Below are 57,671 nucleotides of genomic sequence, written 5' to 3'. Positions count from 1 at the left end.
TTTGAGCCATCTGGATATGTCACTGTTACCGGCACTGTATATGTACCCGGTGTTTGACCATTTGGTATTTTACTTTGGTCATCAATTGTGACTTCTGGTGTACCTTTTGAACTTGGGTAATCTGGTACTGTCACTGCTTTTTTAACTTCGTCCGCTGTTGTTGGCGTACCAAATGGTTTGTTTATTGGTTTAGTAGATGGTTCATAAGCATCTTTTAAAGGGTTTCCTGTTACAACAGTAACTGTGGTTTTATCTTTTGAACCGTCTGGGTACGTTACAGTTACTGGAATAACTACTGTACCTGGGGTTTGACCATTTGGTATTTGATTTGGATTATCTACTGTTATTGTTGGTATACCAACACTTGTAGGATAACCCGGCACTTTAACTGAATTTTTAACTTCATCTGCTGTTGTCGGCGTACCATAATCATGATTAATTTGACCAGGCGTTGGTTCATATTTTTCTTTGTCTTGACGTTGATATTTAACTAATACTTCTGTTGAGATTGTAGAGGCATTAACACTTACTGCTGCCACTGAAGGTGTCGTTGTTTCATGATAACCTTGTTCAGTTAACTCATTTGCTTTTGGTGAAGTTTGTTCAGGCCAAGTTGTAGCTCCTGAATTTTCTGGAACCCAAGCATTCTCAGCTGATGTCGTATCAATTGTGCCATTGCCGTCTTCATCATAGCCAACAATGCGACCATTTACTACGTTAACAATTGGTGTGCGCGTAAATTTAACTGTTTGAATAACTGATGCATGTAACACTTTACTTGTATTTTCAGCATCTACATATTTAATTGTTCGAGTGACTGATTTTGTTAATGATGCTAAATCTGTGTAACGTGGCCAAACGATACTAGGGTTATTTGGGTCAATCGGTTGACCTGGATGACCAGGATTTTCTGGTGTTACAGATACATATGCATTAGTGTACTTATAAACTACACGTGTCGGTGTTTCTGCGATTTGACCTGTTGCATTTGAAGGTGCATCAGCAGGAACTTTACTTAATACATAAAGGATACCGTCTTTTTCAATCGTATTTGGCACTTTATCACTTGGAACTGTGTATTGATTACCTACGATGTTAGTTAATTGAGCAGAACCATCACGAATGACTTCATCAGCTTTTAGTTTTTCATTTGAGTCTTTAATTTCATAACCTACTGATACTGTACCGAATTTTGCATTCGCATATTGTGCTACAACGTTCACTGGAGAATGTTCGATTGTACCAGAAGTTCTTGTGTTTTGATAATAATTACTTTTTGTTAAATATTGGTTAAACACATAATATTTACCATCTTTTTTAATAAGATAAGGTGGCGTAATATCTGTGACTTTTTTATTTGAACCGTTTGTAGTCGTAATTGTTGCATGACTATTATCTGGATTACCAACTTGAGCTTCATTAAAGTTTGGTTGTGGATTATGTGTATTAAACTCATCCACAGATGCTAAACCATGTTCAACAGCTGGATCAGCTGAAATTAATAGGTTGCCACTGCCGTCAATATATCTTGATGTAACATCATAGAATGCAAGACTAGCTCCAGTATTAAGTTTAGTACGATCACCAACTACATTCCAGTTTACTCCTGCAGTTGTAGTGTATGTGTCTGTCAATCTTTGTCCATCTTTTGTAACTTCAAATGTTGCTCCCTGCTCACTAATTGAAGATTTGTCAGGGCTTAAATAGTTCAACGTTGTGCTGTTAACTTTTCGTTCTACACCCATATTTTTAAGTAGAAAAACATATACCTTGTTTGGATCTAATTGACCAGAAACAAGTTTAAATACTAACTTATTAGGTTGAACACTTTCTACACGAACTTTAGCAATTCGTGATGGATCCTCTTTAGGTGCTTTTAATACAACATCATTTTCATTGGCTACTGAATTGGAAGCATTGCTTGCTACCTCTACAATCATAACGCCTGTTTCATTAAAATCTCCAACCTTTTCAAATGAGTTCATACCTGTATCTGGTAATGTCACTGTAAACGTTGTATTTGTTGTAAATGTTTTACCATTAGTATTTAAACGTAAATTTTCCCATTTACTTTTAACGGTGCCATCTTTGTCAATGTTAATGTCACCACTAGTATCTATAACAGCTTTGTTTAAATTAACTGGTGCCGGTGAAATTGCTTGTCCGACCACTGTATAATCTTTAGATGCTATCACTTGATCATTAACTAAAATTGCACCTGTCACTCTTTTATCTTTAGTTACTTCTGGGAATCGTAATCCATCTTTATTACTAAATGAAAAGTGTAGATTTTTTAATTTTTCTACTTCTTTTGTAAATTTATAAACCCCTTCTAAAAATGTACCTCTACTTTGTAAATGCCAAGAGCGTTTTTCGTCGATTGTACCTGGGTTACGTTGAGAGAAGAATGGTATTTGATTCGTATTAGGGTTGTTATATAAGCTTTTGTATGAATCACGGATTGCAAAAGTAGTGCCATCATCTGCTTTTAATTCTTTAGGTAAACGTGTATCTTCACCTAATTCTTTAATACCTATTTTAAATGTGTCGCCTTCATGAAAAGCGCCTTCTTTAAAATTAAGCGTATAGTCATAGCTGATACCAGTTGTCGTATTGACACGGTCGTCAACATTTACATGTCCACTAGCTGTAATTTTCCCACCATCAATAGACACCGTATTTCCTCCATCACGGAAGCTACTTGTGCCATATCCTGGAATTGCTTGTCCATTACGTGGATCGTGTTTACCGGTATTAGCGATAGCGTTAGTTCCTTTTTGTGGTTCTGTATTATTCGCTTTGTATCCACGTGTTTCTTTTTTGTCTTGCGTTGTTGCTTTATCGCTTACAACTTTGTCTTCTTTCGGTGCGGCTGTTGGTGTTATTGCTTCTTTATCAGTAACAGCTTTAGCAGTGTTTGGCGCTTCAGAAGTTTTCACTTCATTTTGTTGTGTACTTGCTGCCGGTGGTGCTTCTGTTGCTTTAGCTGTGTCTGATTTAGCTACATTAGCAACATGTTCAGCTTGTTGAGCTTTATCAGCACCATGTACTTCAGCTGCTTTAGCAACGCCTGCCGTACCAAAGATTAATAAAGATGCTACGGTCACACTCGCTGCACCTAATTTGAATTTACGAATTGAGTATTTATTTTGTTTTATCGGACTCAAACCTAAATTCTTGTTTGATTTGGACTTCATTGATGATCACTCCTTGTTGTTTAAGTCTAAAAGTCACTCTATTAATTATATTATCACCTAAATATATGCCGAACAATACATAATAGAATATTTTTATTTAATTTTTAATTAATATAGTATACTGTTGTTAACCAATCTATATAAAACTGTTCAAGTCTTCTAAAACAACCATTCCAATATAAAAACACACCCCTAAAAATTAGAAATTAAATCTAACTTTTGGGGTGCGTATCAAAACTGAGATGTTTTGTCTTATTATTTTAAATGTTCGTATGGGCTATTGTTAGCAAATGATACAATTTGATCAACAAATAATTTAGCACGTAATTGGAATTCATCATCTTGTAAATAGTATGTACCATCAGCTGCTGTTCCATAATCATGATCGTGTGTTGCAATTTGTGTTGGCACTGCAATACCTAGTAAACTGCGTACAATTAAACGTAGATGAGATAATGGTTCTGACGTTAAAATGCCACCACTATTGCCTATTAATCCAATTGGCTTCATTTTGAAGTGATCCATATTCAAGAAATCTAACGCGTTTTTTAAAATACCAGAATAGGAACCATGATACGTTGGTGTGCCTAGAATCATAAAATCTGCTGCCATAGCTTTTTCTTGTAACACTTTAGCATTTTCTTTGATTGTGTTAGCAGCTTGTGTTGTTCCTGAAAAGTCTAATTGATGTAATGGCTTTTCTGCTAAATCAAAGATTTCGCATTCTACCTGGTGATTATCAAAAAGCTGTTGTAAGTATTTTGCCAGTGCATTCGTATGAGAATTGACACGTGCACTACCCACAATAATTAATCCTTTCATTCTAAAAAACACTCCTTATTTATTTTCGCTTTGCAATAATTTCATTATGGCTTTACCTACACCACTTTGTTCATTGGTGTCTGTTACATATACTGCCGCATCTTTCACTGCTTGTGTGGCATTAGCCATCGCTACTGGATACCCTACACGTTCTAGCATTGACATGTCATTTAAATTATCACCAATTGCCATAACATCTGCTAAATCTATACGTAACTGTTCAGCAATCGTTTCTAATGCGATACCTTTTTGTGCATCAGAGTGCGTAATTTCTAAATTGCCTCTTGCTGATGATGAAACTGCTAAATTTGGTGATTGTGCTAATAATTGTTCTATCTTAGTTAATTTTTCTAGGTCTGGATTAAATGCTAATATTTTCATAATAATCTCGCCTGGAATTTCTTCGATATCATCATAATTTTTAACAATGTTAAGCGTACCATTATCGATGCGTTTTTGAATTCCCGCTCTAATCTTATCGATATCACCTTGTTGACCCGCATGCTTAGCTATATCCATGTATATTTCTAAATCTTTATCTGGATTTTCTGTATAAATCCCTCTATTGGTGTAGATTTGATAATACGTATTGTGATCTTTTAACACATTCTGAATGCGCTGTGTTAACTCATGATTAAGATGGGATGTATGCAAAATGTTAAATGTCTCATCTCGTACTTCTGCACCATTTAAACAAATAAATGGTACACATAAATCAGTTTCCGCAATTGGTGTACTTGCCTCATAGAAAGCTCGGCCTGTAGCAATCACCACAGTTACACCTTGTTGTTGCGCATATTTAATTGCTTTAATATTTTCTTCAGAAACTTCATGAGCAGCATTTAGTAGTGTGCCATCCATGTCTGTAGCTATTAACTTTATCATTCATTAACCTCATTTCATTTTTTGTAGTTAAGTTAATTTATGTTTTATATACTATAAAATGATGTCCAAAAATTGTAAGTATCTCTTACCCTTCTTATTCTAACAAACTTCACACACTTTGTATTATGACTTGAATTGTCTTCTCTTTTTTTCTCTAAGCCGTTGAAAAAATGATCGCAACAATTGACCACATTCTTGTTCAAGTACACCTGTTTTGACAATAGCTTGATGATTAAATTGTGGTTGTTCTAATAAATTCATCAAACTACCACTACAGCCGCCTTTAGGATCAATCGCACCGTAGACTACTCGAGGTATACGACTCATCACAATCGCACCTGCACACATCACGCATGGTTCTAAAGTGACATAGAGCGTGCACGCTTCTAAACGCCAACTACCTAATACTTCCGAGGCGCGTTCAATTGCAATATGTTCTGCATGTGCAGTAGGCTGTTGTGAGGTTTCACGTAAGTTATGTGCACGTGCAATCACTTGTGTGTCTTTAACTATCACGGCGCCAATGGGAACTTCTCCAATAGCCTCAGCTTTTCGAGCCTCTGCTATAGCTATTTTCATGTAATATTCATCGTTTCTCATATGTCTGCTACCTCACTTATGATACAATATTCAATATCTATTTTAACATTTGGAGAAGTGATTATGAACAAACCTTTTATTGCGATTGAGGGGCCAATCGGCGTTGGTAAATCGTCTTTGGCTCATCAATTAAGCCAAACACTTGATTATTATGAAGAAAAAGAAATCGTTGATGAAAATCCATTTTTATCAGATTTCTATGAAGATATTAGTAAGTGGAGCTTTCAAACTGAAATGTTCTTCTTATGTAACCGATATAAACAATTAAATGATCTTAAAACATTACAACATGGTGTTGTCAGTGATTATCATATTTATAAAAATAAAATCTTTGCCCGTAATACGCTCAACGCTAGTGAATTCGATAAATTTGAACGTATTTACGACATTATTACTGAAGATTTAGTATTACCCAATATGATTATCTTTCTTGATGCTGAGCTAAGTGTGTTGAAACAACGAATTGCGCAAAGACAACGCAGCTTTGAATCTCATATAGAAGATGATTACTTATTGACATTACAACAAGAATACCACCACTTTTATGAAACGCTAAAAGCACAGGGTGCTCGCGTTATTCAAATTGATACGACACATATCGATTTTGTACATAACCCTGAAGATTATGCTGATATATTAACTCAAATTAAACCTTTGCTAGGAGAATTGACAAATGACTAAGACACTTATTCCTCGAGACGCTGTTATAACAATTGCTGGTACAGTGGGTGTTGGTAAATCCACACTGACACGGGCACTAGCAGATAAACTCAATTTTAAAACGTCCTTTGAAAATGTCGACCAAAATCCGTATCTTGATAAATTTTATGATGACTTTGAACGTTGGAGTTTTCACCTACAAATCTATTTTTTAGCTGAACGCTTTAAAGAACAAAAACGCATGTTTGAATATGGCGGTGGGTTTATACAAGACCGCTCTATTTATGAAGATGTTGATATCTTCGCTAAAATGCATCAAGAACAAGGAACAATGAGTCCTGAAGATTTCCAAACTTATTCCGAACTATTTAATGCCATGGTCATGACACCTTATTTTCCTAAACCAGACGTTTTAATTTATTTAGAGTGTAACTATGACGAAGTCATTGAACGCATTAAACAACGTGGACGTGATATGGAAATCAACACAGAACCTGATTATTGGAAAAAATTATTTAAACGTTATGAAGATTGGATTAATAATTTCAATGCTTGTCCTGTAATCCGAGTCAATATTAATGACTATGATATTCATGAAAATCCAGATTCATTAAATCCTATTATTGAAAAAATTGCACATGTTATTCAAACGCATCGTCAAGTAGATACTAGACATTGGACGAATTAAGCAAACAAAGTGAACAGCCTGGGATAAAATTCCTAGAAAAATAGGGAGCAGAACTACGAATTCGTAGTCCCGTCCTGGCAAGATTGACTAGGATTGAAAATAGCTTGGTATCAGCGTATTTTCAATCCAGTCAACTACCACCAATATAGAGTTCATAGCCTAAAACATAATGATGCCCCAAATTTTCTTTATTGATGTTTTTCTATAATATCGAAAACTTGTGATGCATCCTCCACAATTACATCTGCGTTAGTTAATTCTTCTCGTGTAGCTATGCCAGATAACACACCAATTGCTAATCCCAAATGTGCATTGGTAGCAGTCTTCATATCATTATTTGTGTCTCCTATGATTGTAACCGCTTCTGGTTTCACATCAAAAGCTTCAAATAACGGTGCTAACACTTTTGGGTCTGGTTTTTCTGCTGCATGCGTTTCCGTAGAAATAACTAAATCAAACAGTTCACTTGAGTTTGTCTCTTCTAAAAACTGAAGTGTTCCCTTTTTCGTATCACTCGTTACAATACCAATTTTATACCCTTTAACACGCAACTGCTGAATTGTCTCATAAACACCAGTAATCCAGTTATGTTCAGGTTGACGTTCATCTATTAAACTTTGGCTTGCCGTACGTGTCCATTTAGAAACATCTTGTCCAGCAAGATCACCAAATGCCGTTATGATTTCATCTAATGAACCTGAACCCATAACCGAACTGGGAACAATAGCATCATCTATAATACCCAATTGACGATGCGCTGTTTCTTTATGTGCTACTGGGAAAGTTTCTAAAAACTGATCCACCAATCGCAATCCAATTTTTTCCCAACTTTTATCAAATTCAATTAACGTACCATCTTTATCAAATAATATCCATTCCATATAATGAGACACGCTCCCAATATGTTATTTATCTAAGTTTATGTCTATTGTAATATAAATATGAGGCTCACAACAAAAATATGCTATTTTATTAAGTTACAAAATCTTTGGACTTCCTCGTAATCATCTTAACTATTCAACGCTGTAAAAATTCAACCTAGTCAACCATCTCTTTATGAATCACGATACCCTTTTGTATTGTAGGAATCCCTCTATTCCATGTAACGATTTAGCTACCTTTTTATCATTCTCACCTTTTTACAAAATTTCCGAATTTTACTTAATTAAAAAATAAATCTAATTGAAATAGTTATAAAATAAAAAACATCATATCACTTAGGATTACTTTTTATTTCATCTCAAAAAATTCTAAGTTCAAATTTATTTTTAGTTTAAAATTACAATTAATCTCAAAATATCAAAGATTCATAATTTTCTTATTTAAAAGAATTTTCACGAACTAAAATGTATTTATACCTATGTGTATCAAGGAATCGGGCATGTTTAATGTAAAATTACTATATATGAAAGCGTTTGACAAATGGTGCTCTCGCGATGTATATTTTTTGTGAAAAAAATCACAAAGGAGCGTTTTAATAGTGAAAATTGGAATTGTAAAAGAACTTAAACCCGGAGAAGGTCGTGTCGCTTGTACACCAGAAAATGCTGAAAAATTAGTAAAAGCTGGTAATCAAGTGATGGTTGAGCATGATGCAGGTGTAGGCTCAGGCTTTTATGATGATGCATATGAAGCTGCTGGTGCAACAATCGTTACGCATGAAGAATGTTGGACAGCAGACTTGATTGTCAAAGTTAAAGAACCTGATGCAAAAGAATTTAAATTTTTCAAAGAAGGACAAGTCATCTGGGGCTTCCAACATCTTGCATCATCTAAAGAAACGGTAGAGGCTATGCAAAAAGCAGGTGTCACAGCTATTGGTGGCGAAACAATAGAAAAAGATGGTGCTGCACCTTTACTTGCACCTATGAGCGCAATTGCTGGTCGCCGTTCTATGTTAATGGGTGCTTATTATTTAGAAGCTCAACATCAAGGTGAAGGTATTCTCATTTCTGGTATAGATGCAATTTCAGGTATTCCATCAGGTAGAGTTGTTATTTTCGGTGGAGGATCAGCTGCAGTAAACGCTGCTACAATCGCTTTAGGACTACAAGCAGAAGTTACAATTATCGAGCTTAAAGACGAAAGAATTGAATGGTTAGAACAACATTTCAAAGGTGAAAAAGTTACCGTTGTTAAATCAACACAAGAAAATTTAGCTGAACATATTAAAACAGCTGATGTCTTTATTTCAACAATCTTATTACCTGGTCAAAAACCACCAAAATTAGTTACTCGTGACATGGTTAAGTCAATGAAAACCGGTTCAGTATTAATCGATATCGCTATTGACCAAGGTGGTACGGTTGAAGGTATTCACCCAACAACAATTAGTGATCCTGTTTATGTAGAAGACGGCGTTGTTCATTATGCCGTGCCAAACCAACCAGGCGCTGTTCCACGTACATCTACTATGGTGTTAGCTGCTGGTAATATTGACTACTTAATGGCAATTAGTCAAAAAGGTATCGACCAAGCAATTAAAGATGATGCCGTATTAGCAACAGGCGTTAACATTTATCGTGGTCATGTAACTAACCAAGGACTTGCAACTTCTCATGATATGACTTATGAAGAACTATCTTCTGTTTTAAAATAAAGTACTTTAGCACTTAGTTAACACATTGTATTTAAATCATAGTTCCAAAATATAATTTTACAAAAATATAACTTAAATTAAAGGATGTTTTATCTATGACGATGAATAGTGAAGTAATAAAAACAGCAGGTTACTGTGATATACGTACCATTCAAGAAGCTAAAATGAAATTAAAAGGTATTGCTCGACAAACTCCTCTTATACAATCTATGTATTTAAGTAATAATACAACTGGTGGTAACGTTTATTTAAAACTAGAAAATATGCAATTTACAGGTTCTTTTAAATATAGAGGTGCTGCTAATAAAGTTATGCATCTTACTGATGAAGAAAAAGCTAAAGGTATCATTACAGCATCAGCAGGAAACCATGCGCAAGGTTTAGCTTTAACAGGGAAATTACTTGGCGTTGATGTTACAGTTATTATGCCAGAAGAAGCACCTATTTCTAAACAAGAGGCTACACGTGGTTATGGTGCCAAAGTTATTTTAAAAGGTGAAACCTTTAATGACTCTCGATTATATATGGAAGAGTTGGCAAAAGAAAAAGGAATGACAATCGTACATCCTTATAACGATCCAGAAGTTATGGCTGGTCAAGGTACGATTGGCTTAGAAATCTTAGATGCGATTTGGGATGTTGATACCGTGATTGTTCCAGTTGGTGGCGGCGGTCTTATTTCTGGTGTCGCAACTGCTTTAAAATCATTTAATTCATCTATCCATATTATTGGTGTACAATCCGAAAATGTTCATGGTATGGCTGAATCAATTAAACAAGGTGAAATCGTTTCACAATATAATGATCATACAATCGCTGATGGCACAGAAGTTGCTATTCCAGGTGATAAAACATTTGAAATAACAAAAGAATTAGTAGATGAATTTATTTTAGTTTCTGAAGAAGAAATTTCTAATGCGATGAAAACACTTATGCAACGAACCAAAATTATTACTGAAGGTGCTGGTGCATTACCAACAGCCGCATTACTTAGTGGAAAAATAGACCCTCGCTGGGTTAAAGATAAAAATGTTGTTGCCCTAGTTTCTGGTGGTAACGTTGACTTAAGTCGTGTATCAAATATTATTGATCACTTATTAAAACCTGCAGATACTAGTAAAGGTGTCGTTGGCTAGTTCAATCCCGTAAATTGGAGGTCGCACCATGAATACAAACTCAACAGATTTAAAGAAAAATATTGGTTTTTTTGCAGCACTTTCTCTTGTTATGGGATCTGTAATTGGATCAGGTGTATTTTTTAAAGTATCCAATGTAACAGAAGTAACAGGCTCAACAAGTATGGCTATGCTTGTATGGTTCTTAGGTGGTCTCATGACCATTTGTGCGGGACTAACAGGTGCTGAATTGGCTGCGGCTATCCCAGAAACGGGAGGCCTCACCAAATATATTGAATATACCTATGGTGATTTTTGGGGCTTTTTATCCGGGTGGGCTCAAGCCTTTATTTACTTCCCAGCCAATATCGCAGCACTAGCGATTGTCTTTGGGACACAACTGATTAATTTGTTTCATTTGAGTCCAGCTTGGATTATTCCCATTGCCTTTCTTAGTGCTGTATCAATATTAGCATTTAACTGCATGGGTTCTAAAGTCGGTGGTATTCTACAATCCGTAACTTTAGTAATCAAACTTATTCCTATTGCCGTTATCGTAGTATTCGGCTGGTTCAATAGCAGCAATGTAGACTTCTCATTGTTCCCTATAGAAAACGGCACGCATTCAGGTTTCTTCACAGCACTTGGTAGTGGATTGCTAGCAACGATGTTTGCATATGATGGCTGGATTCACGTAGGAAATATTGCAGGAGAACTTAAAAATCCACGCAAAGATTTACCTGGCGCTATCGCAATAGGTATAGGTTGTATTATGCTAGTATATTTATTAATAAATGCTGCATTTTTAATGACATTACCTATTTCTCATATTGCCGGTAACTTAAATGCTGCCAGTGATGCTTCTAACCTATTGTTTGGACCAATTGGCGGTAAACTGGTTACCATTGGCATTTTAATATCAGTCTATGGAACAATGAATGGTTATACTATGACAGGCATGCGTATTCCATACGCAATGGCGCAAAATAATCGCTTGCCATTTAAACGTCTATTCTCAAGCTTAACACCTACAAAAGCACCATGGTTTGGTGGCATGATACAAGTAATCATTGCTACAGTAATGATTTTACTTGGCGCTTTTGATACGATTACAAATATGCTGATATTCGTTATATGGTCATTTTATTGTATGGCATTTATAGCCGTATTCTTGTTACGACGTCGAGAACCAGAGTTGCCCCGTCCGTACAAAGTGCCATTGTATCCATTTATTCCTGGTATCGCGCTTATTGCCGGTATATTCGTTCTAGTTAATACCTTAATTACACAACCGATACTAGCGTTTATTGGGATAGCTATTACGTTAGCAGGTACCCCAATATATCTTTATACTAAAAAAACAACTTAGTAGTTGTAGCTAGTATTATAGAAATTAAATATTTATTTATGTAATGGCAACAAATATATTGATACAAATCGAGAACACTCTCCAAACCATGTTATGGATGAGTGTTCTCTCGTTTTATAACTTTAAAATATTACTACACAGTCTACGTATTTTATTATTTAAATAAAATAATTAGCCATTGTTTAACTTCATAGTTTATAAAAAATCAAAGAGCTTGTTCCCTTTTTGGGAAACAAGCTCTTTAATTAGTGTACTAAACCAAGACGCATCATTTGAGGCTCAGTATACTTAAGGAGTTTTTTCGTTGGTTATCTTCTAGGTTCACCGTTGACAAGAATACTACGTAAGAAATCAATAACTTTAGTTATGAAACCAAATAAATCATTCATTTTGCTCACCTCAATATATTATTGTCACTTTTATTTTAATCTCTTCTAAAATCTTTTTGGTTAATTTTTCCTACACAACCACTCTATATACCAAGCTGTAATTATGATTCAATAATGACACAAAAAAGTATGCGTTGTTGATAAAAAACATTCAGTACCTAAGTATGAATGACATTGTTTTTCTAATCAAAGCTATAATTTAATAAAAATGTTAAATTTTCTCTTTTTATTTCAAGAAATTTAAAGCAGGTTGAACATAAATCCTAAAATACTTGATACTTAAAAGCATTGAGCTTTGTCTTAATGACACTTCATATGAATAATGAAGGGAGCGAGAATACGAATTCATAATGAATTCTATCCCGCTCCCTCTTCAACTTGTCAGAGACATTGATGTCCCATCCTGTTTAATTCTAATAACCTATTAATATTTAGGAACAACCACACGCCAACCGTGTTTATCTTCCAATTTACCACTTTGAATGCCTGTGTAAGTATCGTATAATTTTTTAGTAATTTCTCCTGGTTCGTTATTGTTAATTACAATTTCACGGTCTTCATAACGTAATGTTCCTACTGGTGAAATGACTGCTGCTGTACCTGAACCAAACACTTCAGTTAAAGCACCTTTATCGTATGCTTCAAATAATTCATCAACGGATACTTTACGTTCTTCAACTTCATAGCCTAATTCTTTAGCTAATTCGATGATTGATTTGCGTGTAATACCAGGTAAGATACTACCATTTAATGCTGGCGTAACTACTTTTCCGTTTTCAACGAAGAAGATGTTCATACTACCTACTTCTTCAACATATTTTTGTTCAACACCATCTAACCACAATACTTGATCATAACCTAGCTTATTCGCATTACTTTGTGCGAGTAAACTTGCAGCATAGTTTCCTGCTACTTTAGCAAATCCAACACCACCGCGTACGGCACGTACATATTCATCTTCGACATAAATCTTTGTTGATTTCAATGTGTCTCCACCATAATATGCACCTGATGGTGATAAAATAATTAATAATTTATATTGGTGTGATGGGCGCACACCAAGGATACCTTCCGTTGCAAAAACAAATGGTCGAATATATAATGATTGGCCTTCTCCTTCTGGTACCCAGTCGCGTTCTACATCAACTAATTGTTTTAATCCCTCTAATAATACATCTTCATCAATTTTCGGCATCTCTAAACGTGCTAAAGAATCGTTAATACGTTTAAAGTTTTGGTCTGGACGGAATAAGACAACCTCATCATTCGTTTTATATGCTTTTAACCCTTCAAAAACGGCTTGTCCATAATGTAAACCTTGTGCGGCTGGTGATACTTCTAATGGTGCATACGGTACGATTTTTAAATCATGCCAACCTTTATCGATATCATAGTCATAACTGAGCATGTAATCTGTGAAATATTGTCCAAATCCTAAACCAGCAGTATCTGGTTTTTCTTTAAGTGCTTGACGTTCTACAAATTTTACTTTTTCTGACATGAATATTGCCTCCTAAAAATTTCCGTTATCAATAATTATATGTAATTATAGCAATCTCAACGGCGTCTTTCAATAAATTTTCTAAAAATTCAAAATATATCAGAATATTAACCGTTATTTAACAAGCATAACAAAACTCTTACCCCTTAAGCATTTTTCAAGCTTATGAGGTAAGAGTTATCCTATTTTTTATTGATATGCATCGTGTTTGAAGATATATTTATACTTTGTCTTTAGCTTCAATTGCTCGAAGCATAATCTTAGTCATCTTAGGTAAATCGTATTGAGGATTAAAGCCCCATTCATTGCGTGAACAACTTGTATCAATACTGTCAGGCCAAGTATCCGCAATGCCTTGACGATCTGGATCCACTTCATAATCTAAAACAAAATTTGGATAGTATTGTTGAATCGCTTCTTTGAGCATTTCTGGTTCAAAGCTCATTGCACTAAGATTATAACCATTGCGTGTTACTAAATTTTCACTATCTGCTTCCATTAGTTTGATGATAGCATCAATCGCGTCATCCATAAACATCATATCCATATATGTGTCTTTAGCTATATAGCTAGTGTAACGCCCTTCACGAACAGCTTTAAAGTATATTTCAACAGCATAATCAGTCGTGCCGCCCCCTGGTTCTTTAACATAAGATATAAGCCCTGGAAATCTGACACTACGTGTATCTACACCAAACTTTTCATAGTAATATTGGCATAATAATTCTCCAGCTACTTTATTCACACCATACATCGTTGTTGGTCGTTGGATGGTCACTTGTGGCGTATTTACTTTTGGTGTTGAGCTACCAAAAGCACCTATTGAACTTGGCGTAAAGAAGTGCAAGTCATATTCTCTTGCTGCTTCTAGCGCGTTCATAAGTCCACCCATATTTAATTCCCATGCTAATAACGGTTTTTTCTCAGCAGTCGCTGATAATAAAGCAGCCATATGCATCAATGAATCTGCTTCAAAATCCTTAACAATCTCAAACATACGATCCTTATCAGTCACATCTAAAATTTCAAAAGGACCATCTTTCACAGGTGAATCTGCTTCAGGTTCTCTAATATCAGTAGCTAAAACATTGTCTGTGCCATAAATTTCTCTACATTTACCTACTAATTCCGTACCAATTTGTCCTAAAGCACCCGTAATCATTATTCTTTTCATAAAAATATACGCTCCCTTTGTTTTTGCTAAAAGTATTTTTGTCCTTACTATATGTACATTACCTGTATTTACACAAATATTATAATATAAAAACGCTTACATGTATATACACAAAGTACATTTTTACTAACTAATTTTAAAATATTAGCTTTTTAATTCATCAAATATTCAATTTATTATAAATATGATTGTTATTAAGTGATATTTCGATACTCATTAAACATTCGAAACTAGGTTCTTTCATTCAATAATAAATCCTGATATAAAAATTCACAGTAATTACATATTGTTTTTTGATTTACATTGTGCTAAATTAAAATTTATAAATAAAAGGCAGTCCTAGTTTTACTTCATTGCCTTGCGATTTTACAGTTCATTGTAAAACTATTTATAAACTTTTGACGCCGGGTAGAAAACAGGGACAATAATATGTATGTTTTCTACCCAACAATAGCAATTGGGAATATGCTGCACTTTTAAGTGTACGCTATTCCTTGATGTCTATTGCATTATCTTTATCAATTAGCAATTACTTAATCCACTAATTTTTAGCTATCATAATCTTCTAAATCTAAACTCATTTATTGCGACTGACTCATTTTTAAGCGCATAAGATGTCAGGCGTTTCCGACAATGTCTTTACCACTTATTGAACTTATAATATGCTGAGTAAATTCTTGAAAGGACGTGTTACTCACATGTTTCAAGCAATCTCCCATGGCTTTTTATTAGCATTAGACTTAATTTTACCTTTAGGCGCACAGAATGTCTTTGTGTTTAATCAAGGCGCTAATCATAAGCATTTCATAAGCACACTGCCTGTCATTATCACAGCAGGATTGTGTGATAGCGTGTTAATATTGCTAGCCGTTCTAGGCGTATCACTTATCTTAATCTCACTGCCTATGTTACAACTCGTCATTTTTCTTGTTGGCTTCATTTTTTTATTATATATCGCTAGGTCATTGTGGCGTGAACAACCGGCTGATTTAAAATCACAACCCCCTATGTCTGCTAAGAAGCAAATTAGTTTTACTTTATCAGTATCATTACTTAATCCACATGCTATTATGGATACTATTGGAGTCATTGGTACAAGTTCAACATTATATCAAGGTCTAGACAAATGGTGGTTTACATTTGCAACAATAAGTGTTTCTTGGTTTTGGTTTATTTTATTAGCAATTATTGGTAAAGTCATCGGTCATCTCGATAAAACAGGTAAATATATCATCCTGTTAAATAAGATTTCAAGTCTTATTATTTTAATTGTCGCCTGTATTATTGTTAAAAATATGATTCAGTTAATCATAAAGATATAAAAAAGATGATAAATGGCCTATTGAGACAAACCTTCTATCATCCTTTATTTTTACGATACATAACCTTCATAATCGTAAGTTGCTCTATTTTTCAACAGTTCTGCTAAACTTTGTTGATAATAAATTAATTTCTCATCCGCTTCTCTTATCGTCATCCAACGTACTGTGGATATTTCATTTGGCACCTGGATTTGAGTCGCAAATGACGTAACCGTTACACGAAACATAAAGAATAGTGTGTGGACATCCATGGATCGTGACTTGCCCTCATTAATACTTAATATATCACCAATTTGTCCTTCCAAACCTGTTTCTTCCATAATTTCTCTCTTTACAGCCTCTACTAACGTTTCTTCCGGCTCAACTTTACCTCCAGGCAATGACCAACCTCCACCGTCTGTGTTATGTACAAGTAAGACTTGTCCATCTTCATTTTGAATTAATGCATATACAACTTTTAATTCTTTCATATTTTAACCTTCAATCATTCGGAATTTCAAAACGGCTGACTAACTGCCCATTTTTCTTAATATAAGGTGCTATTTCATAGCCAGCACAATGCTTTATAACTGCTTGAGACGCATAATTTTTAGGATTGCACGTCATTAAAACTTTATCAACATTCAATTCTTTCAATATTTTCTTCGCTTCTTTGAGCATATATAAAGCGATGCCTTGACCTCTCTGAGATTTCACTACACCATAACCTACATGACCGCCTATATTGGTCAAACGTTGATTTAACTGATGTCGAATATCTACCGCACCAACAATTTCATCATTTTTAAAACAAAATAGTGTTGTTGTAGGAACCCAATCCTTATGTACACCTTTGTTATTCAATTCCTCAACCATATGTTTAAAGGAAGTGTAGTTGGCTAAATCAGTATTGTTAGGCACAATCGGTTCATTGTTATGATACCACGCTTCTACATAATGTCTTAAAGCAACTTCATCTTTGTTGCGTAATGGTCTCAGTTCTAACATACAAAATATCTCTCTTTCATTAATTTAATTGCCGTTATTAGCTTTAGTTTAGACTAACAATCTTTACGTTTGGTGTTGTGTTAATTTATTTTTATTGAAGCACTTGTTTCAACATATTTTATGATTTATTGCTGTTTTTTAGTGCTTTCTTATAAAAATAATGTGCAACGACAATATCGACAATTGCTAATCCAACTGATTTAAATAGCGTTACTTCTTTATTGTCTTCACGTCCTAGAATGTTTCCCGCTACAATATCACCTAACTCTCCATACAGTGAGTTTACTGTAATTAAACCTTCATCTTGTGGTACTTTTAAATCCCCTGTCTCTTCCATGGCTGCTTCAACCGATTCTACAACAATTTTATTAGCAACTAACATTGATTCTGATGGTAATTCTTGCATATCTGGCTTAAATGAACCTACCGCATTTAAATGCACTCCAGGCTTTAGCGAACGAGAATAAACTGGGTAACTAGAATTCGTAGCAGTTACAATAATGTCGGCTTTTTCCATAGCATCATCGGCCACATTAAAAACTTTTGTTGTAACGTGATATTTTTTAGCAACTGTATCTGCGAATTGATTGGCTTTTTCTTTAGTACGACTTGAAAAATGAACAGTATCTATATTTCTCACTGCCATAACTGCAGCCACTAATCCTTGTGCTTGGTCCCCTGCACCTATCACGCATAATGTTTTAGCTTCTTCACGTGCTAAGTATTTAGTTGCAACACCGGAAATAGCACCTGTGCGAATTTTGGTTAAATAATTCCCATCTAACACAGCTAGTGTTTCTCCAGTCTCATAGTCACTTAATAATACAGAACCAGTAATTGTTTTTTTACCTTTTTCAGGATTTTCTGGTGCAAATGTTACAGTTTTGATACCAACAATTTTTAACTCATCTGAAAGCGCAGGCATAACCAAATATTTATTTTCATTATTAAATGGTAATACATAGCGTAATGGTGTTTCTGTCTTTCCCTCTGAAAAAGCTTTCAGTGCATGAGCAACTTCATCGATCACTTCTTTCATATTCAATAATTGCTGTTGATCTTGTTCATTTATAACTAACATTCCCAGACCTCCATACAAGTGTGTTTACGCATTTCAGTTTAGCATTTCACTCCATAAAAAACATCCACTAGCTTTGTAGCCAGTGGATAATGATAGTTTACACTATTCGATTGTGCCTAATGCTTTACCTACTTTTTCATAAGCCGCAATTGCTTTATCTAACATTTCTTTCGTATGCGCTGCAGTAGGCATATTTCTTACTCGACCAGTGCCACGTGGTACTGTTGGAAAGACGATTGATTTTACATATATACCTTCGTCTTTTAAGCGTTTACTAAATTCTTGAGTTTCTTTTTCATCTCCAATAATAACCGGAGTAATTGGTGTCTCTGATTCACCTGTATTAAAGCCAAGTTTTGCTAATCCGTCTTTTAGATATCGTGCATTATCCCAGAGTTTGTCATGCAACTCAGTAGAAGCCATTAATTTTTTTACAGCTTCTGTAATAGCTTTCGTATCACCAGGGGCTAATGATGTAGAGAATAAAAATGGTCTAGATTGTGCCTTTAACCAATCTATTAACGCTTTCGTACCTGCTACGTAACCACCAACAACACCAATGGCCTTAGAAAGTGTACCGATTTGGAAATCAATCTTATCTTGTAAACCAAAATGTTTAACGGTTCCAGCACCATTACCCATAACTCCTGAACCATGTGCATCATCCACATAAGTGATTAAACCAAACTCTTCAGCAATTTCTACAATTTCAGGTAACTTGGCAACATCACCATCCATGCTAAATACGCCATCAGTAATATACATTACTTTATTATATTTACCAGATTCAACAGCCTCTTTAGCTTTAGCTCTTAAGTCATCCATATCTGAGTGATTTACACGAATGATTTTAGCTTTAGATAATCGGCAACCATCAATAATTGAAGCATGGTTTAATTCATCTGATAAAATCGCGTCATTTTTGTTCATGACTGCCGAAATTGCAGCCATATTGCAATTAAACCCAGATTGATATGCGATGGCTGCTTCAGTTCCTTTAAATTGCGCTAATGTTTCTTCTAACTCATCATGTAAGTCTAATGTACCATTAATTGAGCGTACAGCACCTGCGCCTACACCATGTGAATCGATTGCAGATTTAGCTGCCGTTTTTAAATCTTCGTTAGTAGCCAGTCCTAAGTAATTATTTGAAGATAGGTTAATATACGTTTTACCATTAATAGTAATTTCAGGACCATTGGCACCTTCGATTGAATCGATTTCATTATATAAACCGTTGTCTTTTAAATATTGAATATTTTCTTCTAAAAAGTTGTGTAATGATTGAACCACAAATATGTCCCCCTTGTATTCGAATTTCACATTTATCATACCTTATTTTAATCGCTCATGAAAGCCTTATCATTATTGCAGTATGATTATTTTTTCATTTATTAAATCAATCCCTCAGTTTGGGATATAACTGTAACGAATTAAAATAGCACTGTCAAAGTATTTCTTTCGAGTGTTATTTCTAACTAAAGGGATTAAAACTGAAGTTTCTATTAATAGTTTATGATGCCTCGTGTTATCGTTTTTATACATAAAGTAGCTCGTTCATTTTGTTTAGTAACATTGATTAAATGCTATAAAAGTTCCTTGTTTTTTTAAAGTATTTTAAATATGAAAACTCATATAAATACCCTGTATTTTAGTGAGACACTTAAGCGAATAGGACAAGCTGAAACTTCCCCTAAGCAAGCGAGTCAATCATACGGAATATTATTGTGAAATTTATGTCCAGCCTAATATAAAAATGGCATAATCAATTTTATAAATAAAAGATTTTTATTCACATCTATATCGCTCGTGCAGAGTCTGATATACTAAGAAATACGAACATAATGGAGGAAGTGAAACACGTGTTAGATTGGTTTCAATTAGCGAGTCATAAAGAAAATCGAATGATTCAAATGCGTCGCTATATGCATCAGTATCCCGAACCATCATTCGAAGAAACTTGGACTCATAATTATATTTTAAATCAACTTAGCCATCTTGACTGTGATATCGAAGCCCCAGTTGGCCGCAATGGTATTAAGGCGACTTTCAAAGGGAATGAAGAAGGCCCTACTATAGCCTTTCGCGCTGATTTCGATGCATTACCTGTAACAGAATTGAATGATGTGCCTTACAAATCGCGACATGAAGGCTTTATGCATGCTTGTGGTCATGATGGTCATACCGCTATTTTACTTGGTGTAGCAGAAATTATTCATGAGCATCGTCATTTGTTAAAAGGGAATGTCGTCTGCATATTCCAATATGGTGAAGAGATCATGCCTGGCGGTTCTCAAGAAATGATAGAAGATGGCTGTTTACAAGATGTTGATAAAATTTATGGCACACACTTATGGAGTGGTTATGAAACAGGCACGATTTATTCTAGACCCGGTGCAATCATGGCAAGCCCTGACGAATTCTCAGTTACCATAAAAGGCAGAGGTGGACACGGTGCAAAGCCACATGAAACGATAGATCCTATCGTTATTATGGCTGAATTTATATTAAGTGCACAAAAAATTATTTCTCGTACGATAGACCCTGTTAAAGAAGCTGTATTAACATTTGGTATGATTCAAGCTGGTTCATCTGATAGTGTTATTCCTGATAGTGCTTTCTGTAAAGGTACCGTGCGAACATTTGATACTGACATACAAGAGCACGTCGAAATGCGTATGGACAAACTACTACAGGGACTAGCTTTAGCCAATGATATTACTTATGATTTAGAATACATTAAAGGCTATTTACCAGTGCATAATCATCCACAAGCATACGCTCAAGTGAAACAAGCATCGAATGACTTGCACTTAAGATTTAACGAGTCTGATTTAATGATGATTGGAGAAGACTTTTCTCACTATTTAAAAGTGCGTCCAGGTGCCTTTTTCTTAACGGGATGTGGCAATGTAGATAAAGGAATAACAGCACCTCATCATAATCCACATTTTGATATTGATGAGTCCGCATTTAAGTATGCGGCTAGTGTCTTCTTAAAAATACTAGAATTAGAACATGTTTTTTAACTGAAAAAGCTACGCCATCAAAGATACAATCAAGTATCGTCATGGCGTAGCTTTTACTTATATAACAATTCTAAATCTAAAAAAGCCCCCTAAAGGGAGCTTTGAATAATTAAATTATTCCATGATTTCAGTTACAACGCCTGATCCTACAGTACGTCCACCTTCACGAATTGAGAAACGAGTTCCGTCTTCGATAGCGATTGGAGCGATTAATTCAACTGTCATTTCAACGTTGTCGCCAGGCATAACCATTTCTGTACCTTCTGGTAAGTTAACAACACCAGTTACGTCTGTAGTACGGAAATAGAATTGTGGGCGGTAGTTTGAGAAGAATGGTGTATGACGTCCACCTTCATCTTTAGATAAAACATATACGTCAGCTTTAAATTTAGTGTGAGGTGTAATTGAACCTGGAGCAGCTAATACTTGTCCACGTTGTACATCTTCACGAGCAACACCACGTAATAACGCACCGATGTTGTCACCAGCTTCAGCGTAGTCTAATAATTTACGGAACATTTCTACACCAGTAACAGTTGTTTTAGTAGTATCGTGGATACCAATAATTTCAACTTCTTCACCGACTTTGATTTGACCACGTTCAACACGGCCTGTAGCAACAGTACCACGACCAGTGATTGAGAATACGTCCTCAACTGGCATCATGAATGGTTTGTCAGAGTCACGTTCTGGAGTTGGAATGTAGTTATCAACTGCATCCATTAATTCTAAGATTTTAGCTTCGTATTTTTCGTCGCCTTCTAAAGCTTTTAATGCTGAACCAGCGATTACAGGCACATCGTCACCTGGGAAGTCATATTCAGTTAATAAATCACGAACTTCCATTTCTACTAATTCTAATAATTCTTCATCGTCAACCATGTCAACTTTGTTTAAGAATACTACTAATGCTGGCACACCAACGTTACGTGATAAAAGAATGTGTTCACGAGTTTGTGGCATTGGACCATCTGCAGCAGAAACTACTAAGATACCGCCGTCCATTTGAGCAGCACCAGTAATCATGTTTTTAACATAGTCAGCGTGTCCTGGGCAGTCAACGTGCGCATAGTGACGTTTATCAGTTTGATATTCGATGTGTGCAGTATTGATTGTAATACCACGTTCTTTTTCTTCTGGAGCGTTGTCAATCATGTCGTATGATTGTGCTACAGTGTCACCATTTTTTGCTAATACAGTTGCAATTGCAGCTGTTAAAGTAGTTTTACCATGGTCAACGTGACCGATAGTACCAATATTGGCATGTTCTTTTGAGCGATCGAATTTTTCTTTTGCCATTATTAAATCTCTCCTCTTCTAGTTAAAAGTTATTTCAATATTATCTCTCATGACAGTTTCTCACCATCATGAGAATATAATAGATTGAGTTGCCTCAAAGAAATTCATAATTCCTTTATAATGCATTTTCTACAAAAAATCAATTGTAAAAGCGTGAGCAAAGTTGTTTTAACTCAAAGTGTATTTTAACCTAGTTAGCACGGTTAAAACAAGTTAAATTATTCGCCTTTGTTTTTCTTAATGATTTCTTCAGAAATTGATTTTGGAACTTCTGCATAGTGGTCAAAGTACATTGTGTAAGTACCGCGACCTTGTGTGTTAGAACGTAATGATGTTGCATAACCGAACATTTCTGAAAGCGGTACATAAGCGTTAACAACTTGTGCATTACCACGAGGTTCCATACCATCAACACGTCCACGACGAGCTGTTACATCACCCATGATATCACCCATGTATTCTTCAGGCATTTCGATTGTAACTTTCATCATTGGTTCTAAGATAACTGGATCACATTTTTTAGCAGCTTCTTTAAGCGCTAATGATGCAGCAATTTTGAAGGCCATTTCTGATGAATCGACATCATGGTATGAACCATCAAATAATTTAGCTTTAACATCAATTAGTGGATAACCAGCTAAGACACCATTTTCCATAGCATCTTTTAGACCTGCTTCAACTGATGGAATGTATTCACGAGGAACTACACCACCAACGATTGCGTTTTCGAATTCGAAACCAGCGCCTGTTTCATTAGGTGTAAATTCAATGTGAACATCACCGTATTGACCACGTCCACCAGATTGACGAGAGAATTTACCTTGAACTTGTGCAGCTTTTTTGAATGTTTCACGGTAAGAAACCATCGGCGCACCTACATTACATTCAACGTTGAATTCTTTTTTCATACGGTCAACCAAGATGTCTAAGTGTAATTCACCCATACCACCAATGATAACTTGTCCAGTTTCATCATCAGTATGTGCATGGAATGTTGGGTCTTCTTCTTGTAATTTAACTAAAGCTGTTGTCATTTTATCTTGGTCAGCTTTAGATTTTGGTTCAACTGATAAGTGGATAACAGGTTCTGGGAATTCCATTGATTCCAAGATAATGTCATTTTTCTCACCACATAAAGTATCACCTGTACCTGTGTCTTTAAGACCTACCGCAGCAGCGATATCGCCTGAGTACACGGTACTAATTTCTTGACGTGAGTTTGCATGCATTTGTAATAAACGACCTACACGTTCACGTTTACCTTTTGTAGAGTTTTTCACGTATGAACCAGATGATAATGTACCTGAGTACACACGGAAGAATGTTAATTTACCAACATAAGGGTCAGTCATTACTTTGAAAGCCAATGCAGCAAATTCTGCATCATCGTCTGCTTTCGCGATAACTTCTTCGTCTGGATTTTCAGAACGGTGACCAATGATTGGTTTAACATCTAATGGTGATGGTAAATAGTCAATTACTGCATCTAGCATTAATTGAACACCTTTATTTTTGAAAGCTGTACCGCAAAGTACTGGGTAAAATTCTACATTTGTAGTAGCTTCACGAATCGCTTCTTTTAATTCAGGAACAGTAATTTCTTCGTCACCAAGATATTTTTCCATTAACTCATCGCTTGTTTCAGCAACGGCTTCAATTAATGTTGCACGTGCTTCTTCAGCTTTTTCTTTATGGCTATCTGGGATTTCGATTTCTTCAATTTCAGTACCTAAATCATTGTTGTATTTGAAACATTTCATTTCGACTAAGTCGATGATTGCTTCAAAGTCATCTTCAGCACCAATTGGTAATTGGATAGGTTGTGCATTTGCTTGTAAGCGATCATGTAATGTGCTTACAGAGTAGTCAAAGTTCGCACCTAATTTATCCATTTTGTTTACGAATACAATACGAGGTACGCCATAAGTTGTAGCTTGGCGCCATACTGTTTCAGTTTGTGGTTCTACACCTGATTGTGCATCAAGTACAGTAACCGCACCATCAAGTACACGTAAAGAACGTTCAACCTCAACAGTGAAGTCTACGTGTCCTGGTGTATCGATGATGTTAACACGGTGACCATTCCATTGCGCAGTTGTAGCAGCTGACGTAATAGTGATACCGCGATCTTGCTCTTGTTCCATCCAGTCCATTTGTGAAGCACCTTCATGTGTTTCACCAATTTTGTGGATACGACCTGTGTAATAAAGAATACGTTCAGTCGTAGTTGTTTTACCAGCATCAATGTGAGCCATGATACCGATGTTACGAGTATTTTTCAAAGAAAAGTCTCTTGCCATGTATTTTTTCTCCTTCCAGTATTTACTGAATAAGTACTTTAGATATGGCGATGCCCTAAGCATGTACCAGCACTGGTAAACCAATGGATTGGAGCACGCTCAGGGTAAAAGCTTTCATTTTACCAGCGGTAGTGCGCGAATGCTTTGTTCGCTTCAGCCATTTTGTGAGTATCCTCACGTTTCTTAACTGCACCACCTGTATTATTAGCTGCATCTAAAATTTCGTTAGCTAAACGATCTTCCATCGTTTTTTCACCACGAAGACGCGCATAGTTTACTAACCAACGTAAACCTAATGTTGTACGACGTTCTGGACGAACTTCAACTGGTACTTGATAGTTAGAACCACCTACACGACGAGCTTTAACTTCTAATACTGGCATAATATTATTGATTGCTTCTTCGAATACTTCTAATGCATCTCGACCGCTGCGTTGTTCAACTAAGTCGAAAGCAGAATAAAGAATTCTTTGTGCTGTTCCACGTTTACCGTCTAACATAATTTTGTTAATCAATTTCGTAACTAACTTAGAGTTATGAATTGGATCTGGTAATACGTCTCTTTTAGGTACTGATCCTTTACGAGGCATAATTAAAATCCTCCCTTCACATTATAGTATATTTTTAGTTTTCTCATTTAAAATTTACACAATCTTAAACTTAGTTTTTAGGTTTTTTAGTTCCGTATAATGAACGACCTTGTTTACGTCCATCAACACCTGAAGTATCAAGTGCACCACGTACAATATGGTAACGCACACCTGGTAAGTCTTTTACACGTCCACCACGAACAAGTACAACACTGTGTTCTTGTAAGTTGTGTCCGATACCAGGGATGTATGCGTTGATTTCAATGTTATTTGATAAACGCACACGTGCATATTTACGTAACGCTGAGTTAGGTTTCTTAGGAGTCATTGTTCCTACACGCGTACAAACACCACGTTTTTGAGGTGAATTTAAGTCAGTAAATTGTTTCTTTTTACTGTTGAAACCTCTATTTAAAGCTGGTGAATCTGATTTCTTAGATTTGCTTTGTCTTGGTTTACGTACTAATTGGTTAATAGTTGGCATTGAGTAAGTCCTCCTCTCTTCACTTTTTAATCCCACACATCCAGGTGGTTCATTTTAAGGTTAAATAAAAGTTAGTAAGCAAATACTTACTAATTCTCATTCAATAATGCAACAATTGTCGCATTAACATTAATACCTACATATTTGCCAAGAGCTTGTTTACTCTCGAAATAATAAACAGGTATATTTGTGTGATTGACATAGCTAAACACGCGAGATAATAAAAATACTTCGACGTCTTTTGCAATAATCAATGCTGTAACTTGATCTTTCTTTAACGCCTTGAGCGTTTCTTTAAGACCAACTACAACGTGTTGTTTGTTAAAGCGTGCAACTTTTTCATTAGACATGAACATCCTCCAAAGTTCTGCTTGCATCAACCTTTACAATAATAACACTTAACTTTATTACAGTCAATATATAATAGCAAAATTGATTGAAAATCATAGTGTCAGAAACAAATATTTCCAACAAGTTGGGACCACACTCAGAAGTGTCGACTAAGCAAGTGAGCTTTCAATACAAGTATTGTAAATAAAATAGCTAGTAAATGACGTTACAAAAACCGCATTTACTAGCTAATTTTTCAGGAAATGTCCCAGTCAATTTTATTATTTGTCTGTTAATTGTTCTTCTGTTTGTTCAGCTACTGGAACAGTGGTTTTATCGTATTTAACGCTACTGTATCGTCTCATACCTGTACCAGCTGGGATAAGTTTACCAATAATAACATTCTCTTTAAGTCCAAGTAAGTCATCACGTTTACCTTTGATAGCTGCATCTGTAAGGACACGTGTTGTTTCTTGGAATGAAGCCGCTGATAAGAAGCTTTCTGTTTCAAGAGATGCTTTAGTAATACCTAACAACACTGGTTTGGCTGTTGCTGGGCGTTTACGTTGTTTAAATGCATCGCGGTTTGCGTCTGTAAAGTGGTGAATATCTACAAGTGAACCTGGTAATAATTTAGTGTCGCCAGCTTCGATAATACGCACTTTACGTAGCATTTGTCTAACCATTACTTCAACGTGTTTATCATCGATTTCTACACCTTGCATACGATAAACTTTTTGTACCTCTTTAAGCAAGTAACTTTCAGTAGCATTTAAACCAGCCACAGCTAAGAAGTTTTTCGGCTCAATTGAACCTTCTGTTAATACTTCTCCTCGTTCAACTGATTGTCCTACTTCTACTTTTAATCTTGAAGTACCTGAAGCAAGGTAAGATCTTGTTTCGTTTGCGCCTTTAACAACAATTTCTTGTTGACGGTCTTTCGCTAATTTAATATCTTCAACAACACCTTCGATTTCAGTAATCACAGCTTGTCCTTTTGGATTACGCGCTTCGAAAATCTCTTGGATACGTGGAAGACCTTGAGTGATATCGCTACCTGCTACACCACCTGTGTGGAATGTACGCATTGTAAGCTGCGTACCTGGTTCACCAATTGATTGAGCAGCAATTGTTCCAACTGCTTCACCCACTTCAACTTTTTCACCTGTCGCAAGGTTTTTACCATAACATTTTTCACATACGCCGTGACGTGTGTTACAAGTAAATGCTGAACGGATGTACATTTGCTCAATACCTGCATCGGTAATTTTCTTCGCGATTTCAGCTGTAATCAATTCATCAGGACGAATGATAATTTCATCCGTTTCAGGGTGACGAATTGTTTCTTTAGAATAGCGACCTTCGATACGTTCGATAAACGGTTCAATCATTTCTGTACCTTCTCTAATATCAGATACAAGTAAACCACGGTCAGTGCCACAGTCTTCTTCACGTACAATAACATCTTGTGCAACGTCAACAAGACGACGAGTAAGGTAACCAGAGTCAGCTGTTTTAAGCGCTGTATCGGCAAGACCTTTACGTGCACCATGGGTAGAAATGAAGTATTCTAATACGGTTAAACCTTCACGGAATGAAGAAGTGATTGGCAACTCAATAATTTTACCTGATGGCGCAGCCATTAAACCACGCATACCAGCTAATTGCGTAAAGTTAGATGCGTTACCACGCGCACCTGAATCACTCATCATAAAGATTGGGTTTGTTTTCTCAAGTGATTGCATTAATTCGCCTTGAATTTGGTCTTTAGCATCTGTCCAAATTTCAACGACTGCATTATAACGTTCATCTTCTGTTATTAAACCACGATTGAATTGTTTTGTTACTCGATCAACAAGTTTTTCATGTTCATCTAAGATATCTTTTTTGTCTGGTAATACAACGATATCTGCGACACCTACAGTAATACCTGCTTTTGATGAAAATTTGAAACCTAAGTCTTTCATACGGTCAAGCATCATTGATGTATCAGTAATGCTAAATCTATTAAAGACTTCAGCAATAATATTACCTAAGAATTTTTTGTTGAATGGCTCAGTCAATTCTTGTTCTTCAAAGAATGCTTTAAGTCCACCTTCACCTAATTGTGATGGATCAACAAAATATTTATCAGGTGTTTTGTCTTCTAAATTTGCTTGTGATGGTTCATTAATATACGCAAATGATTCTGGAATAATTTCATTAAAAATGACTTTACCTACAGATGTAGCTAAGATTTTTTTATTTTGTTCTTCAGTAAATGTCGGGTTGTTAAATGACCCAGCATGTACACCGATACGTGTATGCAAGTGTACATAGCCATTGGCATATGCTTTTAACACTTCGTTTGTATCGTTAAAAATAGCACCAGTATTAATTGCATCTTTGCGCTCTAAAGTAAGGTAGTAGTTACCTAATACCATATCTTGTGATGGCGTAACAACTGGTTTACCATCTTTAGGGTTCAAAATATTTTGTGCAGCCAGCATAAGCATACGTGCTTCTGCTTGAGCTTCTTTAGATAATGGTACGTGAACAGCCATTTGGTCACCATCAAAGTCCGCATTGTAAGCTGTTGTTACAAGTGGGTGAAGTCGAATTGCGCGACCTTCTACTAATGTTGGTTCAAATGCTTGAATACCTAGTCTATGAAGCGTAGGCGCACGGTTTAACAGAACCGGATGTTCTCTAATAACATCTTCTAATACATCCCAAACTTCATCATCCATGCGTTCAATTTTACTTTTCGCATTTTTAATGTTTGTGGCAATTTCACGTTGTACTAACTCTTTCATAACAAAAGGTTTGAACAATTCGAGCGCCATTTCTTTTGGCAAACCACATTGGTACATTTTCAAGCTTGGACCTACTGCGATAACTGAACGTCCTGAATAGTCAACACGTTTACCGAGTAAGTTTTGACGGAAACGACCTTGTTTACCTTTCAACATATGAGAAAGAGATTTCAAAGGTCTGTTACCTGGTCCAGTAACTGGGCGTCCGCGTCGTCCATTATCAATTAAAGCATCTACTGCTTCTTGCAACATACGTTTTTCATTTTGCACGATAATACCAGGCGCACCTAAATCTAATAAACGTTTTAAACGATTATTACGATTAATGACACGACGATATAAGTCATTTAAGTCACTTGTAGCAAAACGGCCCCCGTCTAATTGAACCATAGGACGGATTTCTGGTGGAATAATTGGAAGTACATCTAAAATCATCCACTCAGGTTTATTGCCAGAATTTCTAAAAGATTCAACAACTTCTAAACGTTTAATTGCACGTGTCAATCTTTGACCAGTTGCTGATTCTAATTCATCACGTAATTGCTTAAGCTCTTCATCAAGGTCAATTTCATGTAATAAATCTTTAATGCCTTCTGCACCCATTTTAGCAACGAATTGTCCTGGATATTTGTCATAGTAGTCTCTAAATTCAGCTTCAGATAATAAAGTTTTCTTTTCTAAACCAGTTGGACCTGGATCGACAACAACATATGAAGCGAAATAGATAACTTCTTCTAATGCTCTAGGAGACATGTCTAATAACAGACCCATACGACTTGGGATACCTTTGAAGTACCAAATATGAGATACAGGAGCTGCTAATTCAATATGTCCCATTCTTTCACGACGAACTTTAGATTTAGTGACTTCAACACCACATCTATCACAAACCATGCCTTTATAACGCACACGTTTGTATTTACCACAACTACATTCCCAATCTTTAGTTGGGCCGAATATTCTCTCACAGAATAAGCCATCTTTTTCTGGTTTTAACGTACGATAATTAATTGTTTCTGGTTTTTTCACTTCACCATATGACCATGAACGAATTTTTTCAGGTGAGGCTAAACCGATTTTCATATAATGGAAATTATTTACATCAATCAAGGAGCCTACCTCCTTCAATTTAGATTAGCTGTGCCATTTGATTGATTTACATCTATTGAAATTAAGGAAAGGTTAGGATGGATGCAACTCAAAACACATTATGTTTAAACATCCGTAGCACTTGGTCCTAACACCATTCCTTATATCTAATATATTGACTAATCAGCAGTTTCTTCTTGTTGAGATTGTGGCGCATCTTTTTGTTGCAAATCTACTTTGCGCTCTGTTGTATCTTCATCTTCAACATCTGCCATTTCGATTTCGTTATCGTGCTCATCCATCACTTTCACATCTAAACCTAAACTTTGAAGTTCTTTCATCAATACACGGAATGATTCAGGAACACTTGGTCTAGAAATGTTTTCACCTTTAACGATAGCTTCGTATGTTTTAACACGGCCTACCGTATCATCAGATTTATAAGTAAGGATTTCTTGCAATGTATAGGCAGCACCATAAGCTTCAAGTGCCCATACTTCCATCTCACCGAAACGTTGTCCACCAAATTGTGCTTTACCACCAAGTGGTTGTTGTGTAACTAATGAGTATGGACCTGTTGAACGAGCATGTAATTTGTCATCAACCATATGTGCAAGTTTAAGCATGTACATAACTCCGACTGAGATACGGTTGTCGAATGGCTCACCTGTACGGCCATCATATAATACGGTTTTACCGTCACGTGCCATACCAGCTTCTTCAATTGTTGACCATACATCTTCATCGTTCGCACCATCAAATACTGGTGACGCAACATGAATACCTAAGTTTTTAGCAGCCATACCTAAATGCAACTCTAGAACTTGTCCAATGTTCATACGTGATGGCACACCAAGTGGGTTTAACATAATATCAATTGGACGTCCATCTGGTAAATAAGGCATGTCCTCTTCTGGAACAATCTTAGAAATGACACCTTTGTTACCATGACGACCACACATTTTGTCCCCAACGTGTATTTTACGTTTCTGCACAATATATACGCGTACTAATTGGTTAACACCTGGAGAAAGTGTGTCATCTCCTTCTTCACGGTTGAAGACTTTAACATCTAGCACAATACCGCCAGCACCATGTGGTACACGCAATGAAGTGTCACGCACTTCACGTGCTTTTTCACCAAAGATTGCATGTAATAGACGTTCTTCAGCTGTTAGCTCTGTGACACCTTTAGGCGTTACTTTACCTACTAAAATATCGCCATCTTTAACTTCTGCACCTACATAAACAATACCGCGATCGTCTAAGTTTTTAAGTGCACTTTCAGAGACGTTAGGAATATCACGTGTGATTTCCTCAGGTCCTAATTTCGTATCACGTGCTTCTGATTCATATTCTTCAATATGAATAGATGTGTAAACGTCATCTTTGACTAAACGTTCACTCATGATGACAGCATCTTCATAGTTATAGCCGTCCCAAGTCATGAAACCAACTACAACGTTGCGGCCTAATGCCATTTCACCAAGCTCCATTGATGGACCGTCAGCTAGAATTTCATTGTATTCTACAACGTCGCCAATAGAAACAATTGGACGTTGGTTATAACATGTACCAGAGTTAGAGCGTTTAAACTTCGCTAATGGATAGCGATCAAGTTCGCCTTCATATTCTTTTCCATTTTCTTCAATTAATCGACGCACTAGGATTTCATTAGATTCAACGTGTTCTACACGACCTCTGTATTTTGCAGTAATCGCAGCACCAGAGTCACGAGCAGCAACATGCTCCATACCTGTTCCTACGAACGGCGCTTCAGGGTTCATCAACGGAACTGCTTGACGTTGCATGTTTGCACCCATCAATGCACGGTTAGAGTCATCGTTCTCTAAGAATGGAATACATGCTGTCGCAGCTGAAACAACTTGTTTAGGAGATACATCCATGTAGTCCATTTTTTCTTTAGCCATAACAGTATTATTACCGCGGAAACGGCATACTACTTCATCATCTAAGAAACGACCATTTTCATCAAGGCGAGAGTTCGCTTGTGCAACGACATAACTGTCTTCTTCATCAGCGGTTAAGTAGTCAATTTGATCTGTGATTGCATTTGTATCAATATCTACTTTACGATAAGGCGTTTCAATAAAGCCAAACTCGTTGACACGCGCATAACTAGATAATGAGTTAATCAAACCAATGTTTGGACCCTCTGGTGTTTCAATCGGACACATACGGCCATAGTGAGAATAATGCACGTCACGAACTTCCATTTGTGCACGTTCACGTGTTAAACCACCAGGTCCTAACGCAGATAAACGACGTTTGTGTGTTAATTCTGCTAATGGGTTAGCTTGGTCCATGAATTGTGATAATTGAGAACTACCAAAGAATTCTTTAATTGATGCAATAACTGGTCTAATATTAATTAATTGTTGTGGTGTGATAGATTCTGTATCTTGAATTGACATTCTTTCACGCACAACACGTTCCATTCTTGATAAACCAATACGGAATTGGTTTTGCAATAACTCACCAACTGAACGTAAACGACGGTTACCTAAATGATCGATATCATCCGTGTAACCAATGCCAGCTAATAAGTTGAAGAAGTAACTCATAGAAGAAATAATATCTGCAGGTGTGATACATTTCACTTCTGAATCTGGTAAAGCATTACCAATTATCGTTGTTGTACGACCTTCTTCATCATTTGGTACATAGACTTTGATTGATTGAATTTCAACCGGTTCGTCTATTACTGTTCCTTCTAATTCGAATACTTCACTATTCGCATTTGTTTCAAGAACGTCCATAATTTCGTCTAATTTGCGACGATCTAATACAGTACCTTCTTCAGCAACAATTTCACCTGTTTCGCTGTTTACGATAGGCTCTGCTAATTTTTGATTAAATAAACGGTGTTTTAGATGCAATTTTTTGTTCGCTTTATAACGTCCAACGCTTGCTAAATCATAGCGTTTCGGATCGAAGAAGCGAGAATATAATAAACTTTTTGCATTTTCAACTGTTGGTGGTTCACCAGGACGTAAACGTTCATAAATTTCTAATAACGCTTGTTCAGTGTTTTCTGTTCCGTCTTTTTCTAATGTATTACGCAAGTATTCGTTATCGCCTAACAACTCAACAATTTCTTGATCAGTTGAAAAGCCTAATGCGCGTAACAAGACAGTTAATGGCAATTTACGAGTTCTATCAATACGAACATAGACAACATCTTTAGCATCTGTTTCGTATTCTAACCAGGCACCACGGTTAGGAATGATTGTAGCATCATAATTTTCTCGTCCGTTTTTGTCAATTTTTTCATTAAAGTAAACGGATGGTGAACGTACTAATTGCGATACAATAACACGCTCTGCACCATTAATAACAAACGTACCTGTATCTGTCATTAATGGGAAGTCTCCCATAAATACTTCTTGCTCTTTAACTTCACCTGTTTCTTTTATAACGAGACGCACTTTAACACGAAGAGGTGCAGCATAAGTAGCGTCACGATTTTTCGATTCTTCTAAATCATACTTTGGTTCACCTAATCTGTAATCTACAAACTCTAATGATAGGTTACCTGTGAAATCTTCAATTGGTGAGATATCACGGAACATTTCTAGTAAACCTTCTTTTAGGAACCAATCATAAGATTTAGTTTGAATTTCTATTAAGTTTGGTAATTCTAATACTTCTGAAATTCTCGCGTAGTTTCTACGTTTACGATGTCTTCCATATTGGACAACTTGACCTGCCAAACAGATTCACCCCTCAAATATTGTGTGCTACCGTCCATTTAAAAGTGTGCTAACAAGACAAAAAGAAAACGGCAACACTAAAGATGACACCATTTCCGTTTCATGTTATTCCTGTTCCACTTACTCTTATTAGGTAAAAGTACACACTTATTGAACATAAATTTTTACATTTTATAACTATATCAGAATACGAATATTAAATCAACCTTTTGAACTTCTTAATATATAATATCCTTTATTCTTTGTGACGACTTCTACATTATCAAATAGTTCAGCCAATTTCTTTTTAGCGGATGGCATACCTTGTTTCTTTTGTATGACAACGAACAGCTCACCCTGTGTCCTTAACCTGTCATATGCTTCAGCAAAAATTCGATGAACAACTTCTTTACCAGCTCTAATTGGCGGATTAGTTAAAATATAATCACAAGCGTTATGCTTTACTGCAGAAAGACCATCGCTTTCTTTAATAATGATATTATCAATTTGATTATGCTTACTATTTTTTTCAGCTAGTGCTAATGCGCGTTGGTTAACGTCAAGCATTGTCACTTTATGGTGCGGACAGACCTTTGCTATGGTTAGGCCAATAGGACCATATCCACATCCAACATCAACAATCGACTTACTCGGACCAGGCGGATGTTCATTCAAAAACGTTTGAATTAGCAAGTCAGAGCCGAAATCTACCTTATCTTTAGAAAAAACACCTGCATCTGTCACTAGCTGTAATTTATCGTGCTGATATGAGTAAACAATGGTTTGTTGATTACTTTTAACGTCTGGGCACTCATCATAATAATGACTCATAAGCCCACCCCTTTCCTTTATAGATTTGTATTAAAGAATTATCACCGTGTATTTTTACGTCATGAGCATAAAAAGTACATATTATTCGTGTATTTTTTCATTTTTCTTGAACTACTTGGATGCGTTAATTAAGTACCACTGTATTCTGAAAATGAACTAAACCCCGTTATCGTGATAACGGGGTTTTCATTTCTCAAAGCATTTAGGTTAAGTCTTCCTACATTCAAACGATGTATCTCATTTATCTTAACCTATATTAAGTTTAGACGAGAGAACTATTTTAATTCTACAGTCGCGCCTACTTCTTCTAATTGTTCTTTAAGTTTTTCAGCTTCGTCTTTAGCAAGGCCTTCTTTAATTACTTTAGGAGCGCCATCTACTAATTCTTTAGCATCTTTTAATCCTAAGCCAGTTGCTTCTTTAACTGCTTTAACAACTTTGATTTTAGATGAACCAGCTGAAGTTAATTCAACATCAAATTCAGTTTTTTCTGCTGCTGCGTCTCCGCCACCAGCTGCACCTGCTGCTGCTACTGGAGCTGCTGCAGTTACACCAAATTCTTCTTCAATTGCTTTTACTAAATCGTTTAATTCTAAAACTGACATTTCTTTAATTGCTTCAATGATTTGTTCTTGATTAGCCATTTTATAATTCCTCCGTTATTTTAAAATTTATGCGCAATTACTCAGCGCTTTCTTCTTTTTGTTCTCCAACAGCTTTAACTGCATAAGCGAAGTTGCGGACTGGAGCTTGTAATACTGATAAAAGCATAGATACAAGACCGTCGTGTGAAGGTAATGAACCAACAGTTTTAACTTCTTCTGCTGATATAATACTACCGTCCATGACACCTGTTTTGATTTCTAAAGCTTCGTGTTCTTTTGCAAAACCTGCGATAACTTTCGCTGGTGCTACAACATCTTCAGTTGAAGTTGCAATTGCTGTAGGACCTGTTAAGAAATCGTTTAAGCCTTCGATACCTGCTTGTTCAGCTGCACGACGAACCATTGTGTTTTTGTATACTTTATACTCAACACCAGCTTCACGTAATTGTGAACGCAATTCTGTTACTTCTGCAACTGTTAAACCACGGTAATCGACAACGACAGTTGATACTGAATTTTTAAGTTGATCAGCAATAACGTCAACAAGTTGTTTTTTTGCTTCAATGATAGCAGACATTCAGACACCTCCATTTAAATTTGTTCGGTGCTTTTTTTAATAGCAATAAAAAAAGCACTTTCTACCCACGGCAAAAAGTGCTTGAAAGATCAATTAATCATCACGTTCAAGTCAATTTTAGCCTCGGTAGGATTGATTTTTAAGCTATAATTAACTCCTACTGTCTTAGGTAAAATAATCACAATAATTAATATAACGTTGTTATTGTAATATGTCAATCGTTTTTTAAAAAAAGACTAGCAAAAGTTGCCAGTCTTTGAAGTCATTATATAATTATAATTTAAATGATGAAGTATCAACTTTAACGCCAGGACCCATTGTTGTAGTAACAGCAACGGATTTGAAGTAAGTACCTTTAGCTGAAGCTGGTTTTGCTTTTGCTAAAACGTCTTGTAATGCGTTAAAGTTTTCAATTAATTTATCAGTATCAAATGAAACTTTACCGATAGTAGCGTGAACAATACCTGCTTTTTCAGCACGGTATTCAACTTTACCTGCTTTGATTTCTTCAACAGCTTTTTTAACGTCCATCGTAACAGTGCCAGTTTTAGGGTTAGGCATTAAACCTTTTGGTCCTAATACTCTACCTAATTTACCAACTTCACCCATCATGTCAGGTGTAGCAACAACTACATCGAAATCAAACCAACCTTGTTGGATTTTTTGAGCATATTCTGCTTCACCTACATAATCTGCGCCTGCTTCTTCTGCTTCAGTGATTTTATCACCTTTCGCAAATACTAATACACGTTGTGATTTACCAGTTCCGTTTGGTAGTACAACTGCACCACGGATTTGTTGATCATTTTTACGTGTATCAATACCTAAACGGAATGCAACTTCAACTGATGCATCAAAGTTCGCTACGCTAGTTTCTTTAGCTAAGCTAATTGCTTCTTCAACACTGTAGTGTTGCGTACGATCAATTTTGCTAGCTGCTTCTTGATACTTTTTACCTTTTTTAGCCATTATTCTTCCTCCTTTAGTGGTTTTAGCGGAATTTCCTCCCACATTTCACTTGCGTATCACACAAGTTAAGAGCAGATAACTGATGATATCTATGTTAATTTTGGGAGACGATGTTCACCCAATTTCACTTAAATCCATCGAAGACAATAGCGTTGGTTGCCATTTCGTTATCTGCTGTTATCGTCTATCAATTCATTTCAAGTTTAAATTCTTAATTATTCTACAGTAATACCCATGCTACGAGCAGTACCTTCAATAATACGCATAGCTGCTTCTTCGTCTGCAGCGTTTAAATCTTGCATTTTAGAATTAGCAATTTCACGTACTTGTTCTTTAGTAACTGTAGCAACTTTAGTTTTGTTAGGTTCACCTGAACCTTTTTCTACGCCAGCTGCTTTTTTAAGTAGTACTGGAGCCGGTGGAGTTTTTGTAATAAATGTAAATGAACGATCTTCATATACACTGATTTCTACCGGAATGATTAAACCTGCTTGTTCTTGCGTACGTGCGTTGAATTCTTTACAGAATCCCATGATGTTCACACCTGCTTGACCTAATGCTGGTCCAACTGGTGGTGCTGGATTTGCTTTCCCTGCAGGAATTTGTAATTTAACTACTTTTTCTACTTTTTTAGCCACGATGTGCACCTCCTTGATATCGTGATGTGGTCACAGGGCTCAGTTTTGCCCTCCCACTCAAACATTTCGTGACGAAATGAGCGTCTTAAAAACGCGACCACATTATTTTAACACCTTTTCGTTACAAAAATCAATAGTAATATTTCAACATTTAAAGCGTTCAACAATTATTAACACAGTTCCAGTATTGAGGCTTTACTTTAAAGCTTTTCTACTTGATCAAATTCAACTTCTACTGGTGTTTCTCTGCCAAACATATCTACTAACACAGTTAATTTAAATTTATCTGCTTCAATCTCTTGAACTTCTCCAACTTGATTAGAAAACGGACCTGATTTGATACGCACTTGCTCGCCAATCTCTAATTCTATATCTATTGTTTTTTCTTTAAGACCCATTTGTTTTAATATAAAACGAACTTCGTCAGGTAGTAATGGATTCGGCTTAGATCCTGCGCCTGCAGAACCAACGAATCCAGTAACGCCAGGAGTATTTCGCACGACATACCATGATTCGTCTGTCATGATGAGTTCCACTAAAACGTATCCTGGAAATGTCTTTTTAACTACTTTTTTAGCTTTGCCATCTTTGACTTGAGTCTCTTCCTCTTCGGGTATGACAACTCTAAAAATCTGTTCTGTCATATTCATTGATTCGACTCTTTTTTCTAAATTCTTTTTAACTTTATTCTCATATCCAGAATATGTGTGCACTGCATACCAGTGTTTAGCACCAACTACTTCAGACATGTTGTCACTCCTTACTTTTATCTAAATAATTCAATAAGATTTCCGATACCGATATCTAAAACATAGAAAAAAGCCATAAAGAATAGCACTGTAGATACTACAATAACAGTGTATTTGAATAACTCTTCTTTCGTTGGCCAACTTGTTTTCTCCATTTCAGACTTAACGCCTTTGAAAAAGTTATCTTTTTCTTTGTTTTTGTCTTTAGCCATCAAAAACAACCTCCATACTCTCACTCATTAACTAGCCTATACGTTGTCTCATGTTGCAACATCGAATAACCACTTTTCATAGCACTAAAAGTATTATTTCGATTCTTTATGTACTGTATGTGAGTTACATCTTGGACAATATTTTTTAAGTGTTAACCTTGATGCTGAGCCATCTTTCTTTGGAACATGATAATTTCTATTGCCACAAACATCGCAATTTAAAGGGACTTTTTTCACATTTATTCACCCTTACACATTTTAATACCAATATACTATACCTATATTTAGGCTTAAATGTCAAACGAAGCTATGAAACAATATGACCAATAAAACTCATTCCGTAGTCTTTAATATCACTTTATATAATTTCATTTTACAACGTTGTATACTATTGTAAACCGCTTTGCGTTGTAACTTAAGTATTCGTGCAATTTCTAATGGTTTATATCCTGCAATCAGCGCGTAAAACACCCTTTTTTCTACCTTAGTAAAATACTTCGTGTGTTCAAATATATTCATTAAATCTGCGCGTTGTAACATTTTTATTTCAACAGGATTCACATGTTGATTGTAATATACGTTTACACGACTCTCTTTAATCATGCTTTGTATTCGTTTATGATAGGCATATTGTTTACGTAAATAATCATATTTAACTGACCTAATAACACAATTCACATAATACTCAAATGGTTTATCTTGTTGTGTGTCATAGCGATCAATGACCAAGTAAAGTTTAATTAAGACCTCTTGATATAAATCGTCGATATCATTTAGGTAATAATCTACCTTTTTAAGCTTATTAATAATAATGGGTTTCCACAAATTCACAAGTTCTGCAAAAGCATCATCTTTATTGTCACACTCTCGGTACATTTTAAACGCGCTTTCAAGATGTCTACCAGTTATGTTTGTCGCCTACTTTCCAATAAGAGTTATGTGCTAAATTTTATACCCTGATATAGGATTTCGGCAATATCACAATACTAGTGTTTGTGATGATGACCTCGACGTATTTTTTCGAATTCAGTAAGTATATCATCAGATAACGGTATGCGAGTTCTAGGTTTTGATTGACTAAAGTCATCTAACGACTTTGTTACTGTTATTTCCATTTCTTTTAATTCGCGCCACATTTCTCGAGATGATACACGATAAGCACCTGTTCCAAAAATTGCATGCTGTTCGCTCATATCACTCGTCACAACCGTAATATGCGTTGTATGTTTATTATATAAATCATAGACATAACGTTCGATATAGCTATCTGCGGTTTCTTTTTCTTTTGTATAAATAATCTTTACACCATGATACATATATTCACGTTCAATACCTGATTGTTCATATGCATCGAAGACACATACCACTTCATCAGCTATCACAGCGCTATAATTCGCTATGGCATCCAACAATTGTTCGCGTGCTTCTTCAAGGCTTTCTTTAGCAATGGTCATCAACTCTGGCGATTGGCCAATCATATTATAACCGTCTATAACTAAATATTTTTGCTTCATTATTTGTCTCCATATGAATGACGTTTACGATATACTTCATACATCATCAAACCAGCTGCCACGGATGCATTTAAACTATTCACGTGACCGACCATTGGAATTTTAATATAAAAATCACATTTATCTTTAACTAGACGGCTCATCCCTTGGCCTTCACTACCAATGACAATTGCTAATGACATATCAGCTGCCATGTCTCTATAGTCTGTGGCATTATCTGCTTCTGTTCCTACAATCCAAAAACCATGCGCTTTCAAATCGTCAATTGTCTGAGATAAATTAGTTACACGCATTACAGGTATATGCTGAATCGCTCCTGTAGATGCTTTAGCTACAATTTGTGTTAACGCTACTGAACGACGTTTAGGAATAATAATACCATCCACACCTGTTGCATCTGCTGTCCGCAAAATAGAACCTAAGTTATGTGGATCTTCTAATCCATCTAAAATAATGACCGTAGATAGGCTTTCCTTTTGTTGTTGCATTTTAATAAAATGGTTAAAATCGGCGTATTCATATGGTGCAATCAAGGCTGCAACACCTTGGTGAGGCGCATCTGACATATGATCTAATTTAGATTTTGGCACTGTTTGCACGACTAATTTTTGAGTTTTTGCGTTTGTTAAAATTTCTTTGATTTGTTGTTTTTTAATACCTTCTTGAATCAGTATTTTATTTATTGTATGACCAGTGACAATGGCTTCCTTTACGGCATGACGACCTACTATTATATGATCTTCCAATGCTATCTTCCCTCTCTTTCGTCAACAATGTGAATGATTTCTGTTAATAGTGAATTAAGACGCTGCTCTCGTTGCTCTAAATATAAGAAGCCAATCACTGCTTCTATGGCAGAACTTTTACGATACGTTTGAATATCAGTATTTTTAGCTTTTGTATAGCTTTTGGCATTGCGACCACGCCGAACGATATCTAATTCTTCTTCTGTAAACCACTGCTGTGCTAATAATTTTTCTAGTGTTTGTGCCTGACTTTTAGCTGAGACATAGCGTTTAGCTGCTTGATGAAGACGATTAGGTTTGCTGCGTAATTTCAACACAATATATGCTCTAACATGTTGATCTAAAACCGCATCACCCATGTAAGCTAATGTTAGTGGATTTAATAATTTTATATCCATATTAGCCACGTTTGTATCTCACACCTTGAGGCGTGTCTTCCAAAATAATATGTTGTGCCTTTAATGTATCTCTAATTTCATCTGCTCTCGCAAAATCTTTATTTTTACGTGCTTCATCACGCTCAGCAATCATTTGCTCTATCTCTTCATCTAATAGTACATCTGCTTCTTGACCTTTTAAAGGAACGCCTAGTACATCACTAAATATTTGATACACTTCTTTAAAACGCTCGATTACTGCGGTTGAAGTTGATTTCTCCAATACATATTTATTGGCTAATTTTGCTAAATCATACCATGCAGTTACCGCATTAGCTGTATTAAAATCATCATTCATCACTTGCTCAAATTGTTTTAATATTTCATCAATTTGTTCAATGTAGTCTGTTTGTTCAACAATATTGGTAGCTATTGTTTCACGCTCTTCAATTAATTGATAGCTATTGCGAATGCGTTCTAGGCCGCTTTTAGCTGCACTAACAAGTTCCATATTATAGTTGATTGGACTGCGATAGTGTACGCTAATCATAAAGAAACGCAAGACATCAGGATCAATTTCCTTGATGATATCATGCACTAATATAAAATTCCCCAATGACTTACTCATTTTCTCATTGTCTATGTTGATAAAACCGTTATGCATCCAATAATTTGCAAATGGTGCATGATTATGTGCTTCTGATTGCGCAATTTCATTTTCATGATGAGGAAATTGTAAATCGGAGCCTCCAGCATGAATATCAATGGTCTTACCAAGTTCATGATATGCCATCACAGAGCACTCAATATGCCACCCTGGGCGCCCTTCTCCAAAGGGACTAGACCAGCTAATTTCACCAGGCTTAGCTTTTTTCCATAATGTAAAGTCTAAAGCATCTTCTTTTTGTTCACCCGCTTCAATGCGAGCGCCTACTTTTAAGTCGTCAATAGACTGATGGCTTAATTTACCATAGCCATCAAATTTACGTGTTCTAAAATAGACATCTCCATGACTTTCATAGGCATAACCTTCGTCGACTAAATTTTTAATGAATTCAATGATATCTTCCATATGGTCCATCACACGTGGATTTGAAGTGGCTTTCTTAACATTTAAAGCACCAACATCTTCATAAAATGCTTGAATATAACGATCAGCAATTTCAGGAACGGATTCATTCAGTTCTTGTGAACGTTTAATAAGTTTATCATCAACATCAGTAAAATTTGAGACGTAGTCTACGTCATACCCTTGGTATTCAAAGTAACGACGTACTACATCATAGTTAATCGCTGGTCGTGCATTCCCTATATGAATATAGTTATATACGGTCGGCCCACAGACATACATTTTAACTTTCCCAGGTTCTATGGGTTTGAATACTTCCTTTTGACGTGTCAATGTATTATATAATGTAATCATCTTTAATCTCTCCGTTCTTGGCTTTTTCTAGTTGTTTTTCTAGCTGCTTAATTTGCTCATATAATGGATCCGGTAAGTTACGGTGATCAAATGTTTTCCCGATTCGTTTACCCTGTTGTTTTACAATATGCCCTGGAATACCCACTACAGTTGTATAACTAGGCACAGATTGCAATACTACTGAGTTTGCGCCAATATTGACGTTCGACTCAATTTGAATATTGCCTAAAATTTTCGATCCAGCTGCAATTAAAACATTGTCTCCAATGTCTGGATGGCGTTTACCCTTTTCTTTTCCAGTTCCACCTAACGTAACGCCTTGATAAATCGTGACGTTGTCTCCAATCGTACATGTTTCACCAATGACTACACCCATGCCATGGTCAATAAATAGGCGCTTGCCAATTTGTGCACCAGGATGTATTTCTATACCAGTAAAAAAGCGTGAAATCTGTGAAATAATACGTGCTAGTACATATCTTTTCTTATTATATAATTTATGTGCAATTAAATGACTCCATACCGCATGAAGCCCAGCATACGTAGTGATTACTTCAAATGTTGTTCTTGCTGCTGGATCTTGCTCAAAGACCATTTTAACGTCGTCTCTCATTCTTCTTAGCAAGATAATCTCCTCCCCGATTTCATAATAACTTATTTCTTTCCTTGCCCATTCAATAACATCAATTTGTTCTTTAAACGTTTCTTATGAAAAAACACCTCTAACAAGTATGATGTTAGAGGCGCTTTTGCACGGTTCCACTCCTAATTCAGTAAAGCAATATCAGTATATCACTTTACTCTCGTTTATATTATTCAATTGTCTACACAAAGGTGCATTCCATAACTATTGTGATGTACTTTCACCAACCGTACATTCTCTATAGCACAATATCATTATTTACTAATCCTTTGTGGACGATACAACTCTAATCATATGTCGTTTAGCTCAAAATTTCAAGTAGTTCCTCACTCGAACATGACTTCCTATGATACATATTGTTTCAGACGACTTAACACCTTGTCTTTACCTAACACTTCAATTGTATTTGGCAGTTCAGGACCATGCATTTGTCCAGTAACAGCAACACGTATTGGCATAAATAATTGTTTACCTTTAATACCTGTTTCTTTTTGAACTTCTTTGATTGTTTTTTTGATTTCTGCAGCTTCAAATGGTTCTAGCGCTTCGAGTTTGCCATACAAATGTTGCATTAATTCAGGAACTTGCGCACCATTGATTACTTCTTGTTCTTCTGCACCTAATTCTGGCATATCTTTAAAGAACATTTCGGACAATGGCACAATTTCTCCTGCATAGCTCATTTCTTTTTGATACAAGGCAATTAATTTTCGACCCCATTCGCGATCTTCCTCACTTGGTTGCTCAGGAATTAGATTTGCTTTGATTAAATGTGGTAACGCGAGTTCAAATACTGTTTCAGTATCTTTGGTCTTCATATATTGGTTGTTAACCCATGCTAATTTTTGTCTATCAAACATTGCTGGTGATTTAGATAAACGCTTTTCATCAAAGATTTTAATAAACGTTTCCTTAGAAAAGATTTCATCTTCACCTTCAGGAGACCAACCTAACAATGTAATAAAGTTAAACAATGCTTCTGGTAAATATCCTAAGTCACGATATTGCTCGATAAATTGTAAAATTTGACCATCGCGTTTACTTAGTTTCTTGCGCTCTTCATTGACGATTAATGACATGTGTGCGAAACGCGGCGGTTCCCAACCAAACGCATCATAAATCATTAATTGTTTTGGCGTATTTGAAACATGATCATCTCCGCGAATAACATCTGATATTTCCATATAGTGATCATCGACAGCTACTGCAAAATTGTATGTTGGCACCCCGTCTTTTTTAACGATAACCCAATCACCTATATTATTTGAGTCAAATGAAATTTCACCTTTAACCATGTCATTAAATGTATACGTATGATTTTGAGGTACACGAAAGCGAATAGCTGGTTGACGTCCTTCCGCTTCAAATTGTTGACGTTGTTCTTCTGTTAAATGCGCATGTTGTCCACCGTATCGAGGCATCTCGCCACGCGCGATTTGCGCTTCACGTTCTGCTTCTAATTCCTCTTCTGTCATATAACATTTATAAGCTTTATCTTCATCTAGTAATTGTTGAATAAGTGGGTTATAAAAATCTGCTCTTTCAGATTGACGATAAGGGCCATAACCTTTGTCTTTATCTACAGATTCATCCCAATCCAAGCCTAACCATTTTAAATTATTAAATTGTGAAGCTTCTCCGTCTTCCAAATTACGTTTACTGTCCGTATCTTCTATACGAACAACGAAATCTCCATCATAATGTTTCGCAAATAAATAATTAAATAGCGCCGTTCTGGCATTGCCAATATGCAAATATCCAGTTGGACTTGGTGCGTATCTTACTCTAACGCGATTACTCATTATATTCACTCCTACGTCATTTATTTCTTGTTTTCATCACTTACGCAACACTTCGCATATCTTTTAAGTTAATAAGAAAAAGCTATTCTTAAAAATCAACTTTCCGCTACATTAATTCTTAGTGAATAACTTTCAGGGCCATGTTCAGTTGGTAAGACAATATTTTCTCATATATTGTAGCACTTATTCAGTACTTTGATAAGTACCATGTTTTGTCATATCCTTGCCTTATAACAAAAAAGTTTCATGTAATTCGTACACACTAAATTTTGCTCGTATACGTTTCACATGAAACTGTTAATGTTTAATGATTGGTTTGTTAATCACAGGTTATCATCAATTTTTTTAGCAAAGACAATACGACCTGATGATGTCTGCAACAGACTAATTACTTCTAATTCTACTTGCTGACCAACCAACTGTTTTGCATTATCTACGACGACCATTGTCCCATCATCAAGATAGCCAACACCTTGTCCAGGCTCTTTCCCCATCTTTGTGAGTAAGATGTTTAAGTAGTCACCTTGATGTACATTGGGTTTAATTGCTTCTGATAAGTCATTCACATTGAGTGCTTGAATGCCTTGAACATGACAAACTTTATTTAAATTAAAATCCGTCGTAATGACATGCGCATGATACGACTGTGCTAATTTAACTAATAGGGTATCAATATCGCTGTGTGACTTTTGCGGATGGATTACACGCGTTGGATAGTCTAAATCATAGAGTTGATTTAATACGTCTAAGCCACGTTGTCCCTTTTCTCGCTTAACGCTGTCATTGGCATCAGCGACAATCTGCAACTCATTAATTACACCTTGTGGAATTAAAATTTCACCATCTATAAATCCACAGCGAATCACTTCTAGTATTCTCCCATCAATAATAGCACTTGTATCTAACAGTTTAGGCACCGCACTACGATGACTTTGCGACATTGAACGCGCCATATTTTCGGGTAAAAATAGCAACATTTCGTCTCGTTTCTTTAAACCAAATTGAAATCCTAAATAACATAAAATTAATGTAATAATAATTGGTATAAAATGATTAAATATCGAGTTGCCAATCATTTCTAAAATAAATGATGCCATAACTGCAATAAGTAATCCTATAATAAGACCAATTGTCGCAAATAGTATTTCAACAGCACTTCTCTTCATAATCCACTGTTCCATAGTGCGGATTAATTGTGTTACTTGGTTAATGAAAAAACCAAAAATAATAAAGAATATGAGCGCACCAAGCAACCCATCTATATAATGATTTTTTAAAATTGGATAACTTGTAACCCCTATATCATTGACGACTTCTGGAATAATAAGAATTCCTAGAGCAGCACCAACAATAAAGTAGATGATTACTACTATAAATTTAAGTATATCCATTCAACTTTCACCTCTTTGGCTGTGTATGAAAATTTTAAGCTTTAAAAGCATATTTCAATGCCTCATGTACTGTCGAAACACCTATGACTTGTATATTGTCAGGAAATGTCCATCCGCCGATATTTGTTTTAGGGAGTATCACACGTTTAAATCCTAGTTTAGCTGCTTCTTGAACGCGTTGTTCAATACGTGACACACGTCTGACTTCACCAGTCAAACCTACTTCTCCAATATAACAATCTAAACCATCAACCGCTTCATCTTTAAAGCTTGATGCAGTTGCTACAATTACACTTAAGTCTACAGCCGGTTCTGTTAATCTTACACCACCTGCCACTTTAATATATGCATCTTGTTGCTGCAATAAATAATTTTCTTTCTTTTCAAGCACTGCCATAAGCAGGCTCAGACGGTTATGGTCAATACCTGTTGCCATACGTCGTGGATTATTAAACGTTGTTGGGGTCACTAAAGCTTGTACTTCAATAAGTAATGGTCGTGTTCCTTCCATTGTCGACACAATTGTTGAACCCGGAACATTTGTTGAACGTTCTTCTAAAAACATTTCGGACGGGTTTTTGACACCTTTCAAACCACTTTGCTTCATTTCGAAAATACCCATTTCATTTGTTGAACCAAAACGGTTTTTAACAGCACGTAAAATACGATACGCATGATGTTCATCACCTTCAAAATAAAGCACTGTATCTACCATGTGTTCTAACAATCGTGGACCAGCTATCTGCCCCTCTTTAGTCACATGTCCTACAATAAATGTGGCAATATCCATCTGCTTCGCAATATTCATCAAACTTTGAGTACTCTCACGCACTTGAGAAACAGATCCGGGTGCCGATGCAATCTCAGGATGGTAAATCGTCTGAATAGAGTCCACCACTAAAATATCTGGCTTAGTTTCTGAAACGGTTTGGTGAATAACTTCTAAATCTGTCTCAGCTAACACATTTAATTGACTAGAGTCTTCCTCTAAGCGTTCTGCTCTCAATTTTGTTTGATTTAATGATTCCTCACCTGTAATATACAGCACGTTTAATTGTTGCGAAAGCGAGGCACAGATTTGTAGTAATAGTGTTGATTTCCCGATACCTGGATCTCCACCAATCAACACTAAAGAACCACTAACAATCCCCCCACCTAACACACGATTAAACTCTTGAGATTTCGTTTGCACACGTGGTGTCGATTCATGTTGAATACTGTTTAATTTTTGAACTTTTCCGGTAGCCGTTTGTGCTTTAACCCCATGTTTAGGATGTGCAGCCTTCTGTTCTATAATCTCTTCCATTTGGTTCCAAGCACCACAATTAGGACATTTACCCATCCATTTAGGAGATTGATAGCCACATGCCATACACTCAAAAATGATTTTCTTCTTGGCCACTTTCGCACCTCCACAATTTTCATTAAATCCATTTTATACATTGCACACGGTTATGACAAATGTTTAGAGATTCAAATAGATAGGAAATCATCATTTAACAAATAATATATCAAATAACTACAATAAAATTATTTTTTACCTATAGTTTATGTACATTTATTCATTTTATATTAAAAATGAAAAAAACGCTCGCTAAATCTATCTAGCGAGCGCATTAATTTCTAGTCTTTCTATGCTTGAGTCATTTCTTCTTCAGAATTAGCAGTTCTATCATGAATATCATATTTAAACTCCGTACCATCATGATCGATAGTCACTGCTTTACCTTCGATTTGATTACCTTCTAAAATTAATTCACTTAAATTATCTTCAACTGTTTTTTGAATTGCACGAATGAGTGGACGAGCACCATATTCCGGATCATAACCTTCTTCAGCAATAACTTCTTTCGCTTTGTCTGTTACCTCAATTTGAATATCTTGTTCTGACAAACGTTGCGTTAATTTATTAACCATCATTGTGACAATTTCTTTTAATTCGTCTTTAGATAATTTATGGAAGACAATAATATCATCCACTCGGTTTAAGAACTCTGGACGGAAAGCATTTTTAAGCTCTTTCATCATTGTTTTACGAATTGTCTCATAATCCTGACCTTCGCTTGCACCACCAAATCCAGCAAATCGTTGATCTTGTAGCTCTTGGGCACCAACGTTTGATGTCATGATAATTACAGTATTGCGGAAATCTACACGACGTCCTTTCGTATCTGTTAAATGTCCATCATCTAATACTTGAAGTAAAATATTAAATACATCTGGATGCGCTTTTTCGATTTCGTCAAATAAAATAACTGAATATGGTTTGCGTCTTACTTTTTCAGTTAATTGACCACCGTCATCGTGGCCTACATATCCTGGAGGCGCCCCAACTAAGCGACTCACAGCATGTTTTTCCATGAATTCACTCATATCAACACGAATCATCGCATCTTCTTCACCAAACATTGTTTCAGCTAATGCACGTGCTAATTCTGTTTTACCAACCCCTGTAGGTCCTAAGAAAATGAAACTACCAATTGGACGCTTAGGATCCTTCAAGCCGGCACGTGCACGACGCACAGCTTTACTAATTGATGTCACAGCGTCATTTTGACCTATGACACGACCATGTAATGTCGCTTCGAGATTTAATAGTCGATCTGATTCTGTTTCATTAATTTTTGTTAAAGGAATTCCGGTCCAACCGGCGATAACTTCAGCAATATCTTCTTGCGACAATTCTGTGTTACTACCACCTTGCGCATTTTGCCATTCTTTTTTGGCATCTTCATATTGCTTTTCTAATTTAGATTGTTTGTCTCTAAGGTTGGCTGCATTTTCAAATTCTTGAGCGTGAACTGCAGCATCTTTTTCTTTTTTTACAGTTTCAATTTCTTGTTCAATTGATTTTAAATTTGTTGGTGTTGTGTGACTTCTTAATCTTACTTTAGAACTTGCTTCATCAATTAAATCAATGGCTTTGTCAGGCAAGAAGCGATCTGAAACATAGCGGTCACTTAATTTTGCGGCCGCATCTAAAGCTTGATCTGAAATGTTAATACGATGATGTGCTTCGTATCGATCACGCAATCCTTTTAAAATTTCGATTGTATCTTCAACTGACGGCTCATCAACTTGTACCGGTTGGAAACGACGTTCTAAAGCGGCATCTTTTTCAATGTTTTTACGATATTCATCTAAAGTAGTCGCACCAATGCATTGTAACTCACCGCGTGCAAGTGCTGGTTTTAAAATGTTTGAAGCGTCAATAGCCCCTTCTGCACCACCTGCACCAACGAGCGTGTGTAACTCGTCAATAAATAGAATCACGTTGCCGGCTTGATGAATCTCTTCCATTACTTTTTTCAAGCGTTCTTCAAACTCACCACGATATTTCGTACCTGCTACAACCGTACCCATATCTAATGACATCACACGTTTGTCTTTTAACGTTTCTGGCACTTCATTATTTATGATTGCTTGTGCTAAACCTTCAGCAATAGCTGTTTTACCTACACCTGGTTCACCAATAAGTACAGGATTATTTTTAGTTCGACGGCTCAAGACTTCAATCACACGTGTAATCTCTTTTGTTCTACCGATAACCGGATCTAATGTGCCATCTTTAGCAATCACCGTTAAGTCACGCGCTAAGCTATCTAACGTTGGTGTATTATTAGATTTATTTGTTTGTGCATTTTTCGTACCCATCTCTGGACTACCTAATGCTTTCACAACTTGAGCCCGTGCCTTCGTAATATTTAAATCTAAATTTGCAAAAACACGTGCCGCTACACCTTCATTTTCACGAATTAAACCTAATAAAATATGTTCTGTACCAACAAAATTGTGATGAAGTTTTCTAGCTTCATCCATTGATAATTCAATGACTTTTTTAGCTCTAGGTGTATATCTTAACGTCCCAGCTTGTTCTTGTCCGTGGCCAATAAGTTTTTCGACTTCGGTAATCACTTTATCTTCAGTAATATTAAAACTTTCTAATACTTTGGCAGCAATACCTTCAGGTTCCTTCATTAAACCTAATAACAAGTGTTCAGTACCAATATTTGAGTGGTTCAAACGAATAGCTTCTTCTTGTGCATGTGCTAAAACACGCTGCGCACGTTCAGTTAATCTACCAAATAACATATCTATTTACCTCCTATATGGTCTGAGCTCTTAAAATATCTGCACGTTTCTCATTGACGGATTTCTCATCGTCCTCGTCTTCATCGTTATACAAGAAAGCAGATTGAATACTCACCATTAATTCATTAAAATTAAAATCTTGCAATTGTACATATCCTAAATCAATTCCTAATTTCACTTCACTAAGTCGATAGGATGCTTCTTCCATAGAAATCATTCTACAATTTTGTAATATACCAAGCGAACGATAAACACGATCCAACGTTTCAATTTGGTTATATGTGTGTAACCGTTCGCGAATTTGCATTTCTTCATTAATAATTTGATTAACAACTTCTGTTAAATTATCGATGATGTCTTGTTCTGTTTTCCCTAAAGTTAGTTGATTTGAAACCTGATATATATGTCCATAGACCTGTGAACCCTCTCCATATATACCACGAATTGTAAAGCCAAAACGATTAATTGTTTGAGCAATACGATTCATTCGTTTCATTATCGATAAACCAGGCAAATGTAACATAATACTTGCTCTCATGCCCGTTCCAATATTGGTTGGGCATGTAGTTAAGTACCCTAAATGTTCATCGTAACTAATATCTAACGCTTTATCGAGTAAATCATCAATATCAGATGCTTTCGTATATAATTCAGACAAAGATAACTCAGGTGACATCGCTTGTATGCGTATATGATCTTCTTCATTAATCATAATACTAAGAGATTCATCCTCGTTAGTCATCACTGCCGATGCTGGTTGCTTAATTAGTTCAGGACTGACTAAATGTTTCGCAACAAGTTGCAGCTTACTTTGCTGGTCCATGCGATCTAGACGTTGTAAATCTAGATCTGGCAATGCATCCTGAACTTCATTAATAACTCGAAAACCTTCTTGTTCAGATGGAAACATAAGTGGGTGTACATGATTTTCAAGATTACGTGCTAAGCGAATTCGTGATGACATAACAACTGGTGCTGTTTCGATATTGGTCAATATATCATCAGGATTAATATTATAATCATTCATCATGTAACACCTCACTCTGTTGCTTTAATGCTTTTATCTCATCTCTTACAAGAGCAGCTTCTTCAAATTTTTGTTCATCTATTAATACATTTAAATATTGTGATTTTTCTTCAATTTGTTTTTTTATTGCTAATTTTTGATGTGATGAATGCGGCGTTTTCCCAACATGTTCATACTGTCCACCTTGCACCCGTCTCACAATATCAATAATGTCATCTTTAAAGGTAGCATAGCATTGTGCACAGCCAAACTTACCAACATGCGCAATATCTTTTAAGGTCATATGACAAGTTGGACACTGTTTTTCTTCTTGAAAAGCAACATTTTGAAAATCAATACCATGTTTTGTAGCTAAATGTTGTAATATTTGCTTTACAACAAATGCTTCTTCAATATCATCTTGATACTGGTGATGAGATGTGTAATTCTGATTCCATGGATTTTCTCCTTGTGCACAAACAGGACAAACCCATTTCTCACTGGTTCCATTTTTACTTTTAACCGTAAGCTTTACCTCTGCTTCATTTAAGTGGCAATTTTCACAAAGCACGTCTTAACACCTCGCATTTTTCAGTATTAATAGTAATTAATCACCGGTAAGATTCGTTTTAAAATATTTGCTCGGATAATATCTCTAGACATGACATCCATTTTTAATGTTTCACGGTCAATGACAGCTTGTATCATTTTAGCTTCTCTTTCACTAATCAAACCTTTTTCAAGCAAGCCGTCAATAACATAGTAACCTTGCTGCTGTGAAATGGTTGGTCCAATTAATTGAAGCAAGTGATTAATATACCCCGTTGCATCTTTATTTTCAATTTTCGTGATTCGGATGTATCCACCGCCTCCACGTTTACTTTCTATTTCATAACCATGCTCATTGGTGAATCTGGTTTTAATAACGTAATTTAATTGAGAAGGCACACAATCAAACCGCTGTGCTATATTGGCTCGTTGTATTTCAACAGCGTCTCCATTCGTTTCTTCAAACAATTTTTTAATGTACTGCTCTATGATGTCAGACATATTGTGCATGCTTATCACCCCTTTTGACCTTCTTTGACTATATTATATGACCAACTTTGACCATTTTCAACCAATTTGTTTTTCAATTTAAAAAATAAAGGTGTTTGTTCACATCTATTTATTGTATGATAAGATTTAGAAAAAAGATTAAGGAGCAGGTCTATGCATATTCTCATTGGGATAATTGGAATCGTTTTCTTCTTAGCGCTTGCCTTTGCATTTAGCTCAGATAGAAAGCATATTCGTTGGAAGTACGTCGCTTTGTTACTTGTGATTCAATTTATATTCGCCTTTATTTTACTTAAAACGACGGCAGGTATACATGTCATCGGAGGAATTTCAAACGGCTTTAATTATTTACTACAAAAAGCTGCAGAAGGCGTTAACTTTGTCTTTGGTGGATTTAAATTTGTTAATCCTAAAAACCCTCCATTCTTCTTTAGTGTTTTATTACCGATTGTATTTATCTCTGCGTTAATCGGCATACTACAATACACTCGCATCCTACCACTCATTATTAATTGGTTAGGCTGGTTAATTTCTAAAATCAATGGCATGGGACGTTTAGAATCTTATAATGCCGTCGCCGCAGCCATCTTAGGGCAATCTGAAGTTTTTATTTCTTTAAAAAAACAATTACCTTACATACCGAAACAACGGTTATATACATTAACCGCTTCAGCTATGTCTACCGTTTCAGCTTCAATTATTGGCGCATACTTTACTTTAATTGAACCAAAGTATGTCGTAACGGCAGTTGTACTTAACCTTTTTGGTGGTTTCATTATTGCATCAATTATTAATCCTTATAAAGTGAATGAAGAAGAAGATAAATTATTAGTAGATGAAACAGAAACTAAAAATCAATCTTTCTTTGAAATGTTAGGAGAGTACATTTTAGATGGATTTAAAGTAGCGGTTATCGTTGGGGCAATGCTCATTGGCTATATCGCCATTATCGCATTACTAAACGGTATCGTTAGTGGTCTTTTAAGTGTCATAACGCATGGCGCTGTCTCTTGGGATTTCCAAACTTTAATTGGCTTTGTCTTTGCACCTTTAGCCTTTCTATCTGGTGTTCCATGGAACGAAGCTGTACAGTCTGGTTCAGTTATGGCAACAAAACTGCTTTCTAATGAATTTGTTGCTATGCAATCATTAGGTAAACTATCAGATATTTCAACGCACGCTAAAGGCGTAACTTCAGTATTCCTAGTATCATTCGCTAACTTTAGCTCAATTGGAATTATTTCTGGTGCCATTAAATCACTTAACTCTGAAAAAGGTGATATTGTTGCTCGCTTTGGCTTAAAATTATTATTCGGTGCTACACTAGTTTCATTTATCTCCGCAACAATTGCTGGATTCTTTATTTAAATAAATATTAAACAGCCATATTATCGTTTTGTGATGCTATAAGAGCCTATATCGTAGGCATCTTGTAGCATCATTTTTTTATACTTTCTTGCTATCTCTTATAAAAAAGCGAATATTTTAAAATAGCTATTTAATGTAGAGCAAATCTTGCATCGCATCATTGTCTCATATTAATAGCTTATATTAAAAAAGAGCACTCATTTTTTGAGTGCTCTTTCAACAAGACTATGTTATTTGACCATATGTTCAATAAAGTATTGCGTAACTCTATAATCATCCGTTAACTCAGGATGGAATGATACACCTAAATAGTTCCCTTGTTTAACTGCAACAATTTTATCGCCAACAGTACTTAATACTTCTACGCCATCTTCTACGCTAGCAATATGTGGTGCTCTAATAAAAACACCTTCTATATCTTCAGCAATGCCTTTAATATCAAGTTCTGATTCAAAACTATCTACTTGTCTACCAAACGAATTACGTTCTACAGTGATATCCAATTTTTTTAAATATCCCGTTTCACCTTCGACATGTTTAGCTAATACAATTAGGCCCGCACATGTGCCAAACATAGGTAAGTCAGATTGTTGTAATTTTTCTTTAAAACCATATAAATCCATCAATCTTCTAAGTGTGGTTGACTCACCACCAGGAAGAATCAATCCATCAATTTCTTCTAGTTGTTCTACTCTTTTAATTGCTATGCCTTCGTGACCACTTAATTCAATATGACGAATATGTTCACGCACAGCGCCTTGCAATGCCAATACACCTATCTTCATATCTTACCAACCACGCTCTTGCATACGTTCTTCTAATGAAATTTTATTTATATCTAAGCCTTTCATTGCTGTTCCTAATTCTGCAGCCAATTTACCAATTAACTCATAATCTTGATAATGTGTCGTCGCTTGTACAATCGCTTTCGCAAATTTTTCAGGATCTTCTGATTTGAAAATACCTGAACCTACAAAGACGCCATCTGCACCCAATTCCATCATTAAAGCAGCATCCTGAGGTGTTGCTACACCTCCAGCAGCAAAGTTAACAACTGGTAGGCGACCATTATCCTTGATTTGTTTCAAGATTTCATATGGCGCACCTAATTCTTTAGCATACGTCATAATTTCATCGTCGTTCATTACTACTAAACGACTAACTTCAGCATTTACTTTTCTCATATGACGTACTGCTTCAACAATGTTTCCAGTTCCAGGTTCACCTTTCGTACGTAACATTGCTGCACCTTCACCAATACGACGTGCGGCTTCACCTAAATCACGACACCCACAAACAAACGGTACAGTAAACTGGTCTTTTCTTAAATGATATTCTTCATCAGCTGGTGTTAATACTTCAGATTCGTCAATATAATCGACCCCCATAGCTTCAAGCACACGCGCTTCAGTAATGTGTCCAATACGTGCTTTAGCCATAACCGGTATAGAAACAGCGTTCATTACTTCTTCAACAATTTTAGGGTTAGCGCTACGTGCTACCCCTCCTGCCGCTCTAATATCAGAAGGCACACGCTCTAATGCCATAACAGCAACCGCTCCAGCTTCCTCCGCGATTCTAGCTTGTTCTGCATTAACAACGTCCATAATGACGCCGCCTTTTTGCATTTCAGCCATACCTCGTTTAACTCTTTCAGATCCTACAATTTTAGACATGTAAATTGCCCCTTTTCTAATTGATTAAATCCATTCTAAACGATAAACTGATATTGAAAAAGGTTCAATTTTATAATAAATAAAGAGGCCAGATGATATGAAGAAGAAAACTGCACTATACCAATCACTCTATGAAAAATTAAAAGCCCAAATTATTGAAGGTCATTATCAGGCAAATGAAAAGTTTCCTTCAAAGCGACAATTAAGTGAACATTTATCACTTAGTCATACAACAATCGAACATGCCTATCAACTTTTACTAGATGAAGGATTTATTTATGCCAAACCACGTTCAGGCTATTATGTATCAGATATCGAATCACTGCCTGTCGTACCACAAACATCAGGATTTCATGAAATCAACTTCATTCAGAAGTCAACGCCAAAATCACATTACCGCTATGCCTTTAACTTGGCTGAAATAGATGCTGAAAACTTTCCATTGCATACATTAAGAAAATATGCTCGAGATGTTTTTGATGATAGTAATATAGACCTTTTACAACATGGACATCCACAAGGTGAATTGGCATTAAGACAACAAATTGCCCATTATTTATTTAACAGCAGAGGAGTTACTTGTCATCCAAATCAAATTATTATCGGCTCTTCTACAGAACAATTACTTGATATGATTACAGATGTACTATCAGATAGCTCCTTTATTATCGAACAACCAAGCTATCCACCAATTAAACAAACATTAGACAAGAAACAGATGCCTTATAAACAAGTTATAGTAGAAAAAGATGGCATCCAAGTCGATCCCATCTTTGAATACAATAATGATATTTTGTATATTACCCCTTCACATCAATTTCCAACGGGGCATATCATGAATTTAAAAAAACGCACCCAATTAATTCAATGGGCACAGCAGCAAGAAAAACGTTATATTATTGAAGATGATTACGACTCTGAGTTTAGATATTATGGCAAACCGATACCCGCTTTACAAAGTTTAGACACGAAAGGAAAAGTTATTTATATTAGTACATTTTCTAAGTCTCTATTTCCAAGTTGTCGTATAGCGTATATCGTTTTACCTTATCCAATATTAAACATATATAATCATCATCCATATAAAGAAGGAAATACAGTTCCCGTTCATATTCAACATATCGTCGAAAGATTTATGGCATCAGGCAGTTTTGAACGCCATCTAAATAAAATGAGAAAAATTTATCGCGACAAACTTACTTATATTTTAAATCAACTTGCACCTTACTCTAATCAATTAAAGATTGATGGCGCATTAACTGGCATGCATTTTACCATTCGGGTTATAAATGGGCTAACAATGGAACAATGTCTAGAAAACGCATCAAATATATCTCTTAAACTGGAACCCTATCACTTCGATGATGCTAATGAGCGCTATCCTACTTTTATTTTAGGGTTTGGTGGCATTTCAAATGAAGATTTGTCTAATCATGTCCAAGCACTAATAAGCGCACTCGTCATAAATGACTATGAGTGAGAATTTTGTAGACTTAAAAACTAAGTTTCAGTGCAAATGTTTTAAAATAATTTTAATCATTTAAAAAAGCAATAACTTTTTCATTTTTGAAGTATCGCATTTAATTTGTATTTTCTATAGGTCAGAATACGTCAGCTTCAATCGCTTTCTCTTCGCAAAGCCGTTATTTATCGACTTGTTTTTCAATTTTTGGCATAAAAAAAGAGACCTCTCGGTCTCAATGCGGCTCATCGCATCCATTTGCTTTGCCTGGCAACGTCCTACTCTAGCGGAACGTAAGTCTGCTACCATCGACGCTAAGGAGCTTACTTTGCTTTGAGACAAACGCTCGCATCTTTCCTTATTTTCTATTTTTGTTTGCTCATTTAGCTCGACTAAACTCGCTGCTCAAAAATCTCAATGCGTCAGCTTCAATCGCTTTCTCTTCGCAAAGCCGTTATTTGTCGTCTTTGTTTTTTAACTTTTTGGCATAAAAAAAGAGACCTCTCGGTCTCA

At 35.9% G+C, this 57,671-nt stretch carries 50 protein-coding genes and 1 other annotated feature (1 of these 51 running past the window's edge); of the genes, 9 read left to right on the top strand and 41 right to left on the bottom strand.

Features of this window, described 5'->3' with window-relative positions; all coding sequences use genetic code 11:
• From HMPREF3267_RS11175 to tadA, 4 genes are all read right to left on the bottom strand, one after another.
• The coding region annotated (locus HMPREF3267_RS11175) for a Rib/alpha-like domain-containing protein (protein ID WP_070866805.1) crosses the window boundary (this coding region is incomplete at its 3' end): on the bottom strand, nucleotides 1-3,197 show 3,197 of its 4,127 nt. 930 nt of the annotated region lie to the left of the window's left edge.
• Between the two features lie 255 nt (nucleotides 3,198-3,452).
• Nucleotides 3,453-4,019, bottom strand: a complete 567-nt coding sequence (locus HMPREF3267_RS11170) for an NADPH-dependent FMN reductase (RefSeq protein ID WP_002459914.1) — start codon at nucleotides 4,017-4,019, stop codon at nucleotides 3,453-3,455.
• A gap of 15 nt (nucleotides 4,020-4,034) precedes the next feature.
• Nucleotides 4,035-4,904 (bottom strand): Cof-type HAD-IIB family hydrolase, encoded by an 870-nt coding sequence (locus tag HMPREF3267_RS11165; protein WP_062078509.1) that lies wholly within the window; start codon nucleotides 4,902-4,904, stop codon nucleotides 4,035-4,037.
• A 123-nt stretch (nucleotides 4,905-5,027) separates the two neighbouring features.
• Nucleotides 5,028-5,504 (bottom strand): tRNA adenosine(34) deaminase TadA, encoded by a 477-nt coding sequence (gene tadA, locus HMPREF3267_RS11160; RefSeq protein ID WP_002459916.1) that lies wholly within the window; start codon nucleotides 5,502-5,504, stop codon nucleotides 5,028-5,030.
• Nucleotides 5,505-5,567: 63 nt separating this feature from the next.
• On the opposite strand from tadA, the gene HMPREF3267_RS11155 reads away from it, so the two are divergent.
• Both HMPREF3267_RS11155 and HMPREF3267_RS11150 read left to right on the top strand, forming a co-directional pair.
• Nucleotides 5,568-6,185, top strand: coding sequence for a deoxynucleoside kinase (locus HMPREF3267_RS11155; RefSeq protein WP_002492985.1), 618 nt, complete (start codon nucleotides 5,568-5,570; stop codon nucleotides 6,183-6,185).
• Nucleotides 6,178-6,852 (top strand): deoxynucleoside kinase, encoded by a 675-nt coding sequence (locus HMPREF3267_RS11150; protein ID WP_002479451.1) that lies wholly within the window; start codon nucleotides 6,178-6,180, stop codon nucleotides 6,850-6,852. Before HMPREF3267_RS11155 ends, HMPREF3267_RS11150 begins: the two co-directional genes overlap by 8 nt.
• A 188-nt stretch (nucleotides 6,853-7,040) precedes the next feature.
• Here the strand turns inward: HMPREF3267_RS11150 and HMPREF3267_RS11145 are convergent, their stop codons facing one another.
• Nucleotides 7,041-7,733 (bottom strand): HAD family hydrolase, encoded by a 693-nt coding sequence (locus HMPREF3267_RS11145; RefSeq protein WP_002459919.1) that lies wholly within the window; start codon nucleotides 7,731-7,733, stop codon nucleotides 7,041-7,043.
• A 599-nt stretch (nucleotides 7,734-8,332) separates the two neighbouring features.
• Here HMPREF3267_RS11145 and HMPREF3267_RS11140 point away from each other — a divergent pair.
• From HMPREF3267_RS11140 to HMPREF3267_RS11130, 3 genes are all read left to right on the top strand, one after another.
• A complete protein-coding gene (locus HMPREF3267_RS11140; RefSeq protein ID WP_062078507.1) occupies nucleotides 8,333-9,451 on the top strand; it encodes an alanine dehydrogenase in 1,119 nt (372 codons plus the stop codon).
• A 95-nt stretch (nucleotides 9,452-9,546) separates the two neighbouring features.
• A complete protein-coding gene (gene tdcB, locus HMPREF3267_RS11135; protein WP_002459921.1) occupies nucleotides 9,547-10,587 on the top strand; it encodes a bifunctional threonine ammonia-lyase/L-serine ammonia-lyase TdcB in 1,041 nt (346 codons plus the stop codon).
• A 28-nt stretch (nucleotides 10,588-10,615) separates the two neighbouring features.
• A complete protein-coding gene (locus tag HMPREF3267_RS11130; RefSeq protein ID WP_002459922.1) occupies nucleotides 10,616-11,935 on the top strand; it encodes an APC family permease in 1,320 nt (439 codons plus the stop codon).
• An 813-nt stretch (nucleotides 11,936-12,748) separates the two neighbouring features.
• Here HMPREF3267_RS11130 and HMPREF3267_RS11125 read toward each other — a convergent pair.
• On the bottom strand, nucleotides 12,749-13,825 hold the full coding sequence (locus HMPREF3267_RS11125) for a branched-chain amino acid aminotransferase (RefSeq protein WP_002459923.1): 1,077 nt from the start codon (nucleotides 13,823-13,825) through the stop codon (nucleotides 12,749-12,751).
• 220 nt (nucleotides 13,826-14,045) lie between these two features.
• Nucleotides 14,046-14,999: an NAD-dependent epimerase/dehydratase family protein gene (locus HMPREF3267_RS11120; protein WP_062078505.1), complete on the bottom strand. Its 954-nt coding sequence runs from the start codon at nucleotides 14,997-14,999 to the stop codon at nucleotides 14,046-14,048.
• Nucleotides 15,000-15,697: 698 nt separating this feature from the next.
• Between HMPREF3267_RS11120 and HMPREF3267_RS11115 the strand changes: the two genes are divergently transcribed.
• Nucleotides 15,698-16,321, top strand: a complete 624-nt coding sequence (locus tag HMPREF3267_RS11115; RefSeq protein WP_062078503.1) for a LysE/ArgO family amino acid transporter — start codon at nucleotides 15,698-15,700, stop codon at nucleotides 16,319-16,321.
• A 50-nt stretch (nucleotides 16,322-16,371) separates the two neighbouring features.
• Here HMPREF3267_RS11115 and HMPREF3267_RS11110 read toward each other — a convergent pair whose 3' ends face one another.
• The 4 genes from HMPREF3267_RS11110 to HMPREF3267_RS11095 all read right to left on the bottom strand — a co-directional run bounded on the left by HMPREF3267_RS11110 (nucleotide 16,372) and on the right by HMPREF3267_RS11095 (nucleotide 19,682).
• Nucleotides 16,372-16,791 carry an NUDIX hydrolase gene (locus tag HMPREF3267_RS11110; protein WP_002492975.1) on the bottom strand — a complete coding sequence of 140 codons (420 nt, stop codon included), beginning with the start codon at nucleotides 16,789-16,791 and terminating at the stop codon, nucleotides 16,372-16,374.
• 10 nt (nucleotides 16,792-16,801) lie between these two features.
• Nucleotides 16,802-17,308 (bottom strand): GNAT family N-acetyltransferase, encoded by a 507-nt coding sequence (locus HMPREF3267_RS11105; RefSeq protein WP_002459927.1) that lies wholly within the window; start codon nucleotides 17,306-17,308, stop codon nucleotides 16,802-16,804.
• Nucleotides 17,309-17,426: 118 nt separating this feature from the next.
• A complete protein-coding gene (locus tag HMPREF3267_RS11100; RefSeq protein ID WP_002479458.1) occupies nucleotides 17,427-18,389 on the bottom strand; it encodes an ornithine cyclodeaminase family protein in 963 nt (320 codons plus the stop codon).
• Between the two features lie 102 nt (nucleotides 18,390-18,491).
• Complete coding sequence (locus HMPREF3267_RS11095; protein WP_002479459.1) at nucleotides 18,492-19,682, bottom strand: glycine C-acetyltransferase; 1,191 nt, start codon at nucleotides 19,680-19,682, stop codon at nucleotides 18,492-18,494.
• 569 nt (nucleotides 19,683-20,251) lie between these two features.
• Between HMPREF3267_RS11095 and HMPREF3267_RS11090 the strand changes: the two genes are divergently transcribed.
• Nucleotides 20,252-21,418, top strand: a complete 1,167-nt coding sequence (locus HMPREF3267_RS11090) for a M20 family metallopeptidase (RefSeq protein WP_002479460.1) — start codon at nucleotides 20,252-20,254, stop codon at nucleotides 21,416-21,418.
• A 114-nt stretch (nucleotides 21,419-21,532) separates the two neighbouring features.
• Here the strand turns inward: HMPREF3267_RS11090 and tuf are convergent, their stop codons facing one another.
• The 28 genes from tuf to HMPREF3267_RS10955 all read right to left on the bottom strand — a co-directional run bounded on the left by tuf (nucleotide 21,533) and on the right by HMPREF3267_RS10955 (nucleotide 52,652).
• Nucleotides 21,533-22,717: an elongation factor Tu gene (tuf, locus tag HMPREF3267_RS11085; RefSeq protein ID WP_002459931.1), complete on the bottom strand. Its 1,185-nt coding sequence runs from the start codon at nucleotides 22,715-22,717 to the stop codon at nucleotides 21,533-21,535.
• 218 nt (nucleotides 22,718-22,935) lie between these two features.
• On the bottom strand, nucleotides 22,936-25,017 hold the full coding sequence (gene fusA, locus HMPREF3267_RS11080; protein WP_002479461.1) for an elongation factor G: 2,082 nt from the start codon (nucleotides 25,015-25,017) through the stop codon (nucleotides 22,936-22,938).
• 119 nt (nucleotides 25,018-25,136) lie between these two features.
• Nucleotides 25,137-25,607, bottom strand: a complete 471-nt coding sequence (gene rpsG, locus HMPREF3267_RS11075; RefSeq protein WP_001137495.1) for a 30S ribosomal protein S7 — start codon at nucleotides 25,605-25,607, stop codon at nucleotides 25,137-25,139.
• Between the two features lie 70 nt (nucleotides 25,608-25,677).
• On the bottom strand, nucleotides 25,678-26,091 hold the full coding sequence (rpsL, locus tag HMPREF3267_RS11070; protein ID WP_002459933.1) for a 30S ribosomal protein S12: 414 nt from the start codon (nucleotides 26,089-26,091) through the stop codon (nucleotides 25,678-25,680).
• An 89-nt stretch (nucleotides 26,092-26,180) separates the two neighbouring features.
• On the bottom strand, nucleotides 26,181-26,441 hold the full coding sequence (locus HMPREF3267_RS11065) for a ribosomal L7Ae/L30e/S12e/Gadd45 family protein (protein WP_002479463.1): 261 nt from the start codon (nucleotides 26,439-26,441) through the stop codon (nucleotides 26,181-26,183).
• Nucleotides 26,442-26,702: 261 nt separating this feature from the next.
• Complete coding sequence (rpoC, locus tag HMPREF3267_RS11060) at nucleotides 26,703-30,299, bottom strand: DNA-directed RNA polymerase subunit beta' (RefSeq protein ID WP_161510814.1); 3,597 nt, start codon at nucleotides 30,297-30,299, stop codon at nucleotides 26,703-26,705.
• Nucleotides 30,300-30,484: 185 nt separating this feature from the next.
• Complete coding sequence (rpoB, locus tag HMPREF3267_RS11055) at nucleotides 30,485-34,039, bottom strand: DNA-directed RNA polymerase subunit beta (RefSeq protein WP_002459936.1); 3,555 nt, start codon at nucleotides 34,037-34,039, stop codon at nucleotides 30,485-30,487.
• A 201-nt stretch (nucleotides 34,040-34,240) separates the two neighbouring features.
• Nucleotides 34,241-34,849, bottom strand: a complete 609-nt coding sequence (locus tag HMPREF3267_RS11050; RefSeq protein WP_070823890.1) for a class I SAM-dependent methyltransferase — start codon at nucleotides 34,847-34,849, stop codon at nucleotides 34,241-34,243.
• A gap of 275 nt (nucleotides 34,850-35,124) precedes the next feature.
• On the bottom strand, nucleotides 35,125-35,493 hold the full coding sequence (gene rplL, locus HMPREF3267_RS11045) for a 50S ribosomal protein L7/L12 (protein ID WP_002459938.1): 369 nt from the start codon (nucleotides 35,491-35,493) through the stop codon (nucleotides 35,125-35,127).
• Nucleotides 35,494-35,530: 37 nt separating this feature from the next.
• Nucleotides 35,531-36,031 carry a 50S ribosomal protein L10 gene (gene rplJ / locus HMPREF3267_RS11040; RefSeq protein ID WP_002459939.1) on the bottom strand — a complete coding sequence of 167 codons (501 nt, stop codon included), beginning with the start codon at nucleotides 36,029-36,031 and terminating at the stop codon, nucleotides 35,531-35,533.
• Between the two features lie 39 nt (nucleotides 36,032-36,070).
• Nucleotides 36,071-36,219, bottom strand: a sequence feature (ribosomal protein L10 leader region).
• Between the two features lie 85 nt (nucleotides 36,220-36,304).
• Nucleotides 36,305-37,000 carry a 50S ribosomal protein L1 gene (gene rplA / locus HMPREF3267_RS11035; RefSeq protein ID WP_002479465.1) on the bottom strand — a complete coding sequence of 232 codons (696 nt, stop codon included), beginning with the start codon at nucleotides 36,998-37,000 and terminating at the stop codon, nucleotides 36,305-36,307.
• A 215-nt stretch (nucleotides 37,001-37,215) separates the two neighbouring features.
• Entirely contained in the window at nucleotides 37,216-37,638 is a 423-nt protein-coding gene (gene rplK, locus HMPREF3267_RS11030) for a 50S ribosomal protein L11 (RefSeq protein WP_002459941.1), read from the bottom strand.
• 200 nt (nucleotides 37,639-37,838) lie between these two features.
• On the bottom strand, nucleotides 37,839-38,387 hold the full coding sequence (nusG, locus tag HMPREF3267_RS11025; protein WP_002459942.1) for a transcription termination/antitermination protein NusG: 549 nt from the start codon (nucleotides 38,385-38,387) through the stop codon (nucleotides 37,839-37,841).
• 17 nt (nucleotides 38,388-38,404) lie between these two features.
• Complete coding sequence (secE, locus tag HMPREF3267_RS11020; protein ID WP_002459943.1) at nucleotides 38,405-38,599, bottom strand: preprotein translocase subunit SecE; 195 nt, start codon at nucleotides 38,597-38,599, stop codon at nucleotides 38,405-38,407.
• Between the two features lie 93 nt (nucleotides 38,600-38,692).
• Complete coding sequence (rpmG, locus tag HMPREF3267_RS12405; RefSeq protein WP_002459944.1) at nucleotides 38,693-38,836, bottom strand: 50S ribosomal protein L33; 144 nt, start codon at nucleotides 38,834-38,836, stop codon at nucleotides 38,693-38,695.
• A gap of 96 nt (nucleotides 38,837-38,932) precedes the next feature.
• The gene (locus HMPREF3267_RS11015) at nucleotides 38,933-39,475 is read right to left on the bottom strand and encodes a sigma-70 family RNA polymerase sigma factor (protein WP_062078501.1); all 543 of its coding nucleotides are present in this window, start codon (nucleotides 39,473-39,475) and stop codon (nucleotides 38,933-38,935) included.
• A gap of 110 nt (nucleotides 39,476-39,585) precedes the next feature.
• A complete protein-coding gene (locus tag HMPREF3267_RS11010; protein WP_002459946.1) occupies nucleotides 39,586-40,113 on the bottom strand; it encodes an NYN domain-containing protein in 528 nt (175 codons plus the stop codon).
• The gene (gene rlmB / locus HMPREF3267_RS11005; RefSeq protein WP_002459947.1) at nucleotides 40,113-40,859 is read right to left on the bottom strand and encodes a 23S rRNA (guanosine(2251)-2'-O)-methyltransferase RlmB; all 747 of its coding nucleotides are present in this window, start codon (nucleotides 40,857-40,859) and stop codon (nucleotides 40,113-40,115) included. Before rlmB ends, HMPREF3267_RS11010 begins: the two co-directional genes overlap by 1 nt.
• Nucleotides 40,860-40,861: 2 nt before the next feature.
• The gene (locus HMPREF3267_RS11000; RefSeq protein ID WP_037540504.1) at nucleotides 40,862-41,257 is read right to left on the bottom strand and encodes a Mini-ribonuclease 3; all 396 of its coding nucleotides are present in this window, start codon (nucleotides 41,255-41,257) and stop codon (nucleotides 40,862-40,864) included.
• A 1-nt stretch (nucleotide 41,258) separates the two neighbouring features.
• Nucleotides 41,259-42,659 (bottom strand): cysteine--tRNA ligase, encoded by a 1,401-nt coding sequence (gene cysS, locus HMPREF3267_RS10995; RefSeq protein ID WP_002459949.1) that lies wholly within the window; start codon nucleotides 42,657-42,659, stop codon nucleotides 41,259-41,261.
• Nucleotides 42,643-43,290, bottom strand: coding sequence for a serine O-acetyltransferase (gene cysE / locus HMPREF3267_RS10990; RefSeq protein ID WP_172412359.1), 648 nt, complete (start codon nucleotides 43,288-43,290; stop codon nucleotides 42,643-42,645). Before cysE ends, cysS begins: the two co-directional genes overlap by 17 nt.
• A 356-nt stretch (nucleotides 43,291-43,646) precedes the next feature.
• The gene (gltX, locus tag HMPREF3267_RS10985) at nucleotides 43,647-45,104 is read right to left on the bottom strand and encodes a glutamate--tRNA ligase (RefSeq protein WP_002459951.1); all 1,458 of its coding nucleotides are present in this window, start codon (nucleotides 45,102-45,104) and stop codon (nucleotides 43,647-43,649) included.
• A gap of 323 nt (nucleotides 45,105-45,427) precedes the next feature.
• Nucleotides 45,428-46,495, bottom strand: coding sequence for a PIN/TRAM domain-containing protein (locus HMPREF3267_RS10980; protein ID WP_002459952.1), 1,068 nt, complete (start codon nucleotides 46,493-46,495; stop codon nucleotides 45,428-45,430).
• Between the two features lie 34 nt (nucleotides 46,496-46,529).
• Nucleotides 46,530-47,897, bottom strand: a complete 1,368-nt coding sequence (gene radA, locus HMPREF3267_RS10975; RefSeq protein ID WP_002459953.1) for a DNA repair protein RadA — start codon at nucleotides 47,895-47,897, stop codon at nucleotides 46,530-46,532.
• Between the two features lie 230 nt (nucleotides 47,898-48,127).
• Nucleotides 48,128-50,587 (bottom strand): ATP-dependent Clp protease ATP-binding subunit, encoded by a 2,460-nt coding sequence (locus tag HMPREF3267_RS10970; protein ID WP_002459954.1) that lies wholly within the window; start codon nucleotides 50,585-50,587, stop codon nucleotides 48,128-48,130.
• 13 nt (nucleotides 50,588-50,600) lie between these two features.
• Nucleotides 50,601-51,614 carry a protein arginine kinase gene (locus HMPREF3267_RS10965; RefSeq protein WP_012991027.1) on the bottom strand — a complete coding sequence of 338 codons (1,014 nt, stop codon included), beginning with the start codon at nucleotides 51,612-51,614 and terminating at the stop codon, nucleotides 50,601-50,603.
• Entirely contained in the window at nucleotides 51,607-52,164 is a 558-nt protein-coding gene (locus HMPREF3267_RS10960; protein ID WP_002459956.1) for a UvrB/UvrC motif-containing protein, read from the bottom strand. The genes HMPREF3267_RS10965 and HMPREF3267_RS10960 overlap by 8 nt, the downstream gene beginning before the upstream one ends.
• A 26-nt stretch (nucleotides 52,165-52,190) precedes the next feature.
• A complete protein-coding gene (locus tag HMPREF3267_RS10955; RefSeq protein ID WP_002459957.1) occupies nucleotides 52,191-52,652 on the bottom strand; it encodes a CtsR family transcriptional regulator in 462 nt (153 codons plus the stop codon).
• A gap of 153 nt (nucleotides 52,653-52,805) precedes the next feature.
• Here HMPREF3267_RS10955 and HMPREF3267_RS10950 point away from each other — a divergent pair, with 153 nt between their 5' ends.
• Nucleotides 52,806-54,020, top strand: a complete 1,215-nt coding sequence (locus HMPREF3267_RS10950; RefSeq protein ID WP_002479471.1) for a NupC/NupG family nucleoside CNT transporter — start codon at nucleotides 52,806-52,808, stop codon at nucleotides 54,018-54,020.
• Between the two features lie 230 nt (nucleotides 54,021-54,250).
• Here the strand turns inward: HMPREF3267_RS10950 and pdxT are convergent, their stop codons facing one another.
• Both pdxT and pdxS read right to left on the bottom strand, forming a co-directional pair.
• On the bottom strand, nucleotides 54,251-54,805 hold the full coding sequence (gene pdxT / locus HMPREF3267_RS10945) for a pyridoxal 5'-phosphate synthase glutaminase subunit PdxT (protein WP_002479472.1): 555 nt from the start codon (nucleotides 54,803-54,805) through the stop codon (nucleotides 54,251-54,253).
• Nucleotides 54,806-54,808: 3 nt separating this feature from the next.
• Complete coding sequence (pdxS, locus tag HMPREF3267_RS10940; RefSeq protein ID WP_002459960.1) at nucleotides 54,809-55,696, bottom strand: pyridoxal 5'-phosphate synthase lyase subunit PdxS; 888 nt, start codon at nucleotides 55,694-55,696, stop codon at nucleotides 54,809-54,811.
• Between the two features lie 97 nt (nucleotides 55,697-55,793).
• On the opposite strand from pdxS, the gene HMPREF3267_RS10935 reads away from it, so the two are divergent.
• On the top strand, nucleotides 55,794-57,176 hold the full coding sequence (locus HMPREF3267_RS10935; protein ID WP_014533365.1) for a MocR-like pyridoxine biosynthesis transcription factor PdxR: 1,383 nt from the start codon (nucleotides 55,794-55,796) through the stop codon (nucleotides 57,174-57,176).
• Nucleotides 57,177-57,671 lie beyond the last annotated feature (495 nt).

This window comes from Staphylococcus sp. HMSC62D11 (genome assembly GCF_001839145.1).
Classification (GTDB): Bacteria; Bacillota; Bacilli; order Staphylococcales; family Staphylococcaceae; genus Staphylococcus; species Staphylococcus lugdunensis.
The sequence above is the reverse complement of the archived record's forward strand: the minus strand, read 5'-3'. Positions and strand labels throughout refer to the sequence as shown.

Excerpts from the sequence above, each read along its gene's own strand:
- HMPREF3267_RS11170 (WP_002459914.1), bottom strand. The coding sequence starts at position 4,019 with ATGAAAGGATTAATTATTGTGGGTAGTGCACGTGTCAATTCTCATACG.
- HMPREF3267_RS11050 (WP_070823890.1), bottom strand. The coding sequence starts at position 34,849 with ATGAGTCATTATTATGATGAGTGCCCAGACGTTAAAAGTAATCAACAA.
- rpoC (WP_161510814.1), bottom strand. The coding sequence starts at position 30,299 with ATGAAAATCGGTTTAGCCTCACCTGAAAAAATTCGTTCATGGTCATAT.
- HMPREF3267_RS11120 (WP_062078505.1), bottom strand. The coding sequence starts at position 14,999 with ATGAAAAGAATAATGATTACGGGTGCTTTAGGACAAATTGGTACGGAA.
- tadA (WP_002459916.1), bottom strand. The coding sequence starts at position 5,504 with ATGAGAAACGATGAATATTACATGAAAATAGCTATAGCAGAGGCTCGA.
- HMPREF3267_RS11150 (WP_002479451.1), top strand. The coding sequence starts at position 6,178 with ATGACTAAGACACTTATTCCTCGAGACGCTGTTATAACAATTGCTGGT.
- tuf (WP_002459931.1), bottom strand. The coding sequence starts at position 22,717 with ATGGCAAAAGAAAAATTCGATCGCTCAAAAGAACATGCCAATATTGGT.
- HMPREF3267_RS10970 (WP_002459954.1), bottom strand. The coding sequence starts at position 50,587 with ATGTTATTTGGTAGATTAACTGAACGTGCGCAGCGTGTTTTAGCACAT.
- HMPREF3267_RS10980 (WP_002459952.1), bottom strand. The coding sequence starts at position 46,495 with ATGGATATACTTAAATTTATAGTAGTAATCATCTACTTTATTGTTGGT.
- HMPREF3267_RS10955 (WP_002459957.1), bottom strand. The coding sequence starts at position 52,652 with ATGCACAATATGTCTGACATCATAGAGCAGTACATTAAAAAATTGTTT.
- nusG (WP_002459942.1), bottom strand. The coding sequence starts at position 38,387 with ATGTCTGAAGTAGTTGGTGCTAAACACTGGTATGCAGTGCACACATAT.
- pdxT (WP_002479472.1), bottom strand. The coding sequence starts at position 54,805 with ATGAAGATAGGTGTATTGGCATTGCAAGGCGCTGTGCGTGAACATATT.
- HMPREF3267_RS11065 (WP_002479463.1), bottom strand. The coding sequence starts at position 26,441 with ATGTCTAATGAAAAAGTTGCACGCTTTAACAAACAACACGTTGTAGTT.
- HMPREF3267_RS11165 (WP_062078509.1), bottom strand. The coding sequence starts at position 4,904 with ATGATAAAGTTAATAGCTACAGACATGGATGGCACACTACTAAATGCT.
- HMPREF3267_RS10935 (WP_014533365.1), top strand. The coding sequence starts at position 55,794 with ATGAAGAAGAAAACTGCACTATACCAATCACTCTATGAAAAATTAAAA.
- rplJ (WP_002459939.1), bottom strand. The coding sequence starts at position 36,031 with ATGTCTGCTATCATTGAAGCAAAAAAACAACTTGTTGACGTTATTGCT.
- HMPREF3267_RS11130 (WP_002459922.1), top strand. The coding sequence starts at position 10,616 with ATGAATACAAACTCAACAGATTTAAAGAAAAATATTGGTTTTTTTGCA.
- HMPREF3267_RS11105 (WP_002459927.1), bottom strand. The coding sequence starts at position 17,308 with ATGTTAGAACTGAGACCATTACGCAACAAAGATGAAGTTGCTTTAAGA.
- fusA (WP_002479461.1), bottom strand. The coding sequence starts at position 25,017 with ATGGCAAGAGACTTTTCTTTGAAAAATACTCGTAACATCGGTATCATG.
- secE (WP_002459943.1), bottom strand. The coding sequence starts at position 38,599 with ATGGCTAAAGACAAAAACAAAGAAAAAGATAACTTTTTCAAAGGCGTT.
- rplL (WP_002459938.1), bottom strand. The coding sequence starts at position 35,493 with ATGGCTAATCAAGAACAAATCATTGAAGCAATTAAAGAAATGTCAGTT.
- HMPREF3267_RS10950 (WP_002479471.1), top strand. The coding sequence starts at position 52,806 with ATGCATATTCTCATTGGGATAATTGGAATCGTTTTCTTCTTAGCGCTT.
- rplA (WP_002479465.1), bottom strand. The coding sequence starts at position 37,000 with ATGGCTAAAAAAGGTAAAAAGTATCAAGAAGCAGCTAGCAAAATTGAT.
- HMPREF3267_RS11110 (WP_002492975.1), bottom strand. The coding sequence starts at position 16,791 with ATGAAAGAATTAAAAGTTGTATATGCATTAATTCAAAATGAAGATGGA.
- HMPREF3267_RS11015 (WP_062078501.1), bottom strand. The coding sequence starts at position 39,475 with ATGTACCGAGAGTGTGACAATAAAGATGATGCTTTTGCAGAACTTGTG.
- HMPREF3267_RS11125 (WP_002459923.1), bottom strand. The coding sequence starts at position 13,825 with ATGTCAGAAAAAGTAAAATTTGTAGAACGTCAAGCACTTAAAGAAAAA.
- rpsG (WP_001137495.1), bottom strand. The coding sequence starts at position 25,607 with ATGCCTCGTAAAGGATCAGTACCTAAAAGAGACGTATTACCAGATCCA.
- gltX (WP_002459951.1), bottom strand. The coding sequence starts at position 45,104 with ATGAGTAATCGCGTTAGAGTAAGATACGCACCAAGTCCAACTGGATAT.
- HMPREF3267_RS10965 (WP_012991027.1), bottom strand. The coding sequence starts at position 51,614 with ATGAATGATTATAATATTAATCCTGATGATATATTGACCAATATCGAA.
- HMPREF3267_RS11000 (WP_037540504.1), bottom strand. The coding sequence starts at position 41,257 with ATGGATATAAAATTATTAAATCCACTAACATTAGCTTACATGGGTGAT.
- HMPREF3267_RS11155 (WP_002492985.1), top strand. The coding sequence starts at position 5,568 with ATGAACAAACCTTTTATTGCGATTGAGGGGCCAATCGGCGTTGGTAAA.
- pdxS (WP_002459960.1), bottom strand. The coding sequence starts at position 55,696 with ATGTCTAAAATTGTAGGATCTGAAAGAGTTAAACGAGGTATGGCTGAA.
- HMPREF3267_RS11145 (WP_002459919.1), bottom strand. The coding sequence starts at position 7,733 with ATGGAATGGATATTATTTGATAAAGATGGTACGTTAATTGAATTTGAT.
- tdcB (WP_002459921.1), top strand. The coding sequence starts at position 9,547 with ATGACGATGAATAGTGAAGTAATAAAAACAGCAGGTTACTGTGATATA.
- rpsL (WP_002459933.1), bottom strand. The coding sequence starts at position 26,091 with ATGCCAACTATTAACCAATTAGTACGTAAACCAAGACAAAGCAAATCT.
- HMPREF3267_RS11115 (WP_062078503.1), top strand. The coding sequence starts at position 15,698 with ATGTTTCAAGCAATCTCCCATGGCTTTTTATTAGCATTAGACTTAATT.
- HMPREF3267_RS11010 (WP_002459946.1), bottom strand. The coding sequence starts at position 40,113 with ATGAAGCAAAAATATTTAGTTATAGACGGTTATAATATGATTGGCCAA.
- HMPREF3267_RS11100 (WP_002479458.1), bottom strand. The coding sequence starts at position 18,389 with ATGTTAGTTATAAATGAACAAGATCAACAGCAATTATTGAATATGAAA.
- cysS (WP_002459949.1), bottom strand. The coding sequence starts at position 42,659 with ATGATTACATTATATAATACATTGACACGTCAAAAGGAAGTATTCAAA.